Source organism: Paenibacillus sp. NMA1017 (assembly GCF_058895805.1).
Window position 1 is genome coordinate 57,672 of record NZ_JBZXYR010000006.1, and the last position, 57,671, is coordinate 115,342.

The window sequence follows — 57,671 nt, forward strand, 5'->3', positions numbered from 1 at the left end:
CTGCCTTGCTTCACAGGAGCGGCTTCAATTGTGCCGCTCTTTCTGATACGCCCTTCCTACTCCCACCCCATAAGGTGAGAGCTTTAAAAAACCGTGACTCCACGGCGGAAAGCAGCGGAGCGGGCAGAATTGTTCTGAAGAAGCGCAGCGTTTGCCTTTACCCCCGGATTTTAACCTTTGAATGTTTTACACAATCCAAAAATCCGGGGGTAACAGCAATCGGAAGAACAATCTGCACGCGCAGCGCCTCCAACACCGCCACAGTCACTTTTTAATCTGTCACTTTTAAGCTTCCACTTTATCTCTGTTCCACCCACTCATCCGCGGACGACCCACGGAATAGTATTCCAGCCCGGAGCCTTGAATCTGTTCCTCAGCGAATACGTTACGACCGTCAATGAGAACCGGCTTGTGCAGAATAGAGGCCAATTGTACGAGGTCGACTTTTTTGAACTCTTCCCAATCAGTCAACAGGCACACAGCGTCGCTACCTTCAGCGGCTTGCTGTGGGGATGAGCTCCACACAATATTCGGGTGATCCACGTGCTCCTTGAATTTATCCATCGCAATGGGATCATAAAGCTTGACAATTGCGCCTGCTTGAATGAGCGTTTCTACGATTTCCAGTGCTGGAGCTTCGCGGATGTCATCTGTATTTGGCTTGAAGGCGAGGCCCCAAATGCCAATCGACACACCGTTCAGTTGACCCAGCGATTCGCGTAGCTTGGATACAATCATAAAGCGCTGGTCGGTATTCACCTCGACCACCGATTTCAACAACTTAAATTCATAGTCTACATTACCCGCAATTTGGATAAGCGCATTTGTGTCTTTTGGAAAGCAAGAGCCACCATACCCGATCCCTGCTTGCAGGAAAGAGGAGCCAATCCGTTTGTCCATCCCCATACCATCAGCCACACAAGTTACATCGGCGCCAACCTTTTCGCAAATATTAGCGATTTCGTTAATGAACGAAATTTTAGTTGCCAGGAACGCATTGGACGCGTATTTGATCATTTCAGCACTACGGATATCCGTCACATAGATTTTATCCGTAAACACCTGATGCAGAGTAACCATTGTTTCACGCAATCCTGTATTGTCCAAACCAATAATGATGCGATCCGGATGAAGCGTATCATTGATGGCTGAGCCTTCTCTCAGGAACTCCGGCGCGGAGACGATATCGAAAGACAAACTCGTGTGACGAGCCAATACGTCCTTAATCTTTTCGTTCGTTCCGACAGGTACAGTACTCTTGGTCATAATAATCTTATACCCGTTCATGGCTTTCCCAACATCAGCGGCCGCCTGTTCAATGTACGACAAATTCGCCTCGCCGTTAGCCAGAGAAGGCGTACCTACCGCCAAAATGACGATATCCGAGCGGCGTACCGCATCGGCCAAATCCGAGGTGAACTCCAACCGGCCCGCTTCCAGATTCAACGCGATCAATTCCTCAATACCCGGTTCATAAATCGGAGATTCTGCCCGGTTCAACATGTCGATTTTGTGCTGCTCCAGATCGACACAAATCACCTCATTACCTTTTTGCGCAAAACATACACCCGAGACGAGCCCAACGTATCCAGTACCGATTACAGCCAGCTTCATTCCGTTCATCCTCCTTTTAGAAAGTTCACATAGGCTTGTTCTACATACTTTTTTAATTGATCCTTGAAGTTTTCTTCATCAAATTTGCGCGCATGGGTAATGATATCGTCCACATTCCATGCATGTTGCTCAACCTTTGCGACGGCCTCCAGTACATCCTCTACTTGATGCTTGCGGAAAAATACGCCGTTCACATGAGGAACAATCGTATCCAGCGCTCCTCCACCCTGAAAAGCGATGACAGGCCGTCCGGCCGCATTCGCCTCCAAAGGCGTAATACCGAAGTCCTCTTCACCCGGAAATACGAGCGCTCGGCATTCTGCCATCAGCTTGTTAACCTCTTCATCCTCAAGCCTGCCGAGGAACTCAATGTTCGGGGCAGCCATACCTTCAAGTCGTTTACGATCCGGTCCTTCACCCACAATGCGCAGCTTGAGACCGTTACGTTTGAATGCTTCGATCGCGAGATCGATGCGCTTGTAGGACACCAATCGGGATACGATCAGGTAATAGTCACCGATGTTTGTAGCGCGTTTAAAACGGGATGTATTAATAGGTGGGAAAATCACATCTGAATCCCTTTGGTAATAGTGTAAAATTCTTCGTTTAACAACCGAAGAGTTGGCGACAAACTGGTCTACGTTGCGAGAAGTTTTGGCATCCCATGTTTTCAACCGGTTCATGTACAGCTTGAGCATGTTTTTGAGCAGGTTGGATTTGGACTGCCGGGCCATATATGTATCGTAATCCCAGGCAAACCGCATCGGTGTGTGACAATAACAAATGTGAAACGTATGTTTGGGTACCTGGATGCTTTTCATAAATGCACTGCTGGAGCTTAAAACAATGTCGAAATCCCTAAAATCAAAATCACGGATAGCAATGGGATACAGCGGCAGCACTCCTTTGAAGTTGTCCTTCACTCCTGGGACTTTTTGTAGCCAAGTGGCTCTAATATCCGCATCCTTCAAGTTATGCGACAGGCGGTCGTCGCTGAACACCGTTGTGAAGATAGGAGCCTCCGGATACATATCGTGGAATACCTCTACTACCCTTTCCGCTCCGCCCATTTGGATTAAGTAATCGTGTGCTATCGCTATTTTCATCTGAATCATCCTTTAACGCGAATGTCGGTCAGACTCCTGCCAACAAACCCTTATAGTAATGAACTATATCCTTAACTGTGTTCTCGATGACAAAATGCTTCTTGACCCGCTCCATCCCTCTCTCACCCATCTGCTGACGTTCCTGTGGATGCTCCAACATCCAGCGGATGGCTTCTTCCAGCTTAGCCGGATCACCCGGTTCAATAAGCAGCCCGGTTTCATGGGGTACCACCGTTTCCTTGGGTCCACCCTCATTGGAAGCAATCACTGGGAGACCCGCAGCCATGCCTTCAATAATGACCTGACCGAATGGTTCTGGTGTAATAGAGGTATGAATCAGCAAATCACAACGCTGCATCAGGCCTTGAATGTCATCGACGTGTCCCAGCAGATTGACGTTAGCCAACCCGTATTCGCGCATCATGGACTCTAATCGTTGCTTGTATTCCTCTTCTCCGAACAATGCATCTCCAGCCAGCCAGAATTTCACGCGCTGATCCGGTAAAAAGGAACGTGCCGCTTCCAGTAAAATATGCTGTCCCTTCCATTCCGCCAATCTGCCGACCAATACGACGTTAAAGGAGTCATCACCACGTGAATGCGCAGCCGTGTCACGTGCTGTAATTGCTTTGGCAAAAGCGGAATAAACGACGAGCGTCTTTTTGTCCGGGGGTAACTCCAACGCACTCAGTGTGGACTTGGAATTGGCAATCACTCCGTTGGGCAAAAAGCGGGACATCAGCCGAATCCCTTTGGCTACAATCGGCTTCAGGTACGGCGGACCGATGTGATCACGGATATGCCAGATCAAGGGCAGCTTCGCTGATTTGGCAGCTACTGCACCATACAGTGCAGACTTGAGCGAGTTCGTGTGAACGCACACGACCTTTTCCTCACGCAGCAAGGGCGCAAGTTTTCTACCGTATGCCAGCAAACGAAAAGCTGCCGCAGGCGCACCTAGATTCACGGCGTTCCGTCCCCGATTGCGAATCGAATCGTCCAATGGAACGATGCGCACATCAATATCACGCTGCCGAAGCCGATCTGCCAAATCGCCCTCCTCTGCCAAAATAACGAGCGGATCGATATGTTCCCCGATATTCGTCAGTATGTTGTACAAAGCGACTTCGCCGCCGCTCCATCTTGCCGTATGGTCAATATAAGCTACTCTCATCATTTCGCCGCCGCCTTTCTATCAAGGACCTGTCGGAACACTTCTTCCACCTGCTCCGCTACATGTCCCCATGTATATCTGCTCAGGACATGGTCCCGGCATTCCCTTGCATTCGGTAGAAGTTCACGATGATCCAGCACACGTAGCAACCCTTCAGCAATGGCTTCACTATCCGTTCCCTTGAACAAAAGCTCGGGACGGAATCCTCTTAAAATCTCCTTGTTGCCACCCACAGGCGTCGCCAGCACCGGCAGTCCCGAGGCCATCGCCTCCACTGTGATCAGACCGAAACCTTCCAGTGCCTGTGTGGGTACAACGAACAAATTCGATGCTTGATGGAACAATGGAAGCTCCTCATCCGACACATAACCGAGCAGCCTTACATGATTATGAAGATTGTATTCCGCCACCTTGGAAGCCAATTCGTCCATCAAGGGGCCCTTCCCTCCAATCAGCAACAGATGATCAGGGTGACGCTCGGTTACTCGTCGCCATGCTTCCAGTAGCTGTAGCAGTCCCATTCGATTAACAAGACGACGAACGGTTAGCACAATCGTCGCATTTTGCGGCAAATTCAGGCGTTTCCGCACTGCTTCTTGATCCTCTGCTGGGTGGAACCTTTCTACATTCGCCGCACCAGGAATAATATGAATTTTGCTGAGTGGAACCTTATAGTGCTCATGCAAAATATCCCGAAATGTTTCGCTTAGCACTATAAATTTATCCGCCAGTCCGTAGGCCTTCATTTCAATGGATTTGGCCAACGTCGTTTTTAGCAAATGCTTAATGCCCTGTCCTTCAATCTTCATTTCCTCCGTCCACGGTCCGTGAAAGGTGGTAACTACCGGAATTCCTCTTTTTTTCGCCTCCAGCGCCGGTCCGACACCATAGGGAGCAAAATGGGAATACAGTACATCCGTCGGTTGCTTGTCGAACAGCTCTGCTGCATATTTTTGCATTAGCTCTCGACGCTTCCACATGGATTGCTGCTTGCTGCCAATCGAATGAATCCGAATACGGTCGGGCGCCTGCGGCTGCTCGTCACTACAGATTAGAGCATCCAGCGTATTGCGCTCTAACGTAAGCTGCTCACAGATGGATTTGAAATATGTGTTGAGGCCTCCTGGCTGCAAGGACGGCCAGCTAAGCCCCGTTGCCGCAATACGAAATCCGTTATTGTACGACATAGCTGGTTTCTCCTTTCTGCTCGGTCTGTCCGTCATTCACGATTTCTATCTTTTTTCGCCGCTTGGTTAGCTCATAATGCTTGAAGCAGACGAGAAACTCATACATCACCCAGAAAACGGCTACGGCAAAACCCGCCAATCCCTTGCGGTATAAGCCTTGGACAAAATATTTCTGCACAAAGCGGGCAGGAGGCCGCCACAACAGTCTGGTAATCCGAAAGGATCTTCCTTTGTTAAATGCCGTCTCTGCTTCCAGATCTGTATATTTGTTAAAACGGGTCATATGATCACTGATGCTGCGGAAGCCGTAGTGCCATAACACGCCCTCCAGATTGATAATCTGGGAAGAGGCTACATCCGGCATTTCATGAACAAGACTATTCGTAATGCCATAAATACGCCGATTGTACAAACGAACCAGGTATTCGCCTTTGTTCATCCATTTACCGAGAAAATCTCCAATCCGAAATACGGAATATGCTTTGGCCGGATCGTGGAGCGTTTCCTTTACTTTCAACAAGTCTCCAAGCAACTCTGCATCCACTACTTCGTCCGTATCAATCAGGAATATCCAATCAAATTCCGCTTTTTCAACACCAAACATGCGCTGTTTGGCATAACCGGGCCACGGGTTAGAAAACACTCGACAGCCCAAGGATTCAGCTACCTGAATCGTATTGTCCTTGCTCCCCCCGTCAATGACGACGATATCGTCCGCAAAGGGCTTGCAGGATTTAATGGCGGCTGTGATTCGAGTGCCATCATCCTGAGCGATAATAACTACGGATATCCGGTTGTCCGCGGGAACGCTAGACATGTGGTTCATTAGCGGGTGCCTCCTTCTTTATCTAACCGTTAACTGGCTTTTTCCGGATGTAGTGTGACATCGTTGATCGGAGCCATTGAAAATCTTGTTTGGAAATAAGCAGTCTTGGAATCTTCATTTTTAGAACGAATTTAACATTACATAAAATGAAAATGAACCGTAGAATCCCCGAAGACAGCATTGCTATCCCTGCACCCGTCAATCCATATTTCGGTACGAGTATGGACAGCAATGGAATGACGAGCGCCAATCCGACACCCTGTAGAATGGTAACCAGCTTGGGCTTACCCAACGCCATAAATTGTTGTGCCAGCACCATGGTCCCTCCACTGATAGCAACCTCAAGCACCAGGAACCGGAATACCGTAAGCGCTTGTTTAAACTCTTGACCATATAACAATGTAAATACGAACGGAGCAATCAGCATCAGCATCACCGCAGCCAGAAAGGTTGCCGTTGATGTCACTCGGAATGCCCTAAATGTTATGGCCACCGCCTCTTCCTTATTCAGACCGGAAGCTTTGGGAAACAGCACGACAATGATCGAGGTAGAAAATACATTCACCATCCTGGCCAAGCTGACCGCTACTGCATATAAACCGAGATCAGCGGGTCTGAGCAGACCCGCAATCAAAATCTGGTCAATATAAGTGGAAACCTGCCCCATGAGATCATTCCCGTATGAACCCATACCGTAGGTAAAGAGATTTTTAAATTGCGTCCAGCTGTTTTTTACCTTTGGTTTGTACAGCCGAATCATTCGTATCGTGACACCGATATAAATCGGCAAGCCTGGCAGTAAATAGGCCAATGCCGAGGTGTACGGATTCATATTTCCGGTTAGTATCAGAATCGCCAGACCCAGTAGCGTACTTAGCGGTACCAGATACCGGAATAAATTGTACTGCTTATATTCCGAGCGAACTTGAAGCAATGCATTATTGATCTGTGAAATCGCTATGAGCGGACACATCATCATGGAGCACTGCGCGAAAAGTATGACCGATGAAGAAAAAGAGCGCAGCCAATAAGGAATTAGAAATACTCCGACGAGTGTCGCCAAGCCCCCGAACATGGCAGCCAGCAGCAAGGCCAGACCATACAGCTTGCCCGTTTCCTCCGGTTTCCTTTTGGCATTGTAAATCAATGCAGACGGGACACCGAAGCTCATGCAGAAGGCGAGAAATTGGGACCAGTTCACCATCGCTGTCTGTTCCCCGCGTCCAGTAGGACCCAGGAATCGTGCCGTTAGCACACCAGTCAGCATATTCACGACGAGAATCAGCATACTGAATATCATCGTTTTTACTGCTGCAGAGCTGTTATCCTTGCTTTTGGCAAACCGAATCACTGTGGACCATAGCGTCCGGACAGGTGCGGATAATGCTTGTAAGTTTTGCACAGCCTTTACCTTCTTTCCGCGATGACATCTTTTGCCCATAGTCCTATTCCGATCATCATCCAGATCAGATAGCCGCGCATACCGGGGAAACCATTATCTGATATGAGACTGGCTACAGCTCCGGCCCACGTAGCCAACGCCAGTCTGATATAAGGCTGACTGGCATCTCGTTCGGCAATACGGGCGAGAAGGCGCTTGAGGATAACGAACAGACCACCGAAGAAAAAGAATGCCCCGAAAATACCGAAGGTGAGGAAAATGGCGATATATCCATTATCCATAATCCCAAGTTCGCCGAGATCGCCGCCGTTATCAAGCTTGGTTCCGATTCCTACACTCCCGATCCCCTGCCCGACCGGATTGCCAGCAATCGCCGGAAGCATCGTATGCAGTAAATCCAAACGCTCATTGTACGAATGATCCTGCTGAATATCCGTCAGCGTCTGCATGCGAGCCACCAAACCTTCTGCCCCTGGAAGTTTTGGAACAATGATATAGAGAAGAAGGCCAACTATAGCTAGTTGAAACAAGGTTTTCCACTTTCCCTTGGAAGATGAACTGAGAATGTAAGCCAGTAACATGACGAATGCAATTAGCCAGGCTGAACGTACCAGCGTGATTAAGAGACAAACGACCGTCAGCAGGATTCCGATCCATCCCAAAGTGCCACGCCAACGTTTTTCCATTAGCATGGGTACAAGTGCCATCGCCAGGAAAATAGCGCAGGGACCGGGCGAGTTCATGGAAGAAAATACCCTGATTTGAAGTGGTTCTGGAACACCAATGGAATTCATTTCTACATGATTCATCCAAAATGCATCCCACGGAGGTACCGTCAAGTACTGGATAATGCCGTAAATTGCCACAAGAACAGCAATGTTGGCATATGAATACAGCAGACGGTCCAGCTCCTTCGCCTTCATGGGCTTAATCGCAAGATAAGGCAACAGGATCAAAGGAACCACATAATTGGCTAGATCATAAGCAAAAACAATACCATTTTTGAATAACCCGACTACACTTCCGTAGGCCAATTCTATGCCGAAAAATACAGCAATTCGGGTCAATGGTTTTTCCGCCTGATGAATGCCTCGCAACACAGGAATAATCAACATACTGCTTACCAGCAGCGGTGCCACGCTCAACAAGGAAACCGAGTGATACGTTCCCTCCATCCAATCCGCAATGCGGCGGATTTCCGGGCCTACTGCCCACACTGCCAGTGTGTAAGGAATCAGTAGCCGCGATTGCAAGATCGCCAACAGGAAGGCCGGAAAAACGAGCGCCAGCAATATGGCTCCCTGCTGGCTCATGGTGGGATTCATCTTGGCGCTGACAAATCCGATGGCGAGTGGCAACATACAAGCCAGCAATCCCATGCCGATCATGCCGATTCCACGCCGATTTCCTAGCCAAACGGAAATCTGCTGATCTGCCAACCGACTCATGTTTCTCACCCCTGACCTCCCTTCATCCGCTTCCGCTTGAACATCTCCTTAAACAGCAGAACGAGAAATTGGGAATCCTCAATCAAATATCTTTTCCACAATCGTTTAGGCTCCTGAGACAATCTCCAGAACCATTCAAATCCCGTCTTCTGCATCAGCTCCGGTGCTCTTTTCACATTTCCCGACAGGAAATCAAAGGTCGCTCCCACCCCAATTGAAATCGGAGCGCGGTAAGTCTCATAATATCTGTAAATCCATTTTTCCTGTTTAGGTGCGCCTACACCTACAAAAACGATGTCCGGGCGAGCCTCTTGAAGCAGTTGGATAATGTGCCTATTCTCCTCTTCGTTTTTCTCAAAGCCATAAGAAGGAGAGTAACAGCCCACCACATTCATGTTCGGATAAGATTCCTGGAGATTGAGCATAGCCTTCTCAGGAATACCGTCAGCTGCACCCAGAAAAAATAAACGATAGCCTCGATCCTCAAAAGCCTCTCCCAGCCGAGTGAACAAATCTGACCCGGACACCTTTTGTTTGAGGGGTTTTTTCAGTATCTTGGACGCCCATATGATAGGCATCCCATCGGCCACTACAGCTCCGGCATCCGAATACACCTTGCGGAATTCATCATCCTTGCGAAGCTTGATCACATGATCGACATTACAGGTCAAAATGTAGGAATGACGCTGATGTTCAATAGAAGTATCTATAAATTCGAGTAGATCATTAAAATCGTAATTATCAAAGTTGACATCGAACATGTTCACTCTGCTCATCGTATCACTTCTCTTTGCGAAAATCGGTTTGAGTAGATGTCTGGTATAACGCGTTCAAATACCAGCAAAATGGAATAATCATCTGAACCGTCGACAACGTATTATCTGAAAACGAGTAGATCAGAAAGCCTGCAATTAAGCTTGCAAAATAAGGTTTGATAGACTTGGCAAGCGACCGGTAAATGAGAGCGAACACGATCAGCAATGAAAGCATTAATAGCCCGCAACCGATATATCCCGTGTCAAAATAAAAGCGTATATACTCGTTATGCGGTACAACAAAGCCATTGAATAATGTCCCGTCGTTCGCGACCGTTACCGCGCCAAGACCTCTCCCTGACCAAGGGTAATCATGTACTCTGTTCAAAAAATATTCCCATGCCTCCGAGCGTCCCGACAGGTCAATGCCTGTATCGGTCTCCCGTTCGAAGGAGCGTTTTTTTAAATTGTTCCATTGCAGGGCCACCGCCCCCAGAGCAACCAAAAACGATCCGGCCAGCGGTAGCAAATAATTGACTTTCCCCTTGAGGTACTGACGGGCAATATCAAACAGATACACAGCAAACATTAATAACAATGCCAGAATCGGTCCACGTGTACCGGTGGCGATCAGAATCAGAAAGTTCAGTGCCAACACAGTGTAATAAAAAGCGGCTTGCTTGGGTCTGCGCTTGACCTCAATTAGAGAGACGGCAATTCCGAGAAAGGAGAGCATTGCCAGATGCGGCGGTATATTCGCTCCTTGTACTCTGACTGCGCCCGTAAATTCTACATCCGTAAACGAATGCAGCCCTAGAACCTGCAAACCCAGTCCAATGACCACACTAATAATGGGCAACAAACTGATCAGTCGGATATGCTTTTCTGCCACATCCTTTTTCCACTGGATCAGTAAAAAAAAGAAAGGGAGTGATAAACCGACGAACGCCTTGACGGCAATTGAGGTCGTTAACAAAGGCAGCCATGCTGAAAATCCAAATGTGATCCCCAGCATGATCACCAATGCCCAGACCGGATAGCTGAACTTGAAACGTATGCCATACACAAGCATGCACGGCACCAGCAGAGCCAGAATGCCCAATTTGTACAATGACAATATCTCAATACCGAACACGCCACCCTGATACAGAGAATCGACTGAGACTGCTGTACTTAGCAAAACAGCGTAGCTGATGCGCTCCGGATGATGTATAGAAACAGCCAGCAAGAGCAGTAAACATACCGCCGCAATACTGACCACCGGCTGATAGGTAGCCGCAATTCCTACAGCAAGAGCGCCCAGTAGAAAAATAAAAACATGCTGTATGGTGTTTATTCTAGTAGTCCAAGGATAGTTACTCATGTTCCATCTTTCACCCCGCAGCTGACTCGCTTTTCCGGTTGCGCAGTGTATCCAGCGTCCCACGGATACTTTCAAGCCTGCACCGGTTCAACAGCTTCCTGCCCTCACTACGTGCCAGCAGGGAATCCACAGTGATGTATAACACTTTGGCTGCCGTCTTCGCCATCAGCATCGCGTTGCCGCGCAGACCTACGGCCTGAGCAGCGTTAGACATGCCCTGACAATAGTAGCGGTTCATGATCCATTCTTTCGTTAACCGTGAAGCCGGCACAAAATGTTCCACAGACATGTGTGGATGATACATAATCGTTCCACCATTTTTACGGATTTGCTCGAATACCCACGATTCTTCACCAGATAGAAGGATATCTCCCTTTCTGCCTAGATGAAGCGGGAACATAACGGCAGCAAAAGCCGTTTTGCGCATCGCCATATTCGCTCCAAATGGATTCAGTCCCGACGGATATTCACGAACGGCTTTGCCCAGATCAATAATCGTGTAAGGCAGTTCAAGCGGGCCTGTCAGCCAACCCGGTCGTTCCGTCTCAAACATAGGGTCAATTTTCCCACCCATAGCCGTCAGCTCAGGATTGTTCCCGAATGCTGACATAATCGTTTGCAACCATGTAACACACGGAATTGCATCATCATCGAGAAAAGCAATGACTTCCGCTCTTGATAACGTAATGCCTGCATTACGAGCAGCAGACAGTCCTTGTTCGCGCTCATAATGATATCGGAGATGGATATTCTGACCATGGGCGACGGTGAACCTTTTAATCGTCGCTGCTGTATGATCGGTGGATCGGTTATCGACCACAATGATCTCAGCCAGTGCAAGGTCTTCCAGCTCCAGCAGGGACATTAACGTTTTCTCCAGCAGGTCCGCCCGGTTATAGGTGCAAATAACGACGGACACTGCGGGACATCGCTTGAATGCATCCATCAGTAAGCATCCTTGGAGAACAGCATTTTAACGCCTGTTTTCATGATGATTTTCAAATCGAGCCACGTATTGCGAACATGAATATACTTCAAATCCATTTGCACCATTTCTTCGAAGCCTACACTGTTACGTGCGCTCACCTGCCAGTAACCCGTACATCCCGGTGTTACAATCAGGCGTTGCTTATCATAATCGGAATATTGCTCGACCTCGCTTGGCAACGGCGGACGCGGACCGACTAAAGTCATGTCGCCGACCAACACGTTCCACAGCTGCGGAATCTCATCAATACTCGTCTTGCGCAGAAAACTACCAATTTTCGTGATCCGAGGATCGTTTTTAATTTTGAACATGGCGCCGCTCACTTCATTCAGCTCCATCAAGTCCTTTTTCAGTTCCTCAGCATTGGACACCATTGAACGGAATTTATACATATCGAATAACTTCTCATTCTTGCCCACCCGAGTTTGCTTGAAAAACACGCTTCCCTTTGGGTCTTCGAGCTTAATCAAAACGCCTACCACTACAAAAAGCGGAAGCAAGACGATCAAGCCCACGAACGACAGCAGCATATCAAGGAGGCGTTTTGTGACCAGGTAGGACGTTTTATCCTGAATTTGTGTATTTCCGTATGGCATGTAAAACGCTTTACCTGACATGACAGCCTCGCCGTCCTCCGGTAAATTTTCCATGCTCATGCTGACGTACCCCCTCTCAACCTGCCGTGGTTGCTTTCTCGGTCTTTTTCAACCATTCATTCATAGCCTCCATAACCGGATACTTCAAATCATCGCTGGCAAGTGCAAATTCAAGTGTGGTTAAAATATATCCAAGACGCTCACCTACGTCATAACGTGTGCCTTCAAAATCATAGGCGTACACACGCTCACTCTGATTCAGCTTTTGGATCGCATCCGTCAACTGAATTTCGCCGCCAGCTCCTTTTTCCTGAAGATCAAGATATTTGAAAATTTTTGGCGAGAACACGTAGCGACCCATAATAGCCAAATCCGATGGCGCTGTGCCTGGAGCCGGTTTTTCTATAAAATTATTCACTCGGTACAAGCGTCCGTCCTGCTGATCCGGTTCAATGATGCCGTACCGGTTCGTAAATTCCTGCGGTACCCGCTGCACACCGATAACCGAATTCTGAGTTTCCTCATACTGATCCATCAGCTGGCGCAGGCAAGGTTTCTGACCTGTTACGATATCATCGCCCAGCAGCACACCAAACGGCTCGTCCCCAATAAAGCGTCTTGCGCACCATACCGCATGTCCAAGACCTTTGGGTTCTTTTTGGCGAATGTAGTGAATTTCCACTCCCGAAGAACGCTGTACTTCCTCCAGAAGCTTCAGCTTACCGTCCTCGAGCAGTTTGGATTCCAGCTCAAATGCGTTGTCAAAGTGGTCCTCAATGGCACGTTTGCCTTTACCCGTAACGATAATAATGTCCTCAATACCAGAAGCAATTGCTTCTTCCACGATATATTGAATCGTAGGCTTATTGATAATTGGAAGCATTTCCTTAGGCATCGCTTTGGTGGCAGGGAGGAAGCGCGTACCTAACCCTGCTGCTGGAATAATGGCCTTTTTCACTCTTTTCGTCATCGCACTCATTCTCCTTGCTTCATCGAATTTTGGTGTTGCTTACTTCACCTGATTCATCACAATTCCAACCAGCGTCGCACTGGCCTGCTCCATGAGTTGCTTTGTTTTGCGTAGATCTTCCCGTTTGGTACGACCATGTCTAGCAACGAGAATCACACCATCCGTTAAGCCTGCAATCAGGCGAGCATCCGTATAATTCAACGCCGGAGCCGAATCAAGCAAGATGATGTCATATTCACGTTTGAGCTCTTCCAGCAGCTCCGCCATACGTTCGCTACCGAGCAGATCCGCCGCGTTGTAGAGGGTGTCTCCACCGGGAACAACCGATAGCTCCAGGCCACCATGTCTAACAATAGACTTGGAAGAAGCCCCACCGCGCAAATAAGCCGATAGACCTCCGGTATTCTCCATTCCGAATATCTCGTGCAGCGCTGGTTTATGCAGATTGCAATCCACCAGAGCCACCTTCTTGCCTTCTTGTGCAAAGGAAACTCCGATGTTGGCGAGCAGTGTTGTTTTACCCGCTCCGCTTTCCGGCGAGGTCAACAATAGAACCGTCCCACGGTCCTTTTGTCCAATCACCTGCTGCCGAATGTATGTACGGAGGGATCGAAATGATTCCGAGATATACGATGATGGATTACTTTCTGTAATCAACATGTCATTCAATCGCAGCATATTTACGCTCCCCTACCCGTTCTTTGGAATTTCCGGCTGCTCCATCGATGTCCTTCTTGCGAATGACTGGAATCGATGCGATTACCGGAATACCGATGTCCGCGTCCGCCTCTTTTTCCGAGCGCAGCGTGCCGTTAATGCTTTCCAGGAACACAATCGTGCCCAATGCAATCATCAGCGATACGAGAAAACTAATCGCTATATTCATGAGCGGGTTCCCATTAATCGGGTCAGGATTGGCCTGAGGGTCCGCTTCATTTAAAATTTTCACATTATTCAATTCCATCAATCTCGGAACCGTCTGTACGAATTTCTGGGTTACCGCGTTTACAACCGCTGCGGCCTGTGGATAGCTCCCTGCCTCAAACGTCAAACCGATAACCTGACTTTTATCCGAGGATTTAATCTGCAGCTTCTCTGCCAACTTCTGCTGTGTCAAACCGAACTCGGGATGAGCCGCTACAACAGCGTCCATAATTTTAGGTGAAGTGAGAATTTGCTTGTAGCTTTCCACCAAATTAAGACTTGTGTTGACGTCGTTCAGATTGTTGCTCCCCTGCTTGGCAGAAATATGATTAACCAGCAGTTGGCTTGAAGCGGAGTAGACTGGCTTCACGACATTGTCGCTCACAAAGTATGTTGTTACACATGAGAGAATGACAAAAATCGCAATCAGCCACAATCTTCTTTTGATCAGGACTAGATAATCCAAAATGGTTTTCTCCACAAAAATCCTCCCTCCTATACAATTTCTCTTCATATTTAAGTATGACTTTATTGTAACAATTGGCTCTGTGAACGACATGGAACCGAATGGCACTTTCTCCCTCACTACAGGGGGAGGGAAATGTATACTTTCGGATACGACATGGTATACTTTTGTACCATAGATTGTCGATTATGGAAAAAGAAATCGAAAAAAGCCTCAAAACCACCATTGTTGGTGATTTTGAGGCTTTTCCTACCACTCGCACATGAAAGTGCAGCGTAGCTTATAGAGCCAGCTCGTCATACGATATTTGTTGGCTGGTACTTCGCCAGACCAATGGCATTGGCATACAATGCTGCCTGTGTACGATCCGCTAGCCGCAGCTTGGCCAAGATCTGACTGACATGCTTTTTGACTGTGAACTCACTGATAAATAACCGGGATGCAATTTCACGATTGCAAGCACCTTGCCCCAGCTCGACCAGCACTTCCTTTTCCTTCGGTGTCAGGTCGTCCGTCAGATTGCCCGCATCTTCACGCAGCTTGTTTTCGAGAATAGCCGGATCATAATATTTGCGTCCTTTGTTGACAAGATGAATCGCGTAAATTAGTTCCTCAGGCAATGCTTCCTTAAGCACATAACCGTCCACGGAGGCTTCCTCTGCTTTCAAAAAATCTTCACGTGTTGCGGAAGAGGTCAGCAAAATAAATTTGCTTCTGAAACCGCGTCCGCGCGCTATCTTGATAATATCCAGCCCCGATTCATCAGCCAGTTTCAAATCCAGCAGCACCAGATCCGGATCCGTTTCCTCAATCACCACAAGTGCTTCCTGTTGATTCTGGGCCTCTCCCGCAAACTGAACATTGGGCTGCATGGATATGACCGCAGCGAGTCCTTTCCGTACTAAAGGATGATCATCGACAATGACAATTTTCATGATTCGGCCTCCTGTCTACAGTTCAGGATTTGCATAATCCCTATGTATCCGATTGTTACCGCAGATTTTGTATTGCAGAATGTTCACACATTTTATTCGAGAATTTTGCAAAATCCTCATTCATAAGCATTTACCGGAATGGACAATCGGATCTGTGTTCCTTCTCCGATTCGACTTGAAATATCAAATTCGCCTCCCATCGATTGAGCTAAATATTCCATATTCATCATGCCCAGGCCCCCGCCTGCACTGACCGCCTCACCTCCTGCTACCATTCTCGCCGTCTCAAACCCTACTCCGTCGTCATGAATAGACAGTCTAATCACTTGGGGCGTCAATTTTAACTTCACATCAATTCGCTTGGCCATTCCATGTCGGATTGCGTTCCCCGCCGCTTCGGAAATGATGCGGAACAAAGCCTTTTGGTATAAATACGGAAGTGAATAATGATCACCATGAATGTCAAAATCAATTTGTACATGGTTCAGCTTGGAAAGTGTATGCAGATGACTTTTCACAGTACCTAACCAAGTTGAGCCTCCGCTTTTTTTCGAGCTTAGACTATGAATCGCCCCTTTCAGCTCTCTAACCGCTTGGTTGGCAGATTGCTGAATTAGATCAATTTGCTCCTCCACCTGCTCCTTAGGCTGATGACACCAGGTTTGCCGGAGAGAATGCGTTGCGTACACAATACCAAAAAGACTTTGAGAAACATTGTCATGCATTTCATTTGCAATCCGGTTCTGCTCATTCGTCACAATCAGCTGATTCTCAATACGCTCCAGCTCATAGCGCTCCAAAAACACAGCACTCAGCTCAGCCAAGAATATCAGTTGTTGCACGAGCCAGCGTCTTCCTGTCAGACTTTGATCCGGTCCCAGCTTGAGACCAATCGTCGCTACAAAGCGGGTCGTCATCGGTACAGTGATCATGAGAAAGTCGCCCCATTCTGGCAGATGTCTGAAAAATGGTTCGCGTTCTTCCCTGAACTCCTCCCGGTAATTCTCCAGTTCCTCGAATAGCTGCTCCTCCTCCTCTACCGTCCAGCCTGTCTGGCTGCTTGCCGGTGCATCCTCCTCCTGACTATCCAGCCAGAAAAATGCACGGCTCTGCTTGGTTAGCTTGACAGTGTAATCCGAGATGACCTGACCTAGATTTAATGCCTCATTATGGCTGGTCGTCTCCATGATGTGGTAAATCGACTTGATATGATCCATCGTCTCATTGGCTTGTTCTTTAGCCACCTTCAGTTCGTCCTTCATGACGCCGATAACCTGCATTGCCATCGTGGTTACGATCAATACCAGAAACAAATTAATGTTCTGCAATATAAGATCCCACAAAAAATATTGACCTGGTGTAAAAAAGATATAACAAAATGTAAGCACCAAACCGATATAAGAAAGTAGGAGCGTCCAGCTGTACCTCATAGATAGATGAGCACAAGCTACCAGCATGGGAGTAATCACATACCATTTGAACGGGCTATTTATCCCTCCAGTCGGGAATAATAACAAAATGATCCCTGCTGTTTCTAGTGCAATGCTACATTTCAATACCATATCATGAAGTCTGTATTTACGGTAAATCCAAGTAAATGCTGTAACGGATAAAAATAGAAAACCAATCAGTAATAGCTTCTGCCACACGATTAATCTAGATGATTCGAACAGAAAAACAAGTGACGTTAAAGATAGTGATACATAACGGTATAAAAAAATCATTTTGTCTTCTGCTGACTTCCTCAACTTCATCCTGTCACCCTATTCTGTGTTTTGAAGGGACGATGGGCATATTAGGTTTGTTTGTGTACTCTAAAAAAATCATAACCAATCCAAAAATAAATAACAAGACATAAACTCTTACGTAAACGGTTACATTCCAAAAAATTTGGTACTTTTTATAACATATTTACCGTTTCAGGAAAACATTTCGGGGGTAATGTCAGAATTTATGACGTTTGTCAAGGAAACAAATCACATTTTTAGTAACCTAAAAAAGACTAGCTGATACCACCGTGATTATAACAGCGGTATTCAGCGAGTCCTTTTTTAGTGAATTTGGTAGTCTACATTTTAGCCCCCGGCACGCGCCAATTCACGCATATTGGCTTCAAATGCTGCCAACAGAGCTTCATCTCCGCTCAAACCAGTTGCCTCTTCTTTTTGAATCTGTTCAACCATACGCTTGTAATCCTTTGGAATCACTCGTACAAACTGCTGAATCGCAGTCTGCCAATCATCCAAAATACGTTGTCCCGCTTCACTACCTGTGTAAGTGACATGGCGTTGAACCAAGCCGCGCAAATCCGCTGCTTCTGCAGGTTCTTCCACACCTTCCAGCAACACCATTTCCAAATTACAACGGCTCAGGAACGTCCCCTCAGGGTCATAGACATATGCAATACCTCCGGACATTCCAGCTCCAAAATTCCGTCCAGTTCCACCCAACACAGCTACACGTCCGCCCGTCATATATTCGCAACCATGATCCCCAACGCCCTCAACAACAATACGTGCGCCGGAATTCCGAACGGCAAAGCGCTCGCCTGCGATTCCGCTAATGTAAGCTTCACCGCTGGTCGCTCCATACAAGGCTGTATTTCCGATAATAATGTTCTCTTCTGCCTTAAAGGTCGCTTTGTGAGACTTTTTCACAATAACCTTACCGCCAGATAGCCCTTTACCGACATAGTCATTGCTATCGCCTTCCACACTCAGTGTGATGCCTTTCGGAATAAATGCCCCGAAGCTCTGACCTGCCGATCCAATAAAGTTAAAGCGAATCGTATCCTCAGGCAGACCCGCCGCTCCATACTTACGGGTGACCTCGCTGCCCAGAATCGTCCCTACCGCCCGATTCACGTTTGTAATAGGTAAGGTACCCTCAACAGGCGTTCCGTTCTCCAGCGCTTCCGCAGCCATCGGTACGAGCTGCTGCATGTCGAGTGTTTCTTCCAGGCCGTGATTTTGGCGTTGTACGCGGTAACGTACACTACCTTCTTCCAACTCAGGAACATGCAACAGCAAGCTCAAGTCTACGCCCTTCTTCTTCCAGTGCGAATCAGCGTTCACGGTATCCAGACAATCCGTACGTCCAATCATTTCCTGAATCGTACGGAAGCCCAATTCCGCCATAATTTCGCGGACATCTTCTGCGATGAAACGCATAAAATTCACCACATGGGCAGGATCGCCCATATAATTTTTGCGCAGCTCTGGATTCTGTGTAGCCACACCAACCGGACATGTATCCATTTGGCATACCCGCATCATAATACAGCCCAACGCCACGAGCGGCGCTGTAGAGAAGCCGTATTCTTCCGCGCCCAACAGGGCAGCTACTACCAAATCGCGGCCAGACAGCATCTTGCCGTCTGTCTCCAATACCACGCGGTCGCGCAGGTTGTTTAACATCAGCGTCTGATGCGTCTCCGCCAGACCCAGCTCCCAAGGCATACCCGCATGACGAATGGAGCCTTGCGGAGAAGCGCCTGTACCACCGTCATAACCGCTGACCAGAATAATGTCAGCACGGCCTTTAGCTACCCCTGTAGCAATCGTGCCTACGCCTACCTCTGACACCAGTTTCACGTTAATGTCAGCACGCGGATTAGCGTTTTTGAGATCATAGATGAGCTCTGCCAAATCCTCGATAGAATAAATATCGTGATGCGGTGGTGGTGAAATCAAACCTACTCCTGGCGTAGAACCACGGACCTCAGCGACCCAAGGGTATACCTTACGTCCTGGCAGTTGTCCACCTTCGCCCGGCTTCGCGCCTTGCGCCATTTTGATCTGAATTTCGTCGGCATTCACCAAGTAATTCGATGTTACACCGAATCGGCCCGATGCTACCTGCTTAATCGAACTGCGACGAGAATCACCATTGGCATCCGGTATGAAACGTGCAGGGTTCTCCCCACCTTCACCCGTATTGCTCTTGCCACCGATCCGATTCATCGCAATCGCCATATCTTCATGCGCTTCCTGACTGATCGAGCCAAAGGACATGGCCCCTGTCTTGAAGCGACGCATAATGGATGCAGCGGATTCCACTTCATCCAGTGGCACAGGCTCACCAGCAGGCTTCAATTGAAGCATGGAGCGAATCGTCAAATACTGTTCAGATTCACCCTGTACCAGCTTGGCGTATTTCTTGTAAAGCTTGTAGTCTCCCGAGCGAACTGACTGCTGGAGCAAATGCACCGTTTGTGGGTTAAACAAATGCTCTTCCCCATCGTTACGCCATTGATATTCGCCGCCCGAATCCAGCACTTTGTCGTTGCCGTCCTTGTCGGTAAAAGCACGGTTATGATGAACCAGCGCTTCGATAGTCACTTCCTCCAGACCAATACCGCCAATGCGGGAAGGTGTCCAGGTGAAATAACGATCAACAAAATCCTGTTTTAAACCTACGGCCTCAAAAATTTGCGCCCCACGGTACGACTGAATTGTGGAAATACCCATTTTGGACAATATTTTAACGACACCCTTCGTTGCCGCTTTAATATAATTTTTAACTGCCTTTTCGTGCGAGATGCCGCGCAGCAAACCCTGCTGAATCATGACATCCAGCGTTTCAAAAGCCAGATACGGATTAACTGCACTCACACCGTAGCCAAGCAACACCGCATAATGGTGAACATCCCTTGGCTCGCCGGACTCCAGCAGAATACTTACACGTGTGCGTGTACCCTGTTTAATCAGATGGTGATGCAGGCTGGAAACAGCTAGCAACGCCGGAATGGCCGCATTTTCCGCATCCACTCCACGGTCGGACAAAATCAGGATATTATGACCTTTGTCAATGACACGGTCAGCCGCCTCAAACAATCCTTCCAGCGCCTTGCGTAAGCCCTCAGCACCTTCCTTTGCTTCAAAGAAGATCGGAATGGTCATGGATTTGAAGCCCGGACGGTGTACGTGGCGAATTTTGGCGAACTCCTCATTCGACAACACCGGTGAATCCAAACGAATCTGACGACAGCTTTCCGGTTCTGGATGCAGTAAATTGCGCTCTGGTCCAATCGTAGTTGCGGTTGACGTTACAATCTCTTCACGAATGGCGTCAATCGGCGGGTTCGTGACTTGGGCAAACATTTGTTTAAAGTAATTGTACAAACGTTGTGGACGATCAGACAGCACCGCCAATGGTGCATCGTACCCCATTGAGCCAATCGGTTCTGCACCTGTAAGTGCCATCGGCTCCAGAATTTTGCGCAGTTCTTCAAACGTATATCCAAAAGCGAGCTGAAGCTGATTTACATTTTCATGTTTAGGCTCCGGCTGTTCCAGTGCTTCCGGCAGCTCATCCAGATCAACCAAGTGCTCATCCAGCCATTGCTGATAAGGTTCCTCGGAAGCGATACGTTCCTTTAACTCTTCGTCAGAAACGATGCGGCCTTCTTGGGTATCAACCAGCAGCATACGACCTGGACGGAGACGATCCTTATAGAGCACATTTTCAGGAGCAATATCCAATACCCCCGCCTCTGAAGACAATGCGATCAGATCGTCCTTGGTCACATAGTAACGTGCAGGACGCAGACCGTTGCGGTCGAGAATGGCCCCGATTTGGATACCGTCTGTAAACGCCATTGCAGCAGGTCCGTCCCACGGTTCCATCATGGTGCTGTGATATTCATAAAATGCCCGCTTCTTCGGGTCCATGGTTTCATGCTTATTCCAAGGCTCCGGCACCATCATCATGGCTACATGAGGAAGGGATCGTCCGCTCAGATACAGAAACTCCAGCGTATTATCAAACATGGCTGTATCGGAGCCATCCGGGTTAATGACGGGTTTTACCTTCTTGATATCTCTGCCAAACGCTTCACTTTCAAACTGCGCCTGACGCGCATGCATCCAGTTCACATTCCCGCGCATGGTATTAATTTCACCGTTGTGAATCATAAAACGATAAGGATGCGCACGGTCCCAGCTCGGGAATGTATTCGTGCTAAAACGGGAATGGACCAGCGCGATTGCCGATGTCACCCGCTCATCCTGTAAATCCAGATAAAATTTGCCTACCTGCTCGGTTGTCAGCATTCCTTTGTATACAACCTTGCGGCATGACAAACTTGGAATATAGAACGACTCACCGTTCTCATCCTCTTGGTTATAGCGAATAGCAAGCTCTGCACGTTTGCGAATGACATACAGTTTCCGTTCGAAGTCCAACTCTTCCTTCAAATCGCTACTGCGACCGATGAATACCTGACGCACACCTGGTTTAGCTGCTTTTGCCGATTTCCCCAGCATTTCGTCATAAGTTGGAACATCGCGAAAACCCAAACAATTTTGACCTTCGTCCACGATGATATCTCTTAGCTTCTGCTCATGTACCTCACGAACTTTGGGATCATTGGATACAAAAAGCATACCAACGCCATAATGTCCGGCCTTTGGCAATTTGAAACCCAATCGCTCCGCTTCCTCTTGAAAAAACAGATGAGGGACCTGAATCATAATCCCTGCTCCGTCACCGGAGTTTGGTTCACTTCCCTGACCGCCCCGATGCTCCATATTCACGAGCATGGTCAAAGCCTGACTTACAATATCGTGCGATGGTTTTCCCTTGATGTGGGCAACAAAGCCCATGCCGCAGGCGTCTTTTTCGAATTGGGGATCATATAGTCCCTGTTTGGGTGGTAAACCTGTCTGTCTCATGGAACGCAACCTTTCTGTTATAAAGTCATGCTGGCCTGAAATACAGGCGGCCGAATAGAAGACAGTGGCAACAAGAGGTAACTCAAAGAACAACTACGAGGAATGGGGGACAAAACATGTGACGTATTCAAGGCGGTACGGTCCGCCGAATGCGTATGTTTTTCAATAATTATGCAATGGCTTGACTTGAAAAATACGTCGATTCCACTGATGAATCTAATTAGTTCTATCATTTTATCATTGACCTATCATGTTAGCAATTCAAAGTTTTTATGATTGTGATAATAAATCTTTTACATTACAGCTTCAACGTATCAATGCAAAATTATCTCATTTTTATGTATAAATATTCATTTTTAAAAAACAGCCTTTCCTATTCCTCTAAGGAACAGAAAAGGCTGACAAAGGAGATTTGATGAGTTTATAGACCATCAAGTGTATTCCCGCAAATCAGATATCGGTATTAAAATTCGAGACTTTCGCCGGGCTTCAATGATTTCCCTTCAATGCCTTCTTTGTGCAGACGATCACAGAAGCCGTCTCCGTCCTGCTCAATACCCGGGAACGTATTGTAATGCACCGGTATTACGCGGCTTGCACGCAGCCATTTTGCTGCCAGCAGTGCATCCTCCGGTCCCATCGTATAACCATCTCCGATCGGCAATACCGCAGCATCAATGGAATTGGTTTCCCCAATGAGACGCATGTCGCCAAACAGGCCGGTATCCCCTGCATGGAAAAAGGTTTGACCTCCCATGGTCAATAAAATCCCAGCAGGCTCTCCCATGTAAATGGTTTGTCCGTTCACCGTCAAAGATGAGCTGTGGAACGCAAGCGTGAATTTCACATGGAAACCGTCAAATTGGTGACCCCCACCCAGATTCATACCGTGAGCCTTGGCCCCCAAGGATGAACAATATTCGGCCAGTTCCGCGACCGCGATTACTGGACAATCATTGCGCTTGGCAATTTCAACAGCATCTCCAAAATGATCGGCATGACCGTGTGTCAACAACACGGCATCCACCTGAATATCCTCGGCCTGTACGGTTGCTTTAGGATTTCCCGTCAAAAAAGGATCAATAATAATCCGTTTCCCCTCTGCCTCTACCAGTACAACTGAATGTCCATAATATGTGATTTTCATATCATCTACGCCTCCTTTGTCACTTTCATTATTTGGGTTACTTTCCTTTACCTATTATACCTCTTTTGCATAATGGCTTCACCTGTACCACAAAATCCGTTCACAAAGCTGAACCCTATTGTTTAGAAAGGGCTGTTATTTGTAGAAGGCTGCCTTTATTTATAGAAGGTATGATGACCGATAGTTTTCACCTTGGTACGCGAATGATGAACCGTAAGGTCCTGGGCCAACGTAAGCGACAGGAAAAAACAGGTGTTATCAGGCACGGCTTTATGGCCGTTCAAAGCAGCAGTAACCGCACGTATGCTGTCCTGGTTGGGCTGAACACGACGAAGACGCCCGTTCGCGACCGGACTAAATTGCGCTTTTTGAAAAATCACTGCCTGAATCGTATCGGGAAATGGGGCTGACCGCAGCCGGTTTAAGACAACGTTGGCAACTGCCACTTTGCCTTCGTACGGTTCGCCTTCTGCTTCTGCCATCACTATTTTTTGCAGCAGGAGCAGTTCTTTAGCGGAGACAGGATAGCTCCAGGTAGACAACGCCTTGTCATCCTGAGTGAGCATTTTTGTCTTCGTAAAGTAGATGGTTGTAGGAGGGGTTAGGATTGCGGACTTGCTATGCTGGACGTCAGGCTTTTTCTTGCCTGTAGCAACGTTATTCCGAGCTTGTTCCGCCTGCTTCATCTGAGAAGCGGGTAACGGAGTCGGCATGATTTCTTTCCAGCTTGGCTGCTCATGAGCAGCGACAAAGATGGGGCTTGTCCTGTTTGACCCGTTATGGGTCCCCATCCTATCGCCATATGAAGGAGCCGAAGAGTTCCCTGACCAGCTCAGAGATTGCATAGGTGTATTTTTATGATTTTTCTGTGTTTGCTGAACCTCAGCGTAGAGGCCTATCCCCAATATACAAACAAGCAGCACACTCAAAAGAGGTGCAAACCAACGATGTTCTTTAACGATTTCCATAATGTTCCTCCCGTTAACTTTAAGCACATTCCTCAGATATGTAACCCAAAATGCGCCTTTTGAATAACGCTGAAACACTATATCACTAAATTCGCTGATAGATCAAGGCTTTCACCTCATTAATGGGAATGTTTGAATTATTTGGTACATCGGTTTTTGACCCATTCGGGTTGCATATAAAACAAATTGTCCCACTTCCCATGGCTCGTTGCATCGGTCATTTGGCTGCCAAATAGACGGGGGAATAGGCTGTTCTCCTGTGTACGAACGTGCTAGGGTGATATGAGGTCGATAAGGTCGTTCCTCGGGTTTAAAACCCAGCGGTTCGGTAGCCCTGAGTATAGAGTGGTACAGCTGATCCAGCGGCTCTCGCTGTCCGGTCACTCCCCTCCACAATACACGCGGAAATTCTTCACGCCCAAAGAAGCCTGCTTCTCCAATACCAAGCGTGAACGGGCCATGCTCAGCTGCAGCCTGAACTAAAACCTGCTCAAGTCTCGGTGTATCCGAGATCTTCACATCACCCAGAAACTGAAGTGTCACGTGATAATCTCTGAAATCACTCCATTTGCGAAAAGACAGGTCTTTTAAATCCTGCTCCACCCAATCATGTAACTTCTTCTTATGCTCATTCGGGAGAGTAATAGCTGTAAAAAGTCTTTGCGATTCATCTTTCATCAATCTATACCTCCTTTAATAGATATTTGTGGATACCTCAAAAAGTAGCTGTTTGGATTGTCCCTAATCAGGGTAAAGCCATTTGTTGTTATATATAGTGACACCGCAAGCTCGTTTTTACCCTTCCTATGCAATTTTTTCGGCAATCTGTTATTCTTGAAAGGATGGTTCGCCAGAATATATTGGAAACTCCAAGGAATCAAAAATCGAGGAGGCTATGAACTATGGGAAACATTTTAAGCTTACATCAACTGACGGAAGAGCAAAAAAAACAAGTTCGTGCAGCAGCTCCGGGCTACGAGTTGATTATTGGCAAAGCTCAGGAATTGGAGTCTAAACAAATCCGGGAGGCCGAGGTTATTCTGGGCTGGTCCAAGCATATTGCCGAAGAGGCGTTACAGCCAGACAGCAAGCTGAAGTGGATACAAACCTGGTCGGCTGGGATTGATAAGCTACCGCTTACCGAATTGGAGAAGCGTAACATTTTACTCACGAATACGAGTGGTGTGCATGCAATTCCAATTACAGAGCAGATCTTTGGAATGCTGCTATCGCATACACGTTATTTACAGCAAGCAGCTCTCTTGCAACGTCAGAAAACATGGCAGCCACCGAAAGGCCAACTGACGGAATTACGTGGTAAAACGCTGTTGATTACAGGCGTTGGCGAAATTGGCCGTGAAACAGCGCGGATTGCAGAAGCCTTTGGCATGCGGGTGATTGGAGTCCGGCGTTCTGGCAAGGAAGCTCCCCATGTAGAGCACATGTATACTAACGAACAACTACACGAAGCACTGGGAGCAGCGGATATCGTGGTAAATATATTGCCATTCACCGAGAAAACCCATCATTTCTTTGACGAAAAAGCATTTGCAGCTATGCGTAAGGGAGCCTTCTTCATTAATGTAGGCCGCGGTGGCACCGTTCATACGGATGCGCTTGTACGCTCTTTGGAGCAAAAGCATATTGCCTTTGCCGGACTGGATGTATTCGAGGAAGAACCGCTACCTGCTTCACATCCGCTATGGAGTCTGGAGCATGTCTTGATCACACCGCATATTGCAGGCGATACGGACCGATATGCCGAACGGGCGGTAGATATTTTTCTTACTAATTTGAATGCCTATGCCGCTGATCAGGAGCTACCGCTGAATTTGGTTAACTACAAAACTCAGTATTAATACACTACTTACAGATCCAGATTTCCCGACTCATACCTGTCTTATGTATGCGGCATTGCTCCGTAAGGGTCCAGCCTGACTCGGATAACAATGTTTCCATCGGCTCCGTGCTCACGACCACTGCCCGTGCTGCCAAGCGTCTCAGACTGCGCAGCATCTTCTTTTGTTCATCAGCCGGGAGCACGGAGCACAGGTTATAGGGCATATCCAATATGGCCGCATCGTATGTGCCTTCGAGCATATTCATATCCCCGAGCTTCACTAGATCTTCTTCATATCCAAAATGACGCAAATTCACTCGTGCCCCACGCACCGCCAACGGGTTGATATCACAACCGCGAATATCCTTTCCCATACTCAATGCCTCAATCATTACATTGCCCATACCACAACACGGGTCTAGCAGTTTCAATGAGCCTGGCTCTTCCTTTGCTACTGTTAGATCAGTTGCTGCCAAATTCACAAGTGCTCTGGCTACCAGAACGGGTAGTCCAGTAGAATAATTTTGCGGCTTCTGACGACGCTCCTGCCACGATCTGTCGCTATACTGACACGTTCCCAGTAGCCACCGTTCTCCTATCCGAATAACACCAAGGGTGATATCCGGTGTCTTCATTTGCGCCTGCCCATGAATGCGTGCACCAACTCGGCGCTCGATTCCGCGCCGCTCGTCATAGTCTGCCTCATGGTCACCTTCTTTAAGGCACAATACCTTAAAGGTCTTTCCTTCCTCAAGTTGTAACATAGAAGCTGCTTCGCATAGCTCTTCCAGCGTACCCGCATCTGAGATTACATCCAGTCGAAGATGAATAAACGGACTGGTCCCCGGCTCCAGCCGCCGATGGGACAACAGGATGGAATCCTGCACGGGTAGCTGACCGAACAAGCATTTTAATTCCAAAAGACACAACTCACGCTCTGTTTCATGACATGCATAGGTATATATGTAGCTTGGTTTCATTTCATCGATATTCGCTTCCTGTTTATTCATGTCATATCTCTTTTCATTTGGAATCAAGGCTAGAATTTACGGCCTCCGCTATTAGACGGTAGGAGTGAAGCCGCTGCTCATAATCAGGAATCGGTGTGACCAACAGAAACTCATCATTATCATATTTAATCTGCAAGCCGCGTAACTGTTCAGCAATATCCGGCGGCGTTCCCACCAGCCAGCTGGCTCGCATTGCCGGGTCGCCCAATGAAATCTGACCAGCCCATTGCTGCGCCAGCTCATCCGTCAAGGCACATACTGCTCCTACAGCAACCATGGTACGTGGCTTGTCCATTCGGTTGGATGGCTGAAAGCTGGAGCGGTAAATGCTTAGCATTTCTTCTGTTTGCTGTTCACTCATAAACTGACCGAATACATAGCCTGTTGAATACCGGGCGGCATATTCGGCACTTTTTCGGTTTGTACCCAGCATCCACACTGCTGGCGGCTGTTCAGGCATCGGCCGGGCAAACACTGGCACCTGTTCATATTCGTATATGCCTTCCAGCAAAGCCAATAGAGCCTCCATCGTCTGTGGCAGCTCCATCACATGTTGAAGAAAATTACCGCTCAGTGCCATTGAAGCATGAGGTCCACCACCAGGTGCTCTCCCCAGGCCCAATTCGACTCTGCCAGGATATAGAGCGGCCAGCAGATGAAACCATTCCGCGACCTTGACTGGACTATAATGCGGAAGCAAAATAGCACCCGCACCCAGTTTGATTGTCTTCGTCACCGCCCCGATATGAGACAGCAGCACTTCCGGGCTGGAGGAAGCCAGCCCCTCCATATCATGGTGCTCCGAGGTCCAGTAGCGTGTATATCCCCATGCTTCTGCCTGTCTCGCTAGTTCACCAGCTCGTTGAACCGCCTGCTCTGGACGGTTACCGAGCAGCAACGGCACCATATATCGAGCACACCGAGATTCAACCTTTTTATAGATAAAGACCGAGATCGCACAGACACATTCCTCCCTCCTGCTATCCGCTACAAACCAGTTCCTTCTACTATATAGGGTAATTTAAAGGTCAATCCAGATCATAAATGGAACCCACCTTCAGACCGTATAACTCATTATAGATTTTTTCAGCAAAAGCATCGGTCATGCCTGCAATATAGTCTATGACCATATGCTCCCATGTCCAGATAGGCTTCGTCTTGGCTTGGTCGCGCTCATAGCGCTGGAGCCAGTCGCTTGGAATAATAGATTTGGACGTTTCCGGGTCCAGAAAAGCCAACCAAAGTCGTTTGAGCATCCACTCACTCCGTTTTTGCAGTCGCTGTACGCGCAGATCGCGGATCATCGTAACCCAAGCAAAGCTTTTCAACACACTCACCGTGCGCAGCATATCCACATCTTCGCTTCCATCCCGTACGAAGGTCACCTTTTTCCAATTTCCATCATCAATTACACCCAAGCTGCTGACAAACAGGCTGACCCAGTATGCCTTCACTTCACGGCGGGTACGGGAATAATCGTGTTCACACATCGGCATCTTGCCATTCCACACCTTCAAAAATTCACTCAGCACAGCCGCTACCTTCTGCTCAATCTGAGCCAGTTGCCAGCCTTGCCAGAAGCTATCCTCCAACGTGGTGATTTTCTCCGTAATCAGACGAATTAAATACGGATCATACAAGAAGTGCTCGTGTACCTCGATTTTCCCAGCCTTAATCCCATCCTCCAGATCATGCGCAGAATAAGCGATATCGTCGCACAGGTCCATAAGCTGGGCCTCCAGCGTTTTTTTACCATCAGGGATACCCCAATCCTCGCGGATGGAACGTATATATTCCCACTCATGCAGGTACAACCCTTTTTTGTTCAGAATCCCTGGGTATGGGTATTTGTTGATCCCCAGTAACACAGCGTCCGACAAATTCAAACCATCTACGTTCTCACGCTTCTCCAAAAACATAATCAGCCGGAAATTGTGTGCGTTCCCTTCAAAATGCTCATACATTCGTCGCTCACGCGCATAGGCCTCCTGTCCACGCTTGGACTCCGGTGTGAAGCCTCCGGCAGAGGATATCTTTTCTACCTTCGTCTCAATCAGTTGATCCAAAATCCCGTCCAGCACCTCTTCTCCCTTGTGTCCGAACGGGGGATGCCCAAAGTCATGTGCAATGGAAGCACATTCTACCACCTCAGGGTCAATAATCAATCCTGCGTTATCTGCCTGTTCCAGCTCTACTTCGGGATGGCGGCGCAGCAAGCTTCGGGATGCTTCACGCGCAATTTGCGCTACCTCCAAAGAATGCGTCAGTCGTGTGCGGTAATAATCGCCCGTGCCTGCGCCAAATACCTGTGATTTACCCTGCAACCGACGGAAAGTCGGTGAATGGATCAAACGGGAATAGTCCCGTTCATATGCAGCCCGTGAAGCGTCGCTTCGTGTCTGTTCCGCAAATTGCCGATGCTCTCTCTTGTCCTGCCATGTCATAAAGCCCACTCCCTACGTACTCAATTGGAGTGATTATACATTTTTTTCGCGCTTCATGAAAGCTCACATGACTTTCAGCTGTAAAAGTTACTTTTAACGCCACTTCGCAGTCGGATGGTGCTTTCTACTCCAATACGGAAATGTCACATAAAAAAGGTGTTCCCCAGCCATTTGCTTCAGGCCAGAGAACACCTCTTTACTCAACTTTATATACCTCACCACTTTTGCCCTAACGCTTCGCCCTCGGGTCCAATACATCCCGCAGGCCGTCCCCCATCAGGTTAAAGCCCAATACGGTCAGCATGATGGATATCCCCGGAAAAATAACTGTCCACGGCGCGTTCTGGATATATTGCCGCGAATCAGACAACATTTTACCCCACTCTGGCTCAGGAGGTTGTGCACCCAAGCCCAGAAATCCAAGCGCTGCCGCTTCAATGATGGCCGTTCCGATCCCCAACGTTCCCTGTACGATGATCGGTGTCAGGCTGTTAGGCAAAATATAACGGAGGATGATTCGTGTATTATTGGCTCCAAGCGCTCTAGCAGAAGTGATATACTCCTCCGTTTTGACACTTAGCACCTTAGAGCGAACTAACCGTCCATACGTTGGGACATTGACAATGGCAATGGCGTACAACGCATTTTCCAATGAAGGTCCTAGAATGGCCACAATAGCAATGGCCAGCAAAATCCCCGGAAATGCCAGTAAAATGTCGAATAGCCGCGAAATGACCATATCTGCCCATTTTCCGTAAAATCCTGCGATTAAACCTAAGGCTGTTCCTACAATCATTGAACCAATAACAGACAAGAAACCGACCCACAACGAGATTCTGGCTCCATACAGCGTGCGGGTCAGTAAATCTCGACCGAGATCATCCGTACCGAACCAATGCTCCGCAGAAGGAGGCTGCAAACGGCTCACCAAATTTTGCTCTTTATAGTCAAAAGGAGCAATCCACGGCGCGATCAAAGCAATGATGACAAAGAAGATAATAATGCTCAGGCCGACGACCGCCATTTTATTGTGACGGAAAGCCCTCCATGCGTCTCTCCAAGGGCCAGTCACGACAGGCAAATGAGCTACTGTACTGCGCGTCGTCGGTATGTTGTTGGGTTCTATTGAAAATTGTGACATCGGACAAGCTCCCCCTTGAACAATTGGCGACTTGATTACTGATAATGGATACGCCGGTCGAGAACCGCGTACAGCAAATCGACAATCAGATTAATGATGACGAACAGGAACGCAATGATCAGAATTCCGCTTTGAATAACCGGATAGTCACGCGAACTGATCGCTTCAAAAATGTACCGTCCAATGCCGGGCCAGGCAAATATAGTTTCTGTCAGTACCGCACCTCCCAGTAGTGATCCCGTCTGAAGACCGATGACAGTAAGCACAGGGATCGCAGCATTTTTAAGCGCATGTTTGTACACGACTTGAAAAGATGCCAGCCCCTTCGCCCGAGCTGTACGGATATAGTCCGCATCCATAACCTCCAGCATACTGGAACGGGTAATACGCGCAATGACAGCCATTGGAATCGTTCCCAGTGCGATACTGGGCAGGATCAAATGCTTGATGACGGTCCACACCTGATCCATACGTCCACCTATGAACGCATCAATAACAGCTAAATGTGTCACAGCTTCCACCGGATCACGGGAATTCATACGTCCGATGGAAGGGAGCCAATGCAGCTTATTTGCAAAAATCCACTGTTCCATCAAGCCCAGCCAAAAAATGGGCATCGATACTCCGACCAGAGCAATGACCATGCTGACATAGTCAAACCAAGAATTTCGCTTCCAGGCACTCACGATGCCTGCGTTCATTCCGACTACAATGGCAAAAAACATGCTCGCTACGGTCAACTCTAGCGTAGCCGCCAGATAAGGTACCATTTCCCGGGCAATCGACTGCCTGGTGCGAATAGAATCGCCCAAGTCCCCTTGTGCCAGCTCACCTAAATAGGTCCCATATTGCTGTAACCACGGCTTATTCAGCCCCAATTGCTCACGTAGCGCCTGCTTGGACTGTTCCGTAGCCTTATCTCCCAGTATGGTTTCTGCTGGATCTCCCGGAATGGCATGAATAATCGAAAACACAATAAGCGTCATGCCCAGCAATACAGGAATCAATATGGCCAGTCTTTTTACAATATATGAGTTCATATTCTATTCACCGCCTGCTTGCGTTTGGGCTATTCAAAATAAATATTTCCGTATGCTTCAATACCTGCCGGAGAAGGTACAAAACCCTTGAGGTTCGATTTACCTGCCATCAGCGGTGTGCTGTGAACCAATGGAATCCACGGGGCATCCTGTTTAATAATCACTTGTGCTTGTTTATACAGTTCTCCACGCTTGTTCTGGTCAACCTCAACCTGAGCCTTCACCAATATTTTGTGAAGTTCCTCATTCACATAAAAACTACGGTTATTGCCTGGGATCGTATCCTTGTCCAGCAATGTATAAAGGAAATTATCCGGGTCACCATTATCCCCGTTCCATCCCAGCATATACAGATCATCCTTCTCCCCCGCCTTAACATCATCCAAATACGTAGCCCATTCCGGGGATTGGATGTTTACTTTGACGCCTATTTTTTCAAAATCGGCTTGAATGGCCTCTGCCACCTTTTTGCCGTCAGGCATATATGGACGAGATACGGGCATTGCATAGAAGGTTAACGGCTCGGGAAGCCCGTTAGGAAAGCCCGCTTCCGCCAGCAAAGATTTAGCCTTATCCAGATCATAGGCGTAATCCTGAATACTATCGTTGTACCCCCATAAGGTAGGTGGCATCGGATTGACCGCAGGCTTAGCCTGCCCTGCAAACAATGCATCAATAATAGCCTGCTTGTTCACCGCGTGATTCAGTGCCTGCCGCACCTTGGGATTATTGAATGTTTTTTTCTTTAAATTAAAGCCAATGTACGCCACATTAAAGGAGGGACGTTCAATTTTCACCAATTCGTTATTACCGTCTAACTGTTTTGCATCATCCGGGTTCAAATCCTCCATCAGGTCAATTTCCCCGTTTTGCAGAGCATTAAATCGCGCGGTATTGTCGGGTATGGAACGAACAATGATCTTTGCCAGCTTCGGCTGCCCCTCTTTCCAATAGTTTGGATTCTTCTCCAGCGTGATAGTATCGTTCCGTTTCCATTCCTTAAATACAAAAGGCCCCGTGCCGACCGGATTACTCTTGAAATCAGCCTTTTTCTCCTGAATAGCCTTGGGACTTGAAATACTAAAGGATGGCATAGCGATATTTTGTAAAAATGGTGCCTGCGGCTTGTTTAGTGTGAACTGGACACTGTTCGCATCTACCGCTTTAACCTCCTTAATCACCCTACTTCCTTCAGGACCGAACATAGAATCATAATAGTCAAACGAGTCACCTTCAAATTTGTATGGACTTTTCGGATCAGCCCAGCGGTCAAAGTTAAACACAACCGCTTCTGCGTTAAAGTCACTTCCGTCATGGAATTTTACACCCTGACGCAGCTTGAACGTATAAACCAGTCCATCCGGTGATACTTCCCAGCTCTCTGCGAGCCCCGGTTGGATCTCCGTTGTGTTTTCCTTATATTCCAGCAGTGTGTCGAACACTTGCATTCCGATTTTTAGCGACTCGCTTTCAGTCACAATGGCAGGATCTAGCGCCACGGAATCTCCGCCGCGTCCATAAATGAGCGTGTCCTGCACGCCCTCTCCTGCTCCGCTTGGTGTTTTCCCTGCCTCTGGCTTTGCTCCTTCACCTGATCCCCCACAACCGGAAAGCGCCAAAACAGCCCCTAGCGCAAGCACCAGCAGAACGGTCCAGATTTTGTGTTTTGCATACTTTTTGCTCATGTAGCAAACCCCTTTCACACCTTATATATTGTTAATTCGTTGATACCGGATAATTGCCAATTCTTTGAATTGACATGACAAGCTTGTCCTCAAGCTGTAATCCCAGGTTCCGAGTTCATCAAATAGGTGTAGTAGGGAAGGTATAGAGGTTCTATGGACAGGCTTTTATTGAAAATACTGGAACAGAAGTGTTCATAATCTAGTGGTGTAAGAGATGCTATTGGGTAATTGAATAGATGTGATGTAAATAAATAGAAAGAGGAGTATGTTAGGTCGTGATGAAAGTGTGATATATACTCACAAACAGTGAATATTATGCTCAAACAAAGTTGATTATTGGATACTTTACTATAAAATCTGGAAGCCGACAAGGGGGTTTTTCATACATTACGATATGTTTTTATACATCATGTCAATTAATATTACAAACCAACTTACACGATCATATCAAATATATGCTCCTGCTGGGGGTCTTTAACCTCCAAGCAGGAGCATAATCTTACCTCAAAAATGTATTCAGCACCAGACCTACATCCTTTATATCCTAATTCCCAGGTATGTTCTGAAATAAACAAACAGACAGGGACCTTTACAGCTCGATCAAGCTGATAGACATGCTGCATTTTCACCCAATGATTCACACTTTTAAAGCGTTCGAGTTCAGCTTATGTAGAAATTATAAAGAACATTACTTTACAATAAGTGCAGGCGGTTGCCTTTGAACCGCCTGTCAATTTACGTTTCAGGTGTATGGCTTGGTTCACATGAAAATAATCCCTTCCAGGCATAAGAATTGCAAAAGATCATTTATTTTTCTTAAACACACCCAGACGGTTCAGTACGACCAGTAAGCGATAAAAATCGTAACTGCTTGGCAGTTTCGCATCCACAATCGGGCTTGTCGGATGAAATGCAACAGCGGCAGCCATCGCTTCCTTCGCCCAGGCCGGTACAGGCATAGCCTGACGCGCCTCCAGCTCAGCTACCCGCTGATCCACCTTTTTAATATAAGCGCTCTGTTCATTCAACGTCTGCTTGAGGACATCTTTGCTGTTTTCAAGAGCGGCGACCTGCTGCTGCAGGGCCTTAAATGCCGCTTTTTCCTCTGCTGTCATTGGCTCATCCTCCTCTTCTCCTGCAAATGCTTGGCGTAGCTCGGCCTCTGTTCCGGCGTATACATTCAGGTCAACCGGTCCTTGAATTCCATCAACCCGTCCACTATCGCTGTATTGCCAAAAGTCCCAGCGCTTCCATGCCGTGGTGTCGCCGGGCACCCGTGTACTATAACGCGCAATCCACAGCTTATAACTACTCAATGACGCTTTGAAATGGGCAGCAAAAGCGTTCCCTGTATATACCATCGGCTTACGGCCGCTTACCCGTTCAAATTCCGTTACAAATGCCAACGCAACCTCATGAATCGCGGCCGAGCTAAGCCCTCCCGGATTATTTTCATAATCCATCACCGCTGGCAAGTCCAGCGCTTTCGCACCACCCACCTGATCCAGCACCTCGGCGAAATGCCTGGCTTCCGCTTTTGCAGCGTTTACACTGGTTGCATCTACAAAATGGTAAGCTCCCAGGAGAATCCCGGCTGCCTTGATCCCTTTTGCATTGGTGATAAATGTCGGATCGACATAACGCTGTCCTTGACTCGCTTTAATAAATGCAAACGATTTACCATCGGCTCGTACACGCTTCCAATCAATCGTTCCCTGATATCGGGACACGTCAATGCCTTCGGCAGCGTTAGGGCTGCGATTCTGCATAAGGCGTTCCCTCCTTATCATTCATAATGTTGTAGATCACTCTGTCTCTGTTATCCATATGCTTGGACCATCTATACGGTCTGGGCTCTTCCACTTTTACACCGAAAAAAGGGCGAAAAGGTAGTCTGCCTATTTTGGTAGTGGCCACTAGTGGCACTTTATAAAGCTTTATTTTCTTTGTCGGAAGGGTCGGTTGGCTTTATTTTTTCTCCACTCGACTTGGACTCAAAAATAGCTACCGCATTCCGCAAAATATCCGGCATCGGCACTCCCATTCTGCCCACATTTTCAATAATGGACAACAGCTCGTTCGCTAAATAAAAGAAAACGACGGCATCCCGGAAGTAATGTGCATCCCCGAGAATACCGTCGATTAGATGAGCTACCGTAATCATCAAAAATACCGTAACCTTGCGAAAAATACCGTAATACCCGTCTCGGCTTTTCAGTTCACCGTTAATCCAGGCCGCAGCCCATCCGGTAAAAAAGTCAATAATGACCATCCATAACAACAATGTCAGCATCGTCGTCCACCCTCCGAAAAAATAACCGATCAAGGTCCCCGTGGAAAACCCCAGCCAAATCTGATCGATCTTTTCATGCATGTTTGTTCCCCCTTTTGAACCAAGCTTTAAAGTGAATGCCCTTGGACTGATCCAAGGGCATTTAAAAACACGCTCTGTGTGGCATCATTTAGTTGTTACTTAGCTCTGTCCTTATTCGAAAGCATACCATTGATAAGCTTGTATTTTAACATTGTTAGATATATAAACGGTTGCACTGATATTAAGATTAAACCCACCCGGTACTCCTGAATAAGAAACAGAAGCATCTGCACCTCTATAAGTGCGAATACCTGCAAGATTGCTAATATAACCGTTATAATCACTAGTACTACTGGAAATTGATATGTTAACCAATACGATGCTAGGTGTAAACGACAATCCTGAGACTGCTAACGATAACAAGGGATTCGTAGATGTCGCGGATACCTGACCATTAAAATTCCCGCTCGCATATTTTTTGGTAGATAATCCACTTATTGCTGACGCTAACTGATCTCCGGTCATACCAGAGTTGGCGCTGCCGCCTTTGCCAGTGATAGCGTTAGCGACCTTTGATTTAAGATCACTGGCTTGCGTAAAAGCCTGGTCTGCCCGGCTATAAGCCTCATTTGCTCGATCATTAGCTGCTTTAACCGCACTTGGCGTAGCTGCCTGATCTGTGGATGTGCTTCCGGTAGATGTATTAAGTTGCACAATCCCCCTAGCCTGCGTAGAAGCAGATGGTAAATCCGATGCAGGATGCGTATGCGCCTTGGGTGCTGCATAATCTTTCGTATATTGTTTGGCATTGGCCTCCGCGGTACTCCATGCCACTTGCTTGGCTGTCGTAACGTGAATATCTGTATTGCTGGCATGATTATCTAACGCTTCCTTAGAAGCAACACCGTTTCCAGCCGGGTCCTTTTTGATATTTTCAACCTGTGCAGCCAATTCCTGATCGTTAGCATAAAGGGTATCAATCGGTCCATTCAGGACGTCCGCATGTCCTTGGTCGGTAGTAACAAATCTGCGTGGTTGTTGTATGCTCATACTTTTTATCCTCCTTAATAGATGTCATCAATTTCAAAAACAAATTCCATATCACTATCCTTGATCTTATTGCTCATTGTACGGATAGCCGTCAGCTTCCCCGCTGAATCTACCAAAGCCAGCTCATTAATCGTCTCACCCGCCAATTCATTTTCTGCCAGTGAGCAAGTATATCGAATTGTTGCAGGAGCAATAAATTCAAAGCTCGTAATATCCTTTTGAACCAGTTCCTTTTTCAACACCTGTTCTGTTCCATCCAAAGGCAGTGGCTTCCCTGCTTGATCCACACCTCCGCTACCAAACGCCATTTTTACTACTTTTGTCAGCGTTCCTCCCTCAGCGCGGGCACGAGCCATTTGTTCCCTTGCATATGCAGTCGTGACTGTCAAAACTTGTTCTGCCATACTTACCATCCTTTCTATCTTAAAAATAAAAGTTATATTGGTTTAGATTGAAATGACTTTCTCGGTTGAGCTTAACATCTGATTACCGTCAAGCTTCATACTTCCATCTAACTTCCAATAATGGTCTCGAATTATCATTCTGCCTTCCTGATGATGATTCACTCGATGCTTGAAGACAAATTTCGAACGGTTTGAATAGCGCATAGGTTCCTCTGTCCACCCGGACAAAGAAGCTATTCCGTTCAGTAACTCGACACCATCTAAATACCATGGCTTCCCACCAAAAAAGCGAACTCTCGAACGTAATCGAATATGAGAAACCATTTCATTCTCATGAAGAAATGCAAGCCTAGTTTTGTTATTCATATAAAAAGCAAGATGAGCAGGCTTAATATCCTCGATGATCTTTTTGAAATCAATCATATTTTCAGGGATTCTATTTTCAAAGCTTATACCAAACTTGTACTCAGCCGGATAAAAATCTACTTCCCCATCGACACCAAATGAGTTCATGATTTTCCGTATTAAATCCCCTGAAAATTTGCCACTCCCACGAAGTTTTGACTCCACAACAGATCGCCGCTGTTCCAGCGGCTTTTCCAAATGGATCGGGATACCCAACTCCATTTCCCAGCGTTCAAGCCCCCAAGTGGCGGTGCGAACAAAAAACTGAGCTAACGTGTCATCTAGCGCAAGGTAAAGAGCATCTAGTTCGCTACCCTTTGCATCCATATCGACGTGCATAACACGGGATGCTTCGTAATAGGCAGGAAGATAGGAAAATAGCTCCGGTCCAAGCGAACTGAACATTCGTTTACTAAAATCATCCGTTACATCTTGGATAACAGATTCTTTTTTTTCGTCAATATCCATCCATACTCACCATCCCCAGTTCTACCCCCTGACCGAATTGAATCGTTATAAAAGGATTGCTTTGTCTGTTCATTTTCAGCTTGGAGAAACCCATTATAATCAGCTTCATTTTTCATACATGCTCGTTCCTCCTTTGGGTACAGGCTGCTTTGCTCAGTTCTCTATACTGTTTTCTTACGGAAAATAGAGTTATACCATTTAACCGTTTCTTCCTGTTCATTCAGAGCATCAGTTGATGACGAATCTTCTAGATTGTCCAATACCAGATCAGAACGATGGGATAAAATCATTTCCTTCACTTGTTTACGTTGTTTTTCATCTAAAGCGTAGCTTCCCATGATAGCTGCTATACTACCTTCTCCCCGATCATAGCGGGTAACACAAGCATAAGCACAAATACGTAATTGAGTCTCTGTTAAAGCAGTCATAGTTATGACTTCACCTCTTTTTAAATAAGAATTTTGCGGCTAAACAGGAGTCAGTACATGGTTATTTTCCTGTGTTACCAAGTATGAGCTGGGTCAGCGTTACTTCGAGATCTGCAATACGCTGCTTCAATTGATCTGTCTCACTTGGCTGTTGCTCTGCTTTTTGTGTCAGTTCCTTAATCGCTTCCTCGCTCAATCCTTCACTCCAGAACGTCGTTGGATCTCTTCGTTCTGGAGCCGTAAATGTATGCGTAAAATATACCGGTTCGTCCCCGCGTTCGTTTTCCAGCTTGTTTTGCCATTCATCATGCAGCTTCTGAAATACTGTCTGAGCTTCCTTGTTCAACTGCTCATACGCGTCCTGTGCTTCTATCACCTTTTGACTATATTCCGCTTCATAGGCCAGCCAGCCTTGGATATCAAAACGAGGATGGTATAGACCGGGTGGCACTGGAATTCCTACTGTATAACCAGCAGGGATGCTTTCTGAACTTGTTCTATCTATGTCACTAGAGCTACTATCAGTAAGCTGATAGGTGTCTAGCTGCTGGTTTGTATCAGATAGCGTGGGCGAAGATGGAGTATAAAAAGGGACGACACCCGAAAAGGCATCGTCCACCAACTCGTCCTCCAGATAGAGGCCGTTTGTATTTACTTTAGGTACTGCTTTCATGTGTTATCCTCCTTATTGCTCTGCTATGAATGGCGGGAAAAGGAGACTCACTGAGGTGCTATCTTTTGCCCCTCCACCACCAAAACAAACTCTTCCATCCGGGAAAATATCAAACTGTACTAAAACAGGCCCGTTGGGTCCATAACCATAAGATACCGGACTTTGTATGCTGATTGGTCTGTAACCTTGCGGAAGAGTAAACAATGCCAACCCTCCATTTGTCAAACCGTTTACGATCAATCCCCTGATATGGACGAACCCGGTACTTTCCTTCATTATTCCTACGGGTCTACTTGTAGCCCACCCATTAAGCAACGTTGGTGAAATCCATGCAGGATTATCTTTATCAGCCTTCTTGTTCTCTACCACAGACAGACGCGTGTTTGCTTGCTGTACGCTGTCCACCAAGTCTGACAGCAGCGTCTTTTCGTTGGCTGCGTATGAGGCTGTAAACGGTACGACTGGCGATGATGCAGCCATAAGGTACGTGACGCTGTATGACTTTTCTGGAGCGTATGCATACAGGTAATCTATATAGATATTTCCGTACCATCCTCCACCTGTGGCGGTAATCCCCCACCGGAATGGCTCCGAAAAACCATTACCGTACACTTTCAAAATCTTAGAGGGCAAGTTTTTTAGTGGGTTGGTATATCCTCCTATACCTATATAATTAATCATCCATCTGCCCACCACGTTTGGATAAACTAAAGGCTTTGAAGGTTCCCGCAATACAATCCCCGTGCCCACTTCAACCTGGTTATCTCCCTCAACAAAGGCGAGTTGACCCTCGCTTATGATAGGCTCAACTGTAGGCGTTGCGAGTTGATATACAAGTTGGTACGGCGTGTACTCTGCATACGATTGCTGAGGTACGGTTTGGGTAAAGTTAGGTGCTCCAATGCGCTGCACCCAATATTTAGTGCCTGTGCCGTTCCACGTTGCTGTAGTCATGGCTTGGGCATTTGCAGGAGTGATGGTATTAGCGTCATACGCCTTATAGCCGTAAAAGTAGGCTTTGATGTCGTCTTGTGTCGGGCCGTAGCTGTCAGCCCATCCACTATCTGCAACCGGAATACCAAAGTAAATATCCCCCGCCGCTGTAACGGCGTTAGAATCGGCGGTGTTGCCTGTGCTACCTTGCGGCACTATCTTACCGTCAAACTTTGTACCAATACCGCTACCAGCCACCGCGCCCAGTGCTCCACCTACCAGTTTTACTTGTCTGACTCCTCCAGTAGCGCCGCCCTCGCCTTGCACCCATGCCATACTACCATCCATCGTCAGACATTGCCATTTCTTAGCTTTGAAGTATTGCCCATCTTTTTCAAATACCGTATCGGCATTAGCACCAGTAACCGGATCGGCGTACAGATCTGTTTGTAATGCCAACATGGAGTCTTCATGCGGCTTGAATGGCTTGGCTGTGCTGCCGATGTTGAGCATTATGTTATCAAACACGAAAGTCCCTGTAGCTCCCTCGGCGGCATTGTTTTGAAGCTCAATGCCCATGCGGTAACAGTTGTTTGGCGTTGTTATGCTGGTGTTAAAAAGGTCGCTTATAAATATGCCGTTAGCATCGTAAAAGCTTACCCGTACATACGTACCTAGTGGGATAGTACCTGAAACCTTATAACTCTTTCCTGGCGCACAAGGTACCACAACCGATGAAGCTTGGTTTCCCGCCGTAGCCTTTAGTTGCAGCTTGTATGGCTCTAGAGCGATTGCGTTAGCATGCTTATTCCATTCATAAAACGGCGGCAACAGGTTTTCACCGTACCGTATCGCGTACGGATTGCGTACAGGCATTACACTGTCTACATAAGGCCATTTAGCAGCCGCTTGCGCTGGTGTATAGCTTGCCGCTGCTGCGTAGTCTGCCTCACTGATCTCGTACACCCGCACGCTGTCTAAATTAAACGTGTTCCCGCTGCTGCCCGTACCCGTGATTGTTACGATGTGAAAATAGTCCTTCGCCGTGAACCGTACAACAGACGGCGCAAAAACAGAGGCAGAAGTTACCTCGTTACCCACAGCACCAGTAATACCATTTATGGATATAGCCACCTTGCTGGTATTACTACTTTTCACGTCCGCTATAGCAATATATTTTCGTCCAGGTGTGGTCAAAAAACTTGCAGACACGGTTGCCGGTACACTACCCAGCGTAATTTTAAACGAGCTACTACCGTTGGTCTTGTTATTATTATCAATTGCAATAGCTACGTTTGAGGACCAGTCGCTTACGGTTTCGCAGCTTCCCATCCGCCCCAACAAATTCACCAACATACGCCCGCTCATCCCTGTCAGCGAAAACGGCGATGCCTTTTCCGCATTAACAATCTGTACTCCGGGTTCCAAAGTTACCGCCTTACGCTCCGTCGTATCCAGACGTTTCTTGATCTCATTTACACCGTCATTCACATCACCTGCGAAATCATCTACAGAGCGCCAGTTTTGGTCCAAATACTTCTCCAGATCAAAATACGTGGTTTTGGGCGATGTGCGGTCAATTTGATTTAAGCCAAGATTTGGTGTTTTTTCACTTACCATGCTATGCGCCACCTCCTAAATATCTATCCTGGGTTGTATGTTCATTTTCATAGAGGGTCATAGACTCAACTTCAGCAATGGTCAGGTAGCGTAGTTTGTACTCCACTGCCATGTGGGCGGGCTTGATCTCCTCGATAGCTGCTTTAAGATCGTCCACGTTGGGTGGAATCCCGATGGTATCTATAAATTTGACCGTAAATCCCCATTCGGCAGGATGAAAAATAACATCTACCGTACCTCCGTCATACGCCTCTGCTACATTTTTGACAAGCCGGCCGGAAAAAGTTCCTGCCCCTCGCAGCTTCGATTCCACCACCGCACGCCGTTGGTCCAATGGCTTCGCCAGGTCGGTTTCGATCCCCAGCTCCATTTCCCAGCGTTCCAACCCCCACGTGGCGGTACGTACGAAAAACTGTCCCACCGTTGCATCCATTGCCAGATACAAGGCGTCCATTTCGCTTCCTTTAGCATCCATATCGGAACGCATCACACGTGAGGTTTCATAATAGGCAGGCAAATAGGAAAGCAGCTCGCGTCCCCGCTCGCTGCTCATTTGGCCCAATGTATCTCCCGCTATAGTTACCCGATTAACAAAAGTGTCAATACGGTTTGCACGTTTTCCCTGCTCTGGATTGTTCAATAAATCTTCAAAGCTGTTCGTTCCATTGTTACTCACTAACGCTCACCGTCCCCAACACTGCCACCTGACCTGAGCCAATCTCAATATTCTGATTGCTCTGTCCATTAATTTTCAGTTCAGAGAAATCAATAATAATCGGAATGTCCAGCAGCACAGCAGAAATCCGGGTGTAACGTACCAACGGGTCTTCCTTGTAAAAAGCAAGCTGCTTCAAATACGTCCGCACACCGCTTTCGATCAGCTTTTTGATTTCATCCAGTGTAGACGGCTTCTCTTTGGTACGCTGTACCTTGACTGAGATGTTAATCTCCACTTCTGCCGCTGGCATGATCGTCACCACAGGACCCGCTGGTGCCAGCCCTTCTCCTTGCCCATCCTGCGTCGGATCGATGTACTTCTGCACCGCAGCGACGATATCTGGGCTGGCTGCTCGTTTGTCCGTATCCAGCACATATAACCCCACTGTTCCTGGCCCTTTCCAGAGCGGAACAACTTCTACGCCACCAACTCCAGCAATCTCATTCGCCCACTGGGTATACTGCGCCTTGTTGCCACTGGTGCCCTGGTTCCGCACCTTGGCATAAAAACGCTCCAGCAACAGCTGGTCGCTCTCAACGTCTGTACCGCTTTTGGTTTCCTCCGTATTAATCACAGAGGCAACCCCGCTAATCGGAGTGGCCATCACCTGGATGACACCCGCAGGCACATTACCGCTACGCCCGGGATTGACCGCCCTAATAGTCGCTTCCCCGGCACCTTGTTCATCCAGCGTGACCGAAGCCGTGATCGCATACTCAATAGAAGCTTCCCCGGATACATCATCTGCCGGGGTCGCTACCAAGGTTCCCACCGGGACGGTCGTTCCCGCTGTGCCCGTGAACGTAACCATACCTGAGGCGGCAACCGCTTCTCGCCGTGTCACCCCATGCTCTGCTGTCCGCAAATCCAGCTCCGGCGAACGAAAATCCGGGTTGTCGCTGGCTGCCGTGCTGGCAAAACCACGTCGCAGCAGTTCCTGCGCCCAAATTGCTGCTTCAGAGAGCATAAACGCTACCGGCGCCTGTGCATCCCAAATAAAAGAGCCCTCGGACTTATCCATGTCCGAAGGCACTTTTTCCAGCATCCGATTTAAAATTTCCTCTTCCGTCTGGTCTACCAAATATTCCGGCAAGTCTGCCATTAGATCACCACACTTTCCACAATTTCCGTTTCATCTCGCACGTTCGTAATCTGGCAGCTAAAATGGCACGCCTCACCTTCCCAGCAAAACGTGAATTGATCCACACTAGCTGTACGTGCATCTGCTAGTAACGCCTCCGTGACCATGCGTTTAATTTCACTTTCCTGCACACCGTGCCCATAGCTGCTGCCAATCAGCTCCTCCAGCTCGCTACCATAATCAGGTGAATAGATCACATGCCGGTAGCGAGGAGTGCGAATCGCTTTTTCACACCACTGTACCCAGGCTTCTTTCTCGCCTGTAGTCACGATTTTACGGCTAGGGCTCATAACAAACTCACCAGCTTCAAAATCAAACCGCCAGCTTCGCCCAAATATTGCGCGGTTATCCTCCAGTACATCCGGGTTGGTCATATCCGTGTCTGTCCAGATCATATCATCTGTTTCGGGAAATAAATTAGCCACGTCCACTCACCACCTTGCACACGACCACCACATCATTGCCGCTATTCACCCGAACCGCAAGTACACGATCTCCGGGCTTGAGTCCTTCGTTCAAGCTAAGATTCACATCCTCCAACTCGTCTTCCCCGATATAAAAGGAAGTTTTCAGCTCTTTGCCTTCCCAATTTTCTGATTCCACTGCGGTTGAGGTACCTTTGTACATATGACGTGGTACAGACAGCAGTCCCGGCAACTCCGCGACCAGATAATCCTGAAGCTCATGTTTAAAATCGTCCAGCTTGAGTCCCGTGGAGGTGATCGTGCCTAATACCGCGCCCACTCCACTCAGTGCTTGCCGGGTGTGTCCCGCCATAGACGATTGCATTACACTTACAAATGCACCATAGGGGTCTTTACTCAAGAAAATACCTCCTTTTAACCATATCGAAGGAAGCGAGCTCTAAAGTCATATTTCCCGGGTTTCCCAAATCCCGACTGACCGAAGTAACAATCAACTTTAATCCTTGTAACATCACAGCTTCACCAGCACGTATGGTATTAATATCTGGTAAATTAACTGTAAAAGTTTCCTGGATTCCAGTTAGATGACTTTTAGCAAGCTTACTGGCTCCACCAGCTGCTTTCACTTGATCATCTTCCACCAGTTTTTGCAAAGTACCTAGCGCTTTAGTATCCCCTTCTGCTACAGCCAGCACCTTAGACGGCACCTCTTGTCCGCTTCCTACGTTTTCATTAGCTGTCATTACTTTGACTTTAGTTACAGCTCCCTCGAGTGTCCGCAACTGCGTAAGATCAATAAATCGATCTAACACATAGGGGGAAGGATTGCTACCGATTTTAAATAGCTCCAATCCAGCACTTGTCATGCGTAACTGGTACAAATCTCCGCCCAATTTTGCTGTCTCTTTCAAATCAGCAAGCATCATGGAATATAGAGTCTGGGCACGATAAATACCTTTTCCTAACTGTACTTTCGTGTCGGGTATTGAGGGAATTTGAAACTTCCAATCCTTCGCGTATTTACGCAACCGTTGTGTGGCCGTTTGTCCTTTGGGAAATAAATATTCATCCTCGGATTTATCCAAATAAATCGTCCGGTCATATACCACCAGAGAGAAACGTTTTGTACCGCTGTTTGAGCTCTCTACTTCCCACACAACGGCAGGGTGGAGAAGTGGTACCTTTACATTTTTTCCAAATGGAATTCCACTGACACGAATAGGCATCCCTGGGGTAATCGACGGCATATCCTGAGAAGCAGCTACACGGATGCTGGCCTGATATGCAATTTGGTTTAGAGCATCTTTTAAAGTTATTTTTTCGACCAGAGGGGTAAGATCATATTTATTTTGAAGGATTACTTGGTAGCTCATGGCATCACCAGCTTTTGGCCCACTTTAATCTTATTCGGATTGTTGCCTATTATCTTTGTGTTCATTTGATATATACTTTTCCATTTGGAACTGTCCCCCAATTCCAGCTTTGCTATTTTAGAAAGTGAATCTCCAGCTTTGACAGTATACGTCTTAGATTTGGTTTTAAGATTCGTGCGTGGAAGGTTACTAGAGTTTACTTTTTTGGGGGAATCCCCTTTCCGCAACACTATTTTAGGTTCACGCCATGTACGCAAAGTAATTTCAAAGTATATATCTCCTGCCTCGCCTCCCCGAAAGGTCGTATTATGGGCAATGATAAAAACAGGAACATTAATTAGCGTATTCGTAATAATAAATTGATACGGCTTCTCTGCTTTTAACATTGCATTTAACTTGTCCATCGCTTCGTTAGGATCCGGAATATTTTTATAACGACAATAAGATGCATCATACACCTTGGGAAAAAAAGAAGAAAAGGTGATTTCTTTCACCTTTTCTCCTTGTGGAAAATCAAATTCTCCGTGTGTAAGCATCGTAACTGTCTCATATCCTTTTTGTCGTGAAATATTCACCTCTTCAGGATTAACCGGGAATTGAAATACACTTTTACCATTAATAAGAAAAAAGTCTATGTTCATAGCCCCCCTCCTTTCTACTATGATAGATTTACGTTAGGCTAGTACAGCTTTACCTTTTTTAAGGGAACTATTGTCCCCTCCACCTCTATTAATAATTGCCTGTCGCACCTCATTTACAATCCGGTGTCCCACTTGAAGTGCCATTGTGTCGAAATCAATAGAATCTTCTTGAACTGTTACCTGTACTGCTCCCGGAGGCAATGTTACACTGATTTGGTTGTTCGTTTCTGTCTTGAAGTCTTTGAGAAAACCGGAGAAGCTACTCATTTGTTCATCCGTTATTTGCACGAGCTGCGGAGTTGGCTTTCCTCCACTCATCGTAGGAATCTGTGAACCACCTGGCCCCATGCCTTGAATTACCTTGGAGCGGTTTTGGGCATGCTGGATAAAAGATGGTAATGGCAGTCCTGGATCAACCGAAGGAAATCTTGACAGAGCTAATGAAGCCCCAGGTACAGTCGAAGCGGGATTATAAGATTGTGAGGCCTTAATTACAGAAACAGCAGGTTGTGAATTTTCAGGTTTATTTGAGTAACCAAACAAATTAGAGAAGTCACTTTTCAAACTTTCTGTTTGACTAGAAAACCAATTACTGACATCAGATGCTTTATTACTCATCCAATCTGTAGCTTGGGAAGCTTTTTCACCAACCCAATCCTTCGCAACACTTGCTTTCTCGCCAATCCAATCCTTTGCACCAATAGCTTTTTCTCCAACCCAGTCCATTGCAGAAGTAGCTTTTTCTCCGGCCCAATCACTCATTTCAGAGAACTTTTGAGCTAACCATTCACCTGCTAAACTATCTACTATAACACTAGCAATTGCACCAATAAGACCACCAATTACAGTACCTATACCCGGAGCAATCATTGTACCAATAGCTGCACCAGCTGTGGTAAGACTACTTCCTAAAACTGCTGATGTAATAGCAGCCGGACGTTCTTCCGGCGAAGCAGTAGCAATGTCTACAATATCTAATACTATGCTAATTGGGCCAAGCAGCTTCTTGCCCCCCTTCATTGCTCCCTTGCCTATCTTTTTAAGCATATTTCCTGGATTTTCACCAAGTATTTTTTTACTGAAATCAAAGATTTTTCCAAGTGTCCCCTTATTTCCATTCGGTCCTCCTGGAACTCCTGGCTTATGAGGCTTAGAGCCAGGCTTTGTGGTAAAAATACGTTTTATCGTTTCCCACAGCTTAGGAAGTCCTTGTTTCTTTCCAGGATTTTTTTTGTTGTTCTTATTTTTGTTTTTGCTTTTACCATCAGGTCCATCTTGTTCAGCAATACTTTTCTTATTGTTTCCTTTTTTCCCACAGCAACAATCACAGATCACCTTAATTTTTGGAGAAACTCGAATAGGACCTGTTTTTACATTGATCTTAGGCGCATATTTTGGAGCTGCAACTCTAATATTCAATCTTGGTGGTTTTACCTTAATATCATAATTAAAGTTAAAGTCAAATTTAGGATCTTTTATTTCTATATTTGCAGTAACACTGATAGACTTGTTCACTATATTGGAAACATTTAAATTATTTCCCCTGTTGCCGCCCTTAGCTCTCTTCTTATTTGTATCGTCTTGATCAATGCCCGTTTTAGCACGTGCAACAATATAGGCATCCTTAAGACTTTTTAGCTTTCTGATAAGCGCTTCGAGCACTGGAGTCGCCTTATCAATCAGAAAGACTTTTGGCCTAATTCGTAGCCGACTAAGACGAATAGCTAGGCTGTAAATATTACCTAGATGCCTATGCATATACTTGAGTTCCGTATTTAGCTTAATCAAACTCTGATAACGGGTACGACCTAAGCGATCAGAAAGCCTTTGTATCTGCTCAATATAGCGACTTGTCGCTTTAAGTTCCCGGTTTGTAATGATTAAATCCTCTACATCTGTAACAATATTAACTCTATAGTTACTTGAGCCTGCCATCTACTCACCTCCTTGCGTATCTATTATTGCTGTATTTGTTTTGACAATGCGTCCAGTTCCTCTTCTGCAAAAGCGATTAACATGGATTTTTCCCCTCTGTTTAAGGACCAAAACTCTCCGGGACGGAGATGATGCCGTATCCACAGATGATACAGCACAGTCGTCATTCCGCCGGAGCGAATCAGTTTTTTAGATCATCAATTTCCACACCGAAGCCGGACAGTTCCAGAACTTTGTCACCTACCGCATCCAGTTCCCCTGCCAGAAGCATACGGCGAACAGCCTGTTCACCACCGGACAATTTAAGCCGGCTAGTAATTCGCGGATCACCCCATCCATTAATTTGCAGACCTTTTACCTCTAGACCAGCCGTAGCTTCAGAGATAAGCAATGCATTAAATGTTTCTGTATCTACTTTTTCATCCACACGGCCTTTAATGGTTTTACGAATTGTGCACCGTTCACGAATACTATCTACTTTGTTGGACGTCAAACCACGAAGTGTGAGAAGCATATCCAGGCGTTGAATTCGAACAGTTTCCTCAGGTAATTTGTCTGCAGCTTCAAAAAGACTATCTAAAATTTGTTCTTCTGACATATTTTCAGGCAAGCTCATAAGTCATTCTCCCTTATTGTTCATTTGTATTTGGGGAATGGAATGCCTGACAGCATCCCATCCCCCGTTTTTCAATTTAGTTTGCTACAATCGGATCAAGAAGCTCATAACCTTCGAAAGTGAAGGTCGTTTCTTCTGGCACTTCTTCTCCTGCAGTCCAATTAGCCAACTGAATCTTATCTGGCATGCAGCGAATCAAACGAACACGTTCATGTCCAAAAGATTCGGGATCGTCCAGCTTGGAAATAATATCGAATTTTTCAAAACCGCGACGGATCATATCAGAAGTTACTTTGTAACCACTCATCGTTCCAGTACCTTTTTTAGCTCCATTTTTATGCACTTTCCAGGTATTACCTACCAGATTCAGTTCTCTTTTATCAATTTCCACGCTGGCTTCCAGCTTATTAATATGTGTCTGCCATACCCCATCAATATATGCCTGACCATACGTACCTAAAATGACTCTTGAAGCATCCAACATTTATTTTTCCTCCTCAAAATAATCCATAATATAGTTCGGGATTTCACAAAATCCTCGTTGTTAACAAGCTACTTTATTCCTGCTGAATGGCTGCGAAATGCTCATACACGTAAAATGCTTATTTATTGCACGTAAAATGTGCCGAACAGTTGCTCCATCACATCGGTGAGCTTCACGTTCCATTGCAGGAACACTTGATCCGGCTCCGGTTTGATGACTGGCGCATCGCCGTAGTAAGCCGGGTCGAGAATGACATCGTAGCCGTCTGCTTCGATGACGTTGCTCAGCGACAGCTGTGCTAAGTATTCTTTGATTGCACCGATAAGCGCCAGACGACCTTCCACCGTGTTGTTGATTTTGCCGATGTAAGTCTCTTCGGCTGCACGCTGCAAGTCAGCGTTAATAGCGTCCATAACGCGGATGGAGCGGATTTTCTTCCATGCGTTGTTTTGCCCGGCAGATGGATTCACCAAGCTGTTGATGCCACGCAGCGCTTTGACCTGACGGCCGTCGAAGAACAGCAGGAAGACACCGTTACGGACAGCCTGCTCCTGCTCGGAACGTGTCCAGCGGCGGGTTACATCCTCAAAAGGCGTAACGGCATACGTTGCCGATTGATTCAGACGTTGGCCTGCAATCAGGCCAGCTACATAAGCAGCCGTTTGGGCAGAACTGTAGTCCGTACCTGCCAGACGTACGCCTGTACCGACGTTCACGATGCCTTCATGGTTCAGTGCCAGAGAACGTGCAGAGGCCAAGCTGACGGCTGTTTTGGACACATCATCTGCCGCAGAACCGCCGAATACAGCGATTACGCCTTTACCTTCGTTGCGGACACGTTTGATCCAAGCAGCAAAGCTTTGCAGCAATGCCAAATCAGCTGCATAATCCAGGGCCAAGACATTAAATTCCTGTCCTTCAAGTGCCTCCTGCATCGCGATGTAATCGGCATTAACCAGCTTGCTATTGCCGCTGTTGCCGCCAGTAAGGTGTACGCCGCTGACATCCACCGGAATGCCGCCGTCGCCGACAACCTCGGCCTTCACCCATACGTTTTCGCTGTTCTCGTTCATGGCCTTGGCAATAGAGGCAGCCGTACCGTCACTGCCTTTGTACGTGCCTAGCAGCTTGGTTCCTTCATAAAGGCGCACTTCACGAGCTTGCTCATCACCCAAAGTTGGCTGTACAGTTACAGCAAAACCATTACCACGGCTACCTGTGTACAAAGCCTTCAGGCGCAGCACATCCGCCGGGGTCGCACCGCCGCTTTTCAGCGTCACAGATGCTTCAGCAGCTGTATCATCTGCCAAACGGTAGGCTAACAGCTTTTTCGGACCACCCAGCAAAGCCAGATACAGCGTCGAATACGCGGTCGCACCGTCCAGACTGTCTCCCGAAAAGATTTGGCTGATTGCCGTTTCACTGCCGATCTCTACAAACTCACGTACAGGGCCCCAATTCGCCTTAACGGGTACAACGACCGTACCACGCGACCCACCTTGAATCGCTGAAGCTGCTGCTGCCTGAAAATTCATATACAAACCCGGCAATACCGGTTTATTCGTGTTTTCCCATGTTCCGCCTGCCATAATTAGTCCACCTTCGCTTTCATAAATTGTTCGATTTTAGTGTGTGCTTCTGCTACCGTAAACAGCTTGTCCTGTGTGCCAAAAAAGGCGCCTGCCAGCACTTCTTCTTTTATGGAAAACAATTGTTCTGCGTGCTCCTTTAGCTCCTCCAGCGTATAGCGGGGGCCACTTGCTTCCTGCCCGGCATGTACCGGGGCCTTCTCATGGTTTTCCAAGGTCACTCGGACCACCTCATTTCAAAATTGGATGAATTTCCACTCTGCGAATCAACGCCGCTTCCTCAGCCGGGCGCATACGCCGCTGTACCAGCATCAGCCGAAGCTGACCATCTAAAATGGCATCCGCCTGCAAATCGGCTGAAGCTTCAGCTGTAGACATATAACGGCCCTTGTCCTGATCCAGAGGAAGCTGGATTTGAGCGGCAAAGCCCTCGATCAGTGCGGAAGCTGCGCGGTTTTCTTCAGTGGTGTCTGGGGCAGTAATATGCCCGATGAACCGTTTGCGCAGCTCATACATGGAGGCTCCCGCCATCCTAGTTTCGCAGCCGCTCATCCGCCACAGTACCGCTTGCCGCCCCGGCTGTGCGGGCCAAGCGTCGGCGTATACCGACCACGTTTCGCCCAGTTGCTTCTGCGTCCAGCGGACCAGCGCGGCCAGCCACTCTTCTGGCTGTGTAGCACCGCTTGCTGGAACGGCCGAACCACCTTCCGTCTCAGGCACATACACGCCAAAACGCAACGTTCTATAGGCCTTCCCCGTAACGGTGTCCAGCTTTTCTGCATCCCGCACGCCCAAATAGTGCGCGGTAAAAGCCGATGTGTCCTCACCTGCACCTGTCACTGGTTCACGGTGCAGCCCGGCAATCAGGGCATTCGCCCATACATCAGCCTGCGCCAGCCCGGCTTGTCCTGCGTACAGCTTGATGCGAACAACCTGCCGATAGCCGGCCCAGGAAGACTTCCAGATTTCCTCGCCCAGCGCCATAACAGCATACGGCTCCTCTGCCGTCTGCGACGGTGGCTGAACATCGTATACACGCCCTTGCAGCGCTGGAATAATTTCAATGAGCTTTTGCTTAAAGGCTTGTCTCATCCTGCGGCATGCCACCTTTGCGTACCCTGCGTTCGCATGTTGTGGCTATTCAGCCAGGCTTTTTTCCACTTCCGTGTTCTCATCCGGCGCAGCCTCGTACTCATGCATTGCAGCATCCCTTGCTTAGGCAACACGACTCCTCCTTTCTATTTAACGAATTCTCGGGAACCGACAGAGACGATCACCGCATGAAAAAACCGGCCCTAATGGCCGGCTAACGTTTGACTGTGTGTGTCTTCGGTATGTCCTCTTGTCTTGATTCCCGATGATATAATCTTACACCCTAATAACGAATGCGTTGCCGGGGAAATGGACGATAAAAGCAGAGACTAGGGATGATGTTGGGAGGTTTTTAGAGAACGTGTGTTCTTATTATAAAAAAAGACCTTGATCCCTGTTATTACAGGAAATCAAAGCCTTTTAGGAAACTATTTTAAAATAGAAATGAGAACGAATGGATAATTATTACACTAACCCAATTTTCGATCCGCGCCCTTCTGCAAGCCTGCCAGATTCAAAACGCCTTGGTCCGCCAGTGCAAGCGCCATTTTGTAAAAAGCACGCGTGCGAAGCTTCGTATACGTATCCTTGCTGACTGGCGGGTCTAACACATAATTGTAAACCTTGTAATCAAACACATCGTCATCCTTTAAATAACGTTCACGGATGAGCAGCTGTTCGCGTTCATTCAAGCGACTCACTACGGCATCCACCATTTCGCAGTAGGCCAAGCGAGCGGCAGGAGCATCTACATTATATACAGCTGTCCGGGCCGTTGGATCACTTGTCACATTCGTTGGACCGTTCGGGCGATCCGTATAGCCAGCAGTAATAAAGCTTTCCCGATCCATGAAGGTAATTGTTTTATAAATCCGGTATTTCTCAAACACACCCTCCAATGCATTCTGCGTTTTGCGACGGTCCAATTCGGGTAAGTTATTTCTCATGTAAAGCAACACTCCTTATCTTATGCCTTTTGACAATGATGTATTTTTAAATGAGGATTTTGCACTTCGAAGCGACTGGAATCGAATTTTGCAAAATCCTGATATAGAAAAACGCTCATGTTTACAATTTGTTCCCCTTATGTTCGTATCTTGAGTATAACATAACATTATTTAGGATAGGTATCCATCGTCAAAAAAAGCAGTATAGCTCCAAAAACAGGATATTCGCTTTATTTTCCTATGCCTTTTGGCATATTACGTGCTTTTACTATTTACCTAATGGTATAATGAAACTAATTTCTATGATTCTCTTGCAGAAAGGAGTCCCCATTGTGGAACAGCCAGCATTCGGAACTTACTTAAAACAGCAGCGTGAGCACAAACAATGGAGCATCAACCAGTTGGCAGATGCTGCAGGGATTAGCAATTCACAAATTTCCCGCATTGAAAATGGACTGCGCGGAATCCCCAAACCCTCCACTCTCCGCAAAATAGCGGACGCGCTTAGCGTATCCTATACCGAAATGATGAAGGCCGCCGGATATTGGGGAGACGATGATTCAATAGAGCAAAATCCACATGAACTTTATCAATCTACTGTGCCGGAATGGGCAACCTCCAAAGACCGCCGGGATTTTAAAAAAATGCTGGAGGAAGACGACGAATTAATGTTTGACGGCATTCCACTGGATGAAAAAGATCGTCAACGGATCAAGGACGTGCTGACAGGTCTGTTCTGGGAAGCCAAGCAGATGAACAAACATAAAAAGCCCAAAGAGCCCCAAGCGGGCAAAGATCAGGGATAGCAGGTGAGCGTATGAACGAACTCATTCACAAACTTGTCCGAAAATACCGTACCAACTGCCCCTTCGATATTGCCAAAGCCCTGGGTATCCATATTCGATACTGCGATCTAGGCCCCACAACCAAAGGGCTGTATTACCACAAGCTGCGTAGAAGATTTATCGTTATCCACAATGGCCTCACACCAGAATGGGAACGGTTCGTCTGTGCGCATGAATTGGGACATGATCGACTGCATAAAGGCATTAGCCGCTTTTTTATGGAGGAGCACTCCTACTTTTCCCCAGGAAAATTTGAACAGCAGGCCAATCGGTTTGCCGTGCTTTTGCTGAGTGAAGGAAAACCGCCACTAGCTGACGAAACGTTGGATCACTATTTACCGCGGATCGGGCTGCCCAAAGAGACTGCCCTTTTTTTTAACCATAAATCAGAACATTAGTTCCTATTATATGAGCTGCTGTTTATTGCTTCCTCTATAATATAGGTAACTAGACGATGGATTTAACAACCGATATCTCAAAAAAATTTAATGCTTTGATATAAAATAGAAGTTATTTTTACAATCATCTGATAAAATGTGGTCGTAAGCGGTTTCTCTAATTCATTCATTTTATGGGAGGTTGAAGGAACAACATGAACTCATGGAAAAAACTCTCGTCGATTCTGACGACTGCCGCGCTTCTACTTGGTTGTCTCGGTACAGCAGCAGCAGACCCAGCAAGCAATGTGGGAACAGCGGGAACGACAACGGCTCCAGTCAGCGGTAAACACATCACCATCCTACATACGAACGATACCCATGCCCACGTGGTCGCAAACGACAAGGAAATGGGATTCGCCAAGCTGGCGGGTATCATTGATCAGTACCGGGCTTCCAATCCCAATACATTGCTGCTGGATGACGGGGATACCGTTCATGGAACGACCTTCGCTACTTTGGTTAACGGTGAGAGCATTGTGAAAGTGATTAACAAGCTCCGCTATGATGCTATGGTTCCGGGTAACCATGAGTTTAATTATGGTTGGAAGCATCTTGTTGAGCTAAGTAAGGAGATTCAGTTCCCTGTGCTCAGCGCCAATATTAAACAAACAGACGGAACACGTTTGTTCAAACCCTATGTTATTAAAGAAGTGGACGGCGTAAAAATCGGTATTATCGGTCTGACTACGCCAGAAACGGCATATAAGACTAATCCCAAAAATGTGGAGGGTATTCAATTCACCGACCCTGCGGCTGAGGCCAAAGCGGCTGTTGATGAAATCCGCAGCAAAGTAGATGTCGTTGTTGTTCTTGGTCACCTGGGGCAGGATGCGTCTAGTAAGGACACCAGCCTTAAGGTTGTTAAGGAAGTGCCTGGCATTGATATTTTCATCGATGGACACAGCCATACCGTACTGGAAAAAGGCTTGGTTAATGACAATGGTACATTGATCGCTAGCGCAGGTGAATACACCAAGTATCTGGGTGTTGTGGACTTATGGGTTGACGGCGGTAAGGTTACGCAAAAGCAAGCCAAGCTGATTGATTCGACTCAAGCAGTCGACGTTCAGCCCGACGCTGAAATTGCTGCATTGATCGCCTCCATTCAAAAGGACCAGGAACCTATTCTTAAAGAGGTTGTAACGCAAACGAGTGTGGATCTGGAAGGAGCACGCGAAAAGGTACGTGCGAGTGAAACCAATCTCGGTGACCTGCTCACCGATGCTATGCGTGACGTTTCGGGAGCAGACGTAGCTTTAACGAACGGTGGCGGCATCCGGGCTTCCATCAAGACGGGGACGGTAACCAAGGGAGACATCATCACTGTGCTGCCCTTCGGCAACCAGATCGTTACCCTGAAAGTGAAGGGCTCTGACATTCAGGCCGCACTGGAAAATGGTACAGCCTCCTATCCAGAGCCAAGTGGAGGTTTCCCGCAGGTATCAGGTATCTCGTTCAAAATAGACACATCAGCAGCCAAAGGGAGCCGTGTTCATTCCATCCTGATCGGCGGAAAGACACTTGATCCTGAGGCAACTTACACACTGGCCACCAATGATTTTACTGCCGTAGGTGGTGACCAATATACGATGTTTGCTAAATATCCACAGGCAGGTATGTTCGGTTCGCTTGATGAGGCATTAATTCGCTACATGCAAAAGGTGGGCTCCGCTAGCCTGCAAGTACAAGCGGACGGTCGCATTCAAGAAGCCAAGGCTGACGGTAAAATGTCTGTCCCTGCCACACAAGCTGCGCCGTCTGCCTCAACCGCAACACCTGCACCTGTGCAGGAAAAGCCGCAACCCGTTCCTACACCGGCTGCGAAACCAGCACCCGCAAAACCGGCACCGGCAAAGTCTCAAACAGCCAAGCCACAGCAAACATCCGATTCTGCACAAGTTACAAATAGCCATGTATATGTTGTGAAATCCGGGGATACGCTGTATGACATTTCCCGCAAACATGGTACCACCTGGCAACAGCTTCAGCAGTTGAATAAGTTGAAGAATCCTCACCGCATTTATCCGGGGCAAAAGTTAGACCTCCCGGCCTAATTCAATAGCTAGCAAAAGCAGCGTCCGGAATCCTAGTGGTTTCGGATGCTGCTGTATGTCAGGCGTTTTTAGATATGCGATAGTCCAAGCTCATTTGGACATCGCATATTTTTTTTAAAAGCAAACCTTTTAACCGCTGACAAGTTGTGAACCGAGAGGTATGATGGAGAAGAGTCATTCGGGCAGAGAACATTCGTCCCAATATCCATCGGGATCAGTTATATGTGTGGAAGGAGTCCAGAAATGCAATACATTATTTACGATCTTGAATTTACTGTTAGTCGTAACGCCAGATATTCCTCCGAAATCATTGATATCGGTGCCGTCAAAGTTGTTCAGGGAGACGATGGCCTATACGTTGCGGATACGTTTCATAGTTTTGTAAGACCCTCGAATCGACCTGTACTCTCTACAGATACCGTTCAGTTCACGGGTATTACTCAACGAGACATTGATGCCGCTCCACTATTTCCTGAAGCTGTGAAGCAATTCATAGCCTGGCTCGGTACGGATTCCCCTTATTATTTATGCGCATGGGGCCCGGATGACCGTCAGAAGCTGGTATCCCATTGTCGTACCCATCATGTAGATCTCGGATGGATTCATAATACAAATGATATACAGAAGCAGATTTCCCGTCTGTTTGGTTCCAATGGAAAGTACCGTCAGTTGAGCCTGTCTCAGGCGCTGGAATTGTGCAACATTGACTTTGACGGTCAACAACACCGGGCACTGGATGATGCCGTGAACACCGCTCAGGTTTTCATGTACCATTTTGATCGTATTACATTAGTTCATAATGCTGCTGACGATGAGGAAAGCCGTGGATCGAAGCTCGTCTACTCCTCACCAGAAGAAGAGCAGGAGCAGTACAGTCCTTTTGGCAATCTCGCCAACCTGTTTAAGGACCGTTAAGCGGATAGCTCCCCGGCCCGTTCCGGGGGATCTCCCCCTGTTATTCTTGATTTCCTGCCTTTTTATCGTAATAGAATGCCCCCCAGGTCCGCAGCATTTCTTGCATTCGTTTTCGGTACCGTAAAGGCTCCAGGATCTCGGCCTCAGCTCCATAGGAAGTGAGCCAATCCAAAAATTCACGGTCATGATTGACCGTCACCTCAAACAACAAACTTCCATCCGGCAAATCCTTAAGAAAAGGCTTGATGAACAGTTCCTCTTCTTTAACCCGATATACAGACTCGGCAGAAAAACGTACCACAAACCGGATATTCTGATTTCCTTTGGTCACCGACCAGGTCCCTTTAAAAAACATTTCCATTTCAGTTGTATTTTTTTGAAACGTATACGGCAAAATTCTCATGTTCCGAAATCGGCTGATCCGAAAGGTTCTCATAGCGGATTGCTTGTGACAAAAA

The 57,671-nt window shown here is 47.2% G+C and carries 52 protein-coding genes and 1 pseudogene (1 of these 53 only partly in view); 5 read left to right on the forward strand and 48 right to left on the reverse strand.

Annotation, left to right across the window (positions count from 1 at the left end; all coding sequences use genetic code 11):
* Nucleotides 1–285 precede the first annotated feature (285 nt).
* From AC5ELV_RS16220 to thpR, 20 genes are all read right to left on the reverse strand, one after another.
* The gene (locus AC5ELV_RS16220; protein WP_493430995.1) at nt 286–1,614 is read right to left on the reverse strand and encodes a UDP-glucose dehydrogenase family protein; all 1,329 of its coding nucleotides are present in this window, start codon (nt 1,612–1,614) and stop codon (nt 286–288) included.
* Between the two features lie 5 nt (nt 1,615–1,619).
* Nucleotides 1,620–2,720, reverse strand: coding sequence for a glycosyltransferase (locus AC5ELV_RS16225; protein WP_493430996.1), 1,101 nt, complete (start codon nt 2,718–2,720; stop codon nt 1,620–1,622).
* A 28-nt stretch (nt 2,721–2,748) separates the two neighbouring features.
* Nucleotides 2,749–3,897: a glycosyltransferase family 4 protein gene (locus AC5ELV_RS16230; RefSeq protein ID WP_493430997.1), complete on the reverse strand. Its 1,149-nt coding sequence runs from the start codon at nt 3,895–3,897 to the stop codon at nt 2,749–2,751.
* Nucleotides 3,894–5,081: a glycosyltransferase family 4 protein gene (locus tag AC5ELV_RS16235; protein ID WP_493430998.1), complete on the reverse strand. Its 1,188-nt coding sequence runs from the start codon at nt 5,079–5,081 to the stop codon at nt 3,894–3,896. The genes AC5ELV_RS16230 and AC5ELV_RS16235 overlap by 4 nt, the downstream gene beginning before the upstream one ends.
* The gene (locus tag AC5ELV_RS16240) at nt 5,068–5,907 is read right to left on the reverse strand and encodes a glycosyltransferase family 2 protein (RefSeq protein WP_493430999.1); all 840 of its coding nucleotides are present in this window, start codon (nt 5,905–5,907) and stop codon (nt 5,068–5,070) included. The genes AC5ELV_RS16235 and AC5ELV_RS16240 overlap by 14 nt, the downstream gene beginning before the upstream one ends.
* A 22-nt stretch (nt 5,908–5,929) precedes the next feature.
* On the reverse strand, nt 5,930–7,309 hold the full coding sequence (locus AC5ELV_RS16245) for a lipopolysaccharide biosynthesis protein (protein ID WP_493431000.1): 1,380 nt from the start codon (nt 7,307–7,309) through the stop codon (nt 5,930–5,932).
* A gap of 5 nt (nt 7,310–7,314) precedes the next feature.
* The gene (locus AC5ELV_RS16250; protein WP_493431001.1) at nt 7,315–8,757 is read right to left on the reverse strand and encodes an O-antigen ligase family protein; all 1,443 of its coding nucleotides are present in this window, start codon (nt 8,755–8,757) and stop codon (nt 7,315–7,317) included.
* A gap of 5 nt (nt 8,758–8,762) precedes the next feature.
* The gene (locus AC5ELV_RS16255) at nt 8,763–9,533 is read right to left on the reverse strand and encodes a WecB/TagA/CpsF family glycosyltransferase (RefSeq protein ID WP_493431002.1); all 771 of its coding nucleotides are present in this window, start codon (nt 9,531–9,533) and stop codon (nt 8,763–8,765) included.
* Nucleotides 9,534–9,537: 4 nt separating this feature from the next.
* Nucleotides 9,538–10,875: an O-antigen ligase family protein gene (locus tag AC5ELV_RS16260; protein WP_493431003.1), complete on the reverse strand. Its 1,338-nt coding sequence runs from the start codon at nt 10,873–10,875 to the stop codon at nt 9,538–9,540.
* A 10-nt stretch (nt 10,876–10,885) separates the two neighbouring features.
* Complete coding sequence (locus tag AC5ELV_RS16265) at nt 10,886–11,821, reverse strand: glycosyltransferase (RefSeq protein ID WP_061830280.1); 936 nt, start codon at nt 11,819–11,821, stop codon at nt 10,886–10,888.
* Complete coding sequence (locus AC5ELV_RS16270; protein ID WP_013309152.1) at nt 11,821–12,519, reverse strand: sugar transferase; 699 nt, start codon at nt 12,517–12,519, stop codon at nt 11,821–11,823. The genes AC5ELV_RS16265 and AC5ELV_RS16270 overlap by 1 nt, the downstream gene beginning before the upstream one ends.
* Before the next feature lie 16 nt (nt 12,520–12,535).
* Entirely contained in the window at nt 12,536–13,429 is an 894-nt protein-coding gene (gene galU, locus AC5ELV_RS16275; RefSeq protein WP_013309151.1) for a UTP--glucose-1-phosphate uridylyltransferase GalU, read from the reverse strand.
* Between the two features lie 39 nt (nt 13,430–13,468).
* Nucleotides 13,469–14,107 (reverse strand): CpsD/CapB family tyrosine-protein kinase, encoded by a 639-nt coding sequence (locus tag AC5ELV_RS16280; RefSeq protein WP_013309150.1) that lies wholly within the window; start codon nt 14,105–14,107, stop codon nt 13,469–13,471.
* On the reverse strand, nt 14,091–14,834 hold the full coding sequence (locus AC5ELV_RS16285; RefSeq protein ID WP_493431004.1) for a YveK family protein: 744 nt from the start codon (nt 14,832–14,834) through the stop codon (nt 14,091–14,093). Before AC5ELV_RS16285 ends, AC5ELV_RS16280 begins: the two co-directional genes overlap by 17 nt.
* Before the next feature lie 281 nt (nt 14,835–15,115).
* Nucleotides 15,116–15,754: a response regulator gene (locus AC5ELV_RS16290; protein WP_025720512.1), complete on the reverse strand. Its 639-nt coding sequence runs from the start codon at nt 15,752–15,754 to the stop codon at nt 15,116–15,118.
* Nucleotides 15,755–15,870: 116 nt separating this feature from the next.
* On the reverse strand, nt 15,871–17,508 hold the full coding sequence (locus tag AC5ELV_RS16295) for a sensor histidine kinase (protein WP_493431005.1): 1,638 nt from the start codon (nt 17,506–17,508) through the stop codon (nt 15,871–15,873).
* A gap of 321 nt (nt 17,509–17,829) precedes the next feature.
* Entirely contained in the window at nt 17,830–22,428 is a 4,599-nt protein-coding gene (gltB, locus tag AC5ELV_RS16300) for a glutamate synthase large subunit (RefSeq protein WP_493431006.1), read from the reverse strand.
* Nucleotides 22,429–22,891: 463 nt separating this feature from the next.
* Nucleotides 22,892–23,575, reverse strand: coding sequence for a metal-dependent hydrolase (locus AC5ELV_RS16305; protein WP_493431007.1), 684 nt, complete (start codon nt 23,573–23,575; stop codon nt 22,892–22,894).
* A 155-nt stretch (nt 23,576–23,730) separates the two neighbouring features.
* A complete protein-coding gene (locus tag AC5ELV_RS16310; RefSeq protein ID WP_493431008.1) occupies nt 23,731–24,543 on the reverse strand; it encodes a cell wall hydrolase in 813 nt (270 codons plus the stop codon).
* Between the two features lie 111 nt (nt 24,544–24,654).
* Complete coding sequence (gene thpR / locus AC5ELV_RS16315; protein ID WP_493431009.1) at nt 24,655–25,221, reverse strand: RNA 2',3'-cyclic phosphodiesterase; 567 nt, start codon at nt 25,219–25,221, stop codon at nt 24,655–24,657.
* A gap of 224 nt (nt 25,222–25,445) precedes the next feature.
* On the opposite strand from thpR, the gene AC5ELV_RS16320 reads away from it, so the two are divergent.
* The gene (locus AC5ELV_RS16320) at nt 25,446–26,402 is read left to right on the forward strand and encodes a D-2-hydroxyacid dehydrogenase (protein ID WP_493431010.1); all 957 of its coding nucleotides are present in this window, start codon (nt 25,446–25,448) and stop codon (nt 26,400–26,402) included.
* A 4-nt stretch (nt 26,403–26,406) separates the two neighbouring features.
* Here AC5ELV_RS16320 and AC5ELV_RS16325 read toward each other — a convergent pair whose 3' ends face one another.
* The 27 genes and pseudogenes from AC5ELV_RS16325 to AC5ELV_RS16455 all read right to left on the reverse strand — a co-directional run bounded on the left by AC5ELV_RS16325 (nt 26,407) and on the right by AC5ELV_RS16455 (nt 52,959).
* Nucleotides 26,407–27,393 carry a TRM11 family SAM-dependent methyltransferase gene (locus AC5ELV_RS16325; RefSeq protein ID WP_493431011.1) on the reverse strand — a complete coding sequence of 329 codons (987 nt, stop codon included), beginning with the start codon at nt 27,391–27,393 and terminating at the stop codon, nt 26,407–26,409.
* 13 nt (nt 27,394–27,406) lie between these two features.
* Nucleotides 27,407–28,353 (reverse strand): annotated as a pseudogene (locus AC5ELV_RS16330) (MsnO8 family LLM class oxidoreductase).
* 68 nt (nt 28,354–28,421) lie between these two features.
* Nucleotides 28,422–29,837: a deoxyguanosinetriphosphate triphosphohydrolase family protein gene (locus AC5ELV_RS16335; RefSeq protein ID WP_493431012.1), complete on the reverse strand. Its 1,416-nt coding sequence runs from the start codon at nt 29,835–29,837 to the stop codon at nt 28,422–28,424.
* A 229-nt stretch (nt 29,838–30,066) separates the two neighbouring features.
* Nucleotides 30,067–30,978, reverse strand: coding sequence for a nickel transporter permease (gene nikC / locus AC5ELV_RS16340; protein WP_493431013.1), 912 nt, complete (start codon nt 30,976–30,978; stop codon nt 30,067–30,069).
* 35 nt (nt 30,979–31,013) lie between these two features.
* Nucleotides 31,014–32,018 carry an ABC transporter permease gene (locus AC5ELV_RS16345; RefSeq protein WP_493431014.1) on the reverse strand — a complete coding sequence of 335 codons (1,005 nt, stop codon included), beginning with the start codon at nt 32,016–32,018 and terminating at the stop codon, nt 31,014–31,016.
* Between the two features lie 29 nt (nt 32,019–32,047).
* Complete coding sequence (locus AC5ELV_RS16350; protein WP_493431015.1) at nt 32,048–33,703, reverse strand: ABC transporter substrate-binding protein; 1,656 nt, start codon at nt 33,701–33,703, stop codon at nt 32,048–32,050.
* Nucleotides 33,704–34,506: 803 nt separating this feature from the next.
* A complete protein-coding gene (locus AC5ELV_RS16355) occupies nt 34,507–35,472 on the reverse strand; it encodes a glycoside hydrolase family 25 protein (RefSeq protein ID WP_493431016.1) in 966 nt (321 codons plus the stop codon).
* A 158-nt stretch (nt 35,473–35,630) separates the two neighbouring features.
* Nucleotides 35,631–36,077, reverse strand: a complete 447-nt coding sequence (locus AC5ELV_RS16360; RefSeq protein ID WP_493431017.1) for a phage holin family protein — start codon at nt 36,075–36,077, stop codon at nt 35,631–35,633.
* Nucleotides 36,078–36,188: 111 nt separating this feature from the next.
* Nucleotides 36,189–37,067 carry a tail fiber protein gene (locus tag AC5ELV_RS16365; protein WP_493431018.1) on the reverse strand — a complete coding sequence of 293 codons (879 nt, stop codon included), beginning with the start codon at nt 37,065–37,067 and terminating at the stop codon, nt 36,189–36,191.
* Nucleotides 37,068–37,081: 14 nt separating this feature from the next.
* Entirely contained in the window at nt 37,082–37,471 is a 390-nt protein-coding gene (locus AC5ELV_RS16370) for a phage tail-collar fiber domain-containing protein (protein WP_493431019.1), read from the reverse strand.
* Nucleotides 37,472–37,513: 42 nt separating this feature from the next.
* Nucleotides 37,514–38,281 carry a putative phage tail protein gene (locus AC5ELV_RS16375; protein WP_493431136.1) on the reverse strand — a complete coding sequence of 256 codons (768 nt, stop codon included), beginning with the start codon at nt 38,279–38,281 and terminating at the stop codon, nt 37,514–37,516.
* A 224-nt stretch (nt 38,282–38,505) separates the two neighbouring features.
* Entirely contained in the window at nt 38,506–38,772 is a 267-nt protein-coding gene (locus AC5ELV_RS16380) for a hypothetical protein (RefSeq protein WP_493431020.1), read from the reverse strand.
* A 61-nt stretch (nt 38,773–38,833) separates the two neighbouring features.
* Entirely contained in the window at nt 38,834–39,445 is a 612-nt protein-coding gene (locus AC5ELV_RS16385; protein WP_493431021.1) for a hypothetical protein, read from the reverse strand.
* 12 nt (nt 39,446–39,457) lie between these two features.
* On the reverse strand, nt 39,458–41,998 hold the full coding sequence (locus AC5ELV_RS16390) for a hypothetical protein (protein WP_493431022.1): 2,541 nt from the start codon (nt 41,996–41,998) through the stop codon (nt 39,458–39,460).
* Between the two features lies 1 nt (nt 41,999).
* On the reverse strand, nt 42,000–42,674 hold the full coding sequence (locus AC5ELV_RS16395) for a YmfQ family protein (RefSeq protein ID WP_493431023.1): 675 nt from the start codon (nt 42,672–42,674) through the stop codon (nt 42,000–42,002).
* Nucleotides 42,667–43,818 (reverse strand): baseplate J/gp47 family protein, encoded by a 1,152-nt coding sequence (locus tag AC5ELV_RS16400; RefSeq protein WP_493431024.1) that lies wholly within the window; start codon nt 43,816–43,818, stop codon nt 42,667–42,669. Before AC5ELV_RS16400 ends, AC5ELV_RS16395 begins: the two co-directional genes overlap by 8 nt.
* Complete coding sequence (locus tag AC5ELV_RS16405; protein WP_493431025.1) at nt 43,818–44,282, reverse strand: DUF2634 domain-containing protein; 465 nt, start codon at nt 44,280–44,282, stop codon at nt 43,818–43,820. Before AC5ELV_RS16405 ends, AC5ELV_RS16400 begins: the two co-directional genes overlap by 1 nt.
* Nucleotides 44,275–44,682 carry a hypothetical protein gene (locus AC5ELV_RS16410; RefSeq protein WP_165176500.1) on the reverse strand — a complete coding sequence of 136 codons (408 nt, stop codon included), beginning with the start codon at nt 44,680–44,682 and terminating at the stop codon, nt 44,275–44,277. The genes AC5ELV_RS16405 and AC5ELV_RS16410 overlap by 8 nt, the downstream gene beginning before the upstream one ends.
* On the reverse strand, nt 44,675–45,655 hold the full coding sequence (locus tag AC5ELV_RS16415) for an XkdQ/YqbQ family protein (RefSeq protein ID WP_493431026.1): 981 nt from the start codon (nt 45,653–45,655) through the stop codon (nt 44,675–44,677). Before AC5ELV_RS16415 ends, AC5ELV_RS16410 begins: the two co-directional genes overlap by 8 nt.
* Nucleotides 45,652–46,290: a LysM peptidoglycan-binding domain-containing protein gene (locus tag AC5ELV_RS16420; RefSeq protein WP_493431137.1), complete on the reverse strand. Its 639-nt coding sequence runs from the start codon at nt 46,288–46,290 to the stop codon at nt 45,652–45,654. Before AC5ELV_RS16420 ends, AC5ELV_RS16415 begins: the two co-directional genes overlap by 4 nt.
* A 39-nt stretch (nt 46,291–46,329) precedes the next feature.
* Nucleotides 46,330–48,231 (reverse strand): hypothetical protein, encoded by a 1,902-nt coding sequence (locus AC5ELV_RS16425; RefSeq protein ID WP_493431027.1) that lies wholly within the window; start codon nt 48,229–48,231, stop codon nt 46,330–46,332.
* Between the two features lie 181 nt (nt 48,232–48,412).
* A complete protein-coding gene (locus tag AC5ELV_RS16430; protein WP_025678604.1) occupies nt 48,413–48,847 on the reverse strand; it encodes a phage tail assembly chaperone in 435 nt (144 codons plus the stop codon).
* 76 nt (nt 48,848–48,923) lie between these two features.
* Nucleotides 48,924–49,331, reverse strand: coding sequence for a phage tail tube protein (locus tag AC5ELV_RS16435; protein WP_025720555.1), 408 nt, complete (start codon nt 49,329–49,331; stop codon nt 48,924–48,926).
* Nucleotides 49,332–49,453: 122 nt separating this feature from the next.
* On the reverse strand, nt 49,454–50,920 hold the full coding sequence (locus AC5ELV_RS16440; protein WP_493431028.1) for a phage tail sheath family protein: 1,467 nt from the start codon (nt 50,918–50,920) through the stop codon (nt 49,454–49,456).
* Nucleotides 50,921–50,922: 2 nt separating this feature from the next.
* Nucleotides 50,923–51,141: a YqzN/YkzM domain-containing protein gene (locus AC5ELV_RS16445; RefSeq protein ID WP_493431029.1), complete on the reverse strand. Its 219-nt coding sequence runs from the start codon at nt 51,139–51,141 to the stop codon at nt 50,923–50,925.
* Nucleotides 51,142–51,151: 10 nt separating this feature from the next.
* On the reverse strand, nt 51,152–52,012 hold the full coding sequence (locus AC5ELV_RS16450) for a hypothetical protein (RefSeq protein ID WP_493431030.1): 861 nt from the start codon (nt 52,010–52,012) through the stop codon (nt 51,152–51,154).
* A 470-nt stretch (nt 52,013–52,482) separates the two neighbouring features.
* Entirely contained in the window at nt 52,483–52,959 is a 477-nt protein-coding gene (locus tag AC5ELV_RS16455; protein WP_013309118.1) for an ArpU family phage packaging/lysis transcriptional regulator, read from the reverse strand.
* 332 nt (nt 52,960–53,291) lie between these two features.
* Between AC5ELV_RS16455 and AC5ELV_RS16460 the strand changes: the two genes are divergently transcribed.
* From AC5ELV_RS16460 to AC5ELV_RS16475, 4 genes are all read left to right on the forward strand, one after another.
* Complete coding sequence (locus AC5ELV_RS16460) at nt 53,292–53,765, forward strand: helix-turn-helix domain-containing protein (protein ID WP_493431031.1); 474 nt, start codon at nt 53,292–53,294, stop codon at nt 53,763–53,765.
* A gap of 11 nt (nt 53,766–53,776) precedes the next feature.
* The gene (locus tag AC5ELV_RS16465) at nt 53,777–54,202 is read left to right on the forward strand and encodes an ImmA/IrrE family metallo-endopeptidase (protein ID WP_493431032.1); all 426 of its coding nucleotides are present in this window, start codon (nt 53,777–53,779) and stop codon (nt 54,200–54,202) included.
* A 194-nt stretch (nt 54,203–54,396) separates the two neighbouring features.
* The gene (locus AC5ELV_RS16470) at nt 54,397–56,298 is read left to right on the forward strand and encodes a 5'-nucleotidase C-terminal domain-containing protein (RefSeq protein WP_493431033.1); all 1,902 of its coding nucleotides are present in this window, start codon (nt 54,397–54,399) and stop codon (nt 56,296–56,298) included.
* A gap of 243 nt (nt 56,299–56,541) precedes the next feature.
* Entirely contained in the window at nt 56,542–57,213 is a 672-nt protein-coding gene (locus tag AC5ELV_RS16475; protein WP_307348270.1) for a 3'-5' exonuclease, read from the forward strand.
* 40 nt (nt 57,214–57,253) lie between these two features.
* Here AC5ELV_RS16475 and AC5ELV_RS16480 read toward each other — a convergent pair whose 3' ends face one another.
* Nucleotides 57,254–57,671, reverse strand: partial view of a helix-turn-helix transcriptional regulator gene (locus AC5ELV_RS16480; RefSeq protein ID WP_493431034.1) — the 3' portion only. Its footprint extends 566 nt past the window's final position; the window shows 418 of its 984 coding nt (coding positions 567–984); the start codon falls outside the window, past its right edge; it ends in the stop codon at nt 57,254–57,256.

Bases quoted from the DNA above. Each gene is read 5' to 3' on its own strand.
- galU (WP_013309151.1), bottom strand. From the start codon at position 13,429: ATGACGAAAAGAGTGAAAAAGGCCATTATTCCAGCAGCAGGGTTAGGT.
- thpR (WP_493431009.1), bottom strand. From the start codon at position 25,221: ATGAAAGATGAATCGCAAAGACTTTTTACAGCTATTACTCTCCCGAAT.
- AC5ELV_RS16465 (WP_493431032.1), top strand. From the start codon at position 53,777: ATGAACGAACTCATTCACAAACTTGTCCGAAAATACCGTACCAACTGC.
- AC5ELV_RS16305 (WP_493431007.1), bottom strand. From the start codon at position 23,575: ATGAAAATCACATATTATGGACATTCAGTTGTACTGGTAGAGGCAGAG.
- AC5ELV_RS16295 (WP_493431005.1), bottom strand. From the start codon at position 17,508: ATGAAGTTGAGGAAGTCAGCAGAAGACAAAATGATTTTTTTATACCGT.
- AC5ELV_RS16415 (WP_493431026.1), bottom strand. From the start codon at position 45,655: ATGAGCTACCAAGTAATCCTTCAAAATAAATATGATCTTACCCCTCTG.
- AC5ELV_RS16355 (WP_493431016.1), bottom strand. From the start codon at position 35,472: ATGCAGAATCGCAGCCCTAACGCTGCCGAAGGCATTGACGTGTCCCGA.
- gltB (WP_493431006.1), bottom strand. From the start codon at position 22,428: ATGAGACAGACAGGTTTACCACCCAAACAGGGACTATATGATCCCCAA.
- AC5ELV_RS16235 (WP_493430998.1), bottom strand. From the start codon at position 5,081: ATGTCGTACAATAACGGATTTCGTATTGCGGCAACGGGGCTTAGCTGG.
- AC5ELV_RS16310 (WP_493431008.1), bottom strand. From the start codon at position 24,543: ATGGAAATCGTTAAAGAACATCGTTGGTTTGCACCTCTTTTGAGTGTG.
- AC5ELV_RS16240 (WP_493430999.1), bottom strand. From the start codon at position 5,907: ATGAACCACATGTCTAGCGTTCCCGCGGACAACCGGATATCCGTAGTT.
- AC5ELV_RS16425 (WP_493431027.1), bottom strand. From the start codon at position 48,231: ATGGCAGGCTCAAGTAACTATAGAGTTAATATTGTTACAGATGTAGAG.
- AC5ELV_RS16440 (WP_493431028.1), bottom strand. From the start codon at position 50,920: ATGGCAGGCGGAACATGGGAAAACACGAATAAACCGGTATTGCCGGGT.
- AC5ELV_RS16230 (WP_493430997.1), bottom strand. From the start codon at position 3,897: ATGATGAGAGTAGCTTATATTGACCATACGGCAAGATGGAGCGGCGGC.
- AC5ELV_RS16390 (WP_493431022.1), bottom strand. From the start codon at position 41,998: ATGGTAAGTGAAAAAACACCAAATCTTGGCTTAAATCAAATTGACCGC.
- AC5ELV_RS16455 (WP_013309118.1), bottom strand. From the start codon at position 52,959: ATGAGAAATAACTTACCCGAATTGGACCGTCGCAAAACGCAGAATGCA.
- AC5ELV_RS16450 (WP_493431030.1), bottom strand. From the start codon at position 52,012: ATGAGACAAGCCTTTAAGCAAAAGCTCATTGAAATTATTCCAGCGCTG.
- AC5ELV_RS16290 (WP_025720512.1), bottom strand. From the start codon at position 15,754: ATGAAAATTGTCATTGTCGATGATCATCCTTTAGTACGGAAAGGACTC.
- AC5ELV_RS16400 (WP_493431024.1), bottom strand. From the start codon at position 43,818: ATGGCAGACTTGCCGGAATATTTGGTAGACCAGACGGAAGAGGAAATT.
- AC5ELV_RS16335 (WP_493431012.1), bottom strand. From the start codon at position 29,837: ATGACATGGCAGGACAAGAGAGAGCATCGGCAATTTGCGGAACAGACA.
- AC5ELV_RS16270 (WP_013309152.1), bottom strand. From the start codon at position 12,519: ATGAGCATGGAAAATTTACCGGAGGACGGCGAGGCTGTCATGTCAGGT.
- nikC (WP_493431013.1), bottom strand. From the start codon at position 30,978: ATGTCACAATTTTCAATAGAACCCAACAACATACCGACGACGCGCAGT.
- AC5ELV_RS16260 (WP_493431003.1), bottom strand. From the start codon at position 10,875: ATGAGTAACTATCCTTGGACTACTAGAATAAACACCATACAGCATGTT.
- AC5ELV_RS16370 (WP_493431019.1), bottom strand. From the start codon at position 37,471: ATGGCAGAACAAGTTTTGACAGTCACGACTGCATATGCAAGGGAACAA.
- AC5ELV_RS16350 (WP_493431015.1), bottom strand. From the start codon at position 33,703: ATGAGCAAAAAGTATGCAAAACACAAAATCTGGACCGTTCTGCTGGTG.
- AC5ELV_RS16380 (WP_493431020.1), bottom strand. From the start codon at position 38,772: ATGACTGCTTTAACAGAGACTCAATTACGTATTTGTGCTTATGCTTGT.
- AC5ELV_RS16320 (WP_493431010.1), top strand. From the start codon at position 25,446: ATGGGAAACATTTTAAGCTTACATCAACTGACGGAAGAGCAAAAAAAA.
- AC5ELV_RS16280 (WP_013309150.1), bottom strand. From the start codon at position 14,107: ATGCTGCGATTGAATGACATGTTGATTACAGAAAGTAATCCATCATCG.
- AC5ELV_RS16255 (WP_493431002.1), bottom strand. From the start codon at position 9,533: ATGAGCAGAGTGAACATGTTCGATGTCAACTTTGATAATTACGATTTT.
- AC5ELV_RS16360 (WP_493431017.1), bottom strand. From the start codon at position 36,077: ATGCATGAAAAGATCGATCAGATTTGGCTGGGGTTTTCCACGGGGACC.
- AC5ELV_RS16345 (WP_493431014.1), bottom strand. From the start codon at position 32,018: ATGAACTCATATATTGTAAAAAGACTGGCCATATTGATTCCTGTATTG.
- AC5ELV_RS16225 (WP_493430996.1), bottom strand. From the start codon at position 2,720: ATGAAAATAGCGATAGCACACGATTACTTAATCCAAATGGGCGGAGCG.
- AC5ELV_RS16470 (WP_493431033.1), top strand. From the start codon at position 54,397: ATGAACTCATGGAAAAAACTCTCGTCGATTCTGACGACTGCCGCGCTT.
- AC5ELV_RS16250 (WP_493431001.1), bottom strand. From the start codon at position 8,757: ATGAGTCGGTTGGCAGATCAGCAGATTTCCGTTTGGCTAGGAAATCGG.
- AC5ELV_RS16430 (WP_025678604.1), bottom strand. From the start codon at position 48,847: ATGAGCTTGCCTGAAAATATGTCAGAAGAACAAATTTTAGATAGTCTT.
- AC5ELV_RS16265 (WP_061830280.1), bottom strand. From the start codon at position 11,821: ATGGATGCATTCAAGCGATGTCCCGCAGTGTCCGTCGTTATTTGCACC.
- AC5ELV_RS16385 (WP_493431021.1), bottom strand. From the start codon at position 39,445: ATGAAAGCAGTACCTAAAGTAAATACAAACGGCCTCTATCTGGAGGAC.
- AC5ELV_RS16220 (WP_493430995.1), bottom strand. From the start codon at position 1,614: ATGAAGCTGGCTGTAATCGGTACTGGATACGTTGGGCTCGTCTCGGGT.
- AC5ELV_RS16435 (WP_025720555.1), bottom strand. From the start codon at position 49,331: ATGTTGGATGCTTCAAGAGTCATTTTAGGTACGTATGGTCAGGCATAT.
- AC5ELV_RS16475 (WP_307348270.1), top strand. From the start codon at position 56,542: ATGCAATACATTATTTACGATCTTGAATTTACTGTTAGTCGTAACGCC.
- AC5ELV_RS16325 (WP_493431011.1), bottom strand. From the start codon at position 27,393: ATGAATAAACAGGAAGCGAATATCGATGAAATGAAACCAAGCTACATA.
- AC5ELV_RS16365 (WP_493431018.1), bottom strand. From the start codon at position 37,067: ATGAGCATACAACAACCACGCAGATTTGTTACTACCGACCAAGGACAT.
- AC5ELV_RS16375 (WP_493431136.1), bottom strand. From the start codon at position 38,281: ATGTTCAGTTCGCTTGGACCGGAGCTATTTTCCTATCTTCCTGCCTAT.